56 protein-coding genes (2 of these 56 running past the window's edge) are annotated in these 56310 nt (G+C 61.8%); 35 read left to right on the forward strand and 21 right to left on the reverse strand.

Annotation, left to right across the window (positions count from 1 at the left end; translation table 11 throughout):
• Both CO671_RS02265 and CO671_RS02270 read left to right on the forward strand, forming a co-directional pair.
• Nucleotides 1–500, forward strand: the 3' portion of a protein-coding gene (locus tag CO671_RS02265; RefSeq protein ID WP_097605045.1) for a histidine phosphotransferase family protein. It extends 148 nt beyond the left edge of the window; only the last 500 of its 648 coding nucleotides appear in the window; its start codon lies beyond the left edge, outside the window; the stop codon is at nucleotides 498–500.
• A gap of 120 nt (nucleotides 501–620) precedes the next feature.
• Nucleotides 621–983 (forward strand): response regulator, encoded by a 363-nt coding sequence (locus CO671_RS02270; protein WP_097604167.1) that lies wholly within the window; start codon nucleotides 621–623, stop codon nucleotides 981–983.
• A 228-nt stretch (nucleotides 984–1211) separates the two neighbouring features.
• Here CO671_RS02270 and ctrA read toward each other — a convergent pair whose 3' ends face one another.
• A complete protein-coding gene (ctrA, locus tag CO671_RS02275) occupies nucleotides 1212–1913 on the reverse strand; it encodes a cell cycle two-component system response regulator CtrA (RefSeq protein ID WP_007533606.1) in 702 nt (233 codons plus the stop codon).
• 436 nt (nucleotides 1914–2349) lie between these two features.
• Here ctrA and CO671_RS02280 point away from each other — a divergent pair, with 436 nt between their 5' ends.
• Entirely contained in the window at nucleotides 2350–2700 is a 351-nt protein-coding gene (locus tag CO671_RS02280; protein WP_009991379.1) for a hypothetical protein, read from the forward strand.
• A 259-nt stretch (nucleotides 2701–2959) separates the two neighbouring features.
• On the opposite strand, the gene CO671_RS02290 is transcribed toward CO671_RS02280, so the two are convergent.
• Nucleotides 2960–3238, reverse strand: a complete 279-nt coding sequence (locus tag CO671_RS02290) for a GNAT family N-acetyltransferase (RefSeq protein ID WP_010031140.1) — start codon at nucleotides 3236–3238, stop codon at nucleotides 2960–2962.
• Between the two features lie 138 nt (nucleotides 3239–3376).
• Between CO671_RS02290 and CO671_RS02295 the strand changes: the two genes are divergently transcribed.
• On the forward strand, nucleotides 3377–3844 hold the full coding sequence (locus CO671_RS02295; protein ID WP_038690878.1) for a paraquat-inducible protein A: 468 nt from the start codon (nucleotides 3377–3379) through the stop codon (nucleotides 3842–3844).
• 24 nt (nucleotides 3845–3868) lie between these two features.
• Here CO671_RS02295 and CO671_RS02300 read toward each other — a convergent pair whose 3' ends face one another.
• Nucleotides 3869–4144, reverse strand: a complete 276-nt coding sequence (locus tag CO671_RS02300) for a DUF1153 domain-containing protein (protein WP_007533628.1) — start codon at nucleotides 4142–4144, stop codon at nucleotides 3869–3871.
• Between the two features lie 235 nt (nucleotides 4145–4379).
• Here CO671_RS02300 and CO671_RS33980 point away from each other — a divergent pair, with 235 nt between their 5' ends.
• Nucleotides 4380–4832, forward strand: a complete 453-nt coding sequence (locus CO671_RS33980) for a hypothetical protein (RefSeq protein WP_210201905.1) — start codon at nucleotides 4380–4382, stop codon at nucleotides 4830–4832.
• 102 nt (nucleotides 4833–4934) lie between these two features.
• Here the strand turns inward: CO671_RS33980 and CO671_RS02310 are convergent, their stop codons facing one another.
• A complete protein-coding gene (locus tag CO671_RS02310) occupies nucleotides 4935–5660 on the reverse strand; it encodes a sugar transferase (protein WP_097604169.1) in 726 nt (241 codons plus the stop codon).
• Between the two features lie 583 nt (nucleotides 5661–6243).
• Nucleotides 6244–7041, reverse strand: coding sequence for a 3'(2'),5'-bisphosphate nucleotidase CysQ (gene cysQ, locus CO671_RS02315; RefSeq protein ID WP_097604170.1), 798 nt, complete (start codon nucleotides 7039–7041; stop codon nucleotides 6244–6246).
• A gap of 534 nt (nucleotides 7042–7575) precedes the next feature.
• Here cysQ and CO671_RS02325 point away from each other — a divergent pair.
• The 6 genes from CO671_RS02325 (at nucleotide 7576) to CO671_RS02350 (ending at nucleotide 13106) form a co-directional block, all read left to right on the forward strand.
• Complete coding sequence (locus CO671_RS02325; protein WP_010051810.1) at nucleotides 7576–8478, forward strand: branched-chain amino acid ABC transporter permease; 903 nt, start codon at nucleotides 7576–7578, stop codon at nucleotides 8476–8478.
• A 4-nt stretch (nucleotides 8479–8482) separates the two neighbouring features.
• The gene (gene livM, locus CO671_RS02330) at nucleotides 8483–9874 is read left to right on the forward strand and encodes a high-affinity branched-chain amino acid ABC transporter permease LivM (RefSeq protein ID WP_097581978.1); all 1392 of its coding nucleotides are present in this window, start codon (nucleotides 8483–8485) and stop codon (nucleotides 9872–9874) included.
• On the forward strand, nucleotides 9874–10749 hold the full coding sequence (locus CO671_RS02335) for an ABC transporter ATP-binding protein (protein ID WP_010031239.1): 876 nt from the start codon (nucleotides 9874–9876) through the stop codon (nucleotides 10747–10749). The genes livM and CO671_RS02335 overlap by 1 nt, the downstream gene beginning before the upstream one ends.
• Nucleotides 10749–11492: an ABC transporter ATP-binding protein gene (locus tag CO671_RS02340; RefSeq protein ID WP_010031240.1), complete on the forward strand. Its 744-nt coding sequence runs from the start codon at nucleotides 10749–10751 to the stop codon at nucleotides 11490–11492. Before CO671_RS02335 ends, CO671_RS02340 begins: the two co-directional genes overlap by 1 nt.
• An 18-nt stretch (nucleotides 11493–11510) precedes the next feature.
• A complete protein-coding gene (locus CO671_RS02345) occupies nucleotides 11511–11864 on the forward strand; it encodes a DUF6867 family protein (RefSeq protein ID WP_010031241.1) in 354 nt (117 codons plus the stop codon).
• Between the two features lie 120 nt (nucleotides 11865–11984).
• Nucleotides 11985–13106: a branched-chain amino acid ABC transporter substrate-binding protein gene (locus CO671_RS02350; RefSeq protein ID WP_097581972.1), complete on the forward strand. Its 1122-nt coding sequence runs from the start codon at nucleotides 11985–11987 to the stop codon at nucleotides 13104–13106.
• 174 nt (nucleotides 13107–13280) lie between these two features.
• Here CO671_RS02350 and CO671_RS02355 read toward each other — a convergent pair whose 3' ends face one another.
• Nucleotides 13281–14198: a response regulator transcription factor gene (locus tag CO671_RS02355; RefSeq protein WP_010031318.1), complete on the reverse strand. Its 918-nt coding sequence runs from the start codon at nucleotides 14196–14198 to the stop codon at nucleotides 13281–13283.
• Nucleotides 14191–17574, reverse strand: a complete 3384-nt coding sequence (locus tag CO671_RS02360; protein WP_097604171.1) for an ATP-binding protein — start codon at nucleotides 17572–17574, stop codon at nucleotides 14191–14193. Before CO671_RS02360 ends, CO671_RS02355 begins: the two co-directional genes overlap by 8 nt.
• Nucleotides 17575–17751: 177 nt before the next feature.
• On the opposite strand from CO671_RS02360, the gene CO671_RS02365 reads away from it, so the two are divergent.
• From CO671_RS02365 to ureG, 19 genes are all read left to right on the forward strand, one after another.
• Entirely contained in the window at nucleotides 17752–19656 is a 1905-nt protein-coding gene (locus CO671_RS02365) for a phosphatase PAP2 family protein (RefSeq protein ID WP_097604172.1), read from the forward strand.
• A 189-nt stretch (nucleotides 19657–19845) separates the two neighbouring features.
• Nucleotides 19846–21138 (forward strand): urea ABC transporter substrate-binding protein, encoded by a 1293-nt coding sequence (gene urtA, locus CO671_RS02370; protein ID WP_097604173.1) that lies wholly within the window; start codon nucleotides 19846–19848, stop codon nucleotides 21136–21138.
• A 113-nt stretch (nucleotides 21139–21251) separates the two neighbouring features.
• The gene (urtB, locus tag CO671_RS02375; protein ID WP_097604174.1) at nucleotides 21252–22874 is read left to right on the forward strand and encodes an urea ABC transporter permease subunit UrtB; all 1623 of its coding nucleotides are present in this window, start codon (nucleotides 21252–21254) and stop codon (nucleotides 22872–22874) included.
• Nucleotides 22871–24034: an urea ABC transporter permease subunit UrtC gene (gene urtC / locus CO671_RS02380; protein ID WP_097604175.1), complete on the forward strand. Its 1164-nt coding sequence runs from the start codon at nucleotides 22871–22873 to the stop codon at nucleotides 24032–24034. Before urtB ends, urtC begins: the two co-directional genes overlap by 4 nt.
• A gap of 5 nt (nucleotides 24035–24039) precedes the next feature.
• Entirely contained in the window at nucleotides 24040–24795 is a 756-nt protein-coding gene (gene urtD / locus CO671_RS02385; RefSeq protein WP_097605046.1) for an urea ABC transporter ATP-binding protein UrtD, read from the forward strand.
• Between the two features lie 76 nt (nucleotides 24796–24871).
• Nucleotides 24872–25390: a hypothetical protein gene (locus CO671_RS02390; RefSeq protein WP_097604176.1), complete on the forward strand. Its 519-nt coding sequence runs from the start codon at nucleotides 24872–24874 to the stop codon at nucleotides 25388–25390.
• Nucleotides 25391–25408: 18 nt separating this feature from the next.
• A complete protein-coding gene (gene urtE, locus CO671_RS02395; protein WP_064841423.1) occupies nucleotides 25409–26104 on the forward strand; it encodes an urea ABC transporter ATP-binding subunit UrtE in 696 nt (231 codons plus the stop codon).
• A gap of 149 nt (nucleotides 26105–26253) precedes the next feature.
• Nucleotides 26254–27075: an urease accessory protein UreD gene (locus tag CO671_RS02400; protein WP_097604177.1), complete on the forward strand. Its 822-nt coding sequence runs from the start codon at nucleotides 26254–26256 to the stop codon at nucleotides 27073–27075.
• 28 nt (nucleotides 27076–27103) lie between these two features.
• Nucleotides 27104–27406 carry an urease subunit gamma gene (locus CO671_RS02405; protein WP_003561955.1) on the forward strand — a complete coding sequence of 101 codons (303 nt, stop codon included), beginning with the start codon at nucleotides 27104–27106 and terminating at the stop codon, nucleotides 27404–27406.
• Between the two features lie 9 nt (nucleotides 27407–27415).
• Nucleotides 27416–27667 carry a DUF1272 domain-containing protein gene (locus tag CO671_RS02410; RefSeq protein WP_010027472.1) on the forward strand — a complete coding sequence of 84 codons (252 nt, stop codon included), beginning with the start codon at nucleotides 27416–27418 and terminating at the stop codon, nucleotides 27665–27667.
• A 10-nt stretch (nucleotides 27668–27677) separates the two neighbouring features.
• Nucleotides 27678–27983 carry an urease subunit beta gene (locus CO671_RS02415; protein ID WP_004675639.1) on the forward strand — a complete coding sequence of 102 codons (306 nt, stop codon included), beginning with the start codon at nucleotides 27678–27680 and terminating at the stop codon, nucleotides 27981–27983.
• A gap of 12 nt (nucleotides 27984–27995) precedes the next feature.
• The gene (locus tag CO671_RS02420; RefSeq protein WP_097604178.1) at nucleotides 27996–28403 is read left to right on the forward strand and encodes a lysozyme inhibitor LprI family protein; all 408 of its coding nucleotides are present in this window, start codon (nucleotides 27996–27998) and stop codon (nucleotides 28401–28403) included.
• Nucleotides 28404–28419: 16 nt separating this feature from the next.
• Nucleotides 28420–29043, forward strand: a complete 624-nt coding sequence (locus tag CO671_RS02425; protein WP_170964927.1) for a Urease operon accessory protein — start codon at nucleotides 28420–28422, stop codon at nucleotides 29041–29043.
• A gap of 3 nt (nucleotides 29044–29046) precedes the next feature.
• Nucleotides 29047–30759 carry an urease subunit alpha gene (gene ureC, locus CO671_RS02430; RefSeq protein WP_097604180.1) on the forward strand — a complete coding sequence of 571 codons (1713 nt, stop codon included), beginning with the start codon at nucleotides 29047–29049 and terminating at the stop codon, nucleotides 30757–30759.
• Between the two features lie 33 nt (nucleotides 30760–30792).
• Entirely contained in the window at nucleotides 30793–31464 is a 672-nt protein-coding gene (locus CO671_RS02435) for a TIGR02117 family protein (RefSeq protein WP_097604181.1), read from the forward strand.
• Nucleotides 31465–31795: 331 nt separating this feature from the next.
• Nucleotides 31796–32659 (forward strand): GGDEF domain-containing protein, encoded by an 864-nt coding sequence (locus CO671_RS02440; protein WP_097604182.1) that lies wholly within the window; start codon nucleotides 31796–31798, stop codon nucleotides 32657–32659.
• Nucleotides 32660–32743: 84 nt separating this feature from the next.
• Complete coding sequence (gene ureE / locus CO671_RS02445; protein ID WP_010031000.1) at nucleotides 32744–33325, forward strand: urease accessory protein UreE; 582 nt, start codon at nucleotides 32744–32746, stop codon at nucleotides 33323–33325.
• 6 nt (nucleotides 33326–33331) lie between these two features.
• A complete protein-coding gene (locus tag CO671_RS02450) occupies nucleotides 33332–34003 on the forward strand; it encodes an urease accessory protein UreF (RefSeq protein WP_010030998.1) in 672 nt (223 codons plus the stop codon).
• A gap of 90 nt (nucleotides 34004–34093) precedes the next feature.
• Nucleotides 34094–34705, forward strand: coding sequence for an urease accessory protein UreG (ureG, locus tag CO671_RS02455; protein WP_038690830.1), 612 nt, complete (start codon nucleotides 34094–34096; stop codon nucleotides 34703–34705).
• 86 nt (nucleotides 34706–34791) lie between these two features.
• Here ureG and CO671_RS02460 read toward each other — a convergent pair whose 3' ends face one another.
• The 7 genes from CO671_RS02460 to CO671_RS02490 all read right to left on the reverse strand — a co-directional run bounded on the left by CO671_RS02460 (nucleotide 34792) and on the right by CO671_RS02490 (nucleotide 44143).
• Nucleotides 34792–38121, reverse strand: a complete 3330-nt coding sequence (locus CO671_RS02460) for an efflux RND transporter permease subunit (protein WP_097604183.1) — start codon at nucleotides 38119–38121, stop codon at nucleotides 34792–34794.
• Between the two features lie 12 nt (nucleotides 38122–38133).
• Nucleotides 38134–39324: an efflux RND transporter periplasmic adaptor subunit gene (locus tag CO671_RS02465; RefSeq protein WP_010032551.1), complete on the reverse strand. Its 1191-nt coding sequence runs from the start codon at nucleotides 39322–39324 to the stop codon at nucleotides 38134–38136.
• A gap of 399 nt (nucleotides 39325–39723) precedes the next feature.
• Nucleotides 39724–40695 (reverse strand): ABC transporter substrate-binding protein, encoded by a 972-nt coding sequence (locus CO671_RS02470; protein ID WP_097604184.1) that lies wholly within the window; start codon nucleotides 40693–40695, stop codon nucleotides 39724–39726.
• A gap of 59 nt (nucleotides 40696–40754) precedes the next feature.
• A complete protein-coding gene (locus CO671_RS02475; protein WP_097604185.1) occupies nucleotides 40755–41882 on the reverse strand; it encodes an ABC transporter permease in 1128 nt (375 codons plus the stop codon).
• Nucleotides 41879–42808: an ABC transporter permease gene (locus CO671_RS02480; protein WP_010029812.1), complete on the reverse strand. Its 930-nt coding sequence runs from the start codon at nucleotides 42806–42808 to the stop codon at nucleotides 41879–41881. Before CO671_RS02480 ends, CO671_RS02475 begins: the two co-directional genes overlap by 4 nt.
• On the reverse strand, nucleotides 42805–43185 hold the full coding sequence (locus CO671_RS02485; RefSeq protein ID WP_097604186.1) for a DUF559 domain-containing protein: 381 nt from the start codon (nucleotides 43183–43185) through the stop codon (nucleotides 42805–42807). Before CO671_RS02485 ends, CO671_RS02480 begins: the two co-directional genes overlap by 4 nt.
• Before the next feature lie 172 nt (nucleotides 43186–43357).
• Nucleotides 43358–44143: an ABC transporter ATP-binding protein gene (locus CO671_RS02490; RefSeq protein ID WP_097581928.1), complete on the reverse strand. Its 786-nt coding sequence runs from the start codon at nucleotides 44141–44143 to the stop codon at nucleotides 43358–43360.
• Nucleotides 44144–44237: 94 nt separating this feature from the next.
• On the opposite strand from CO671_RS02490, the gene CO671_RS02495 reads away from it, so the two are divergent.
• Nucleotides 44238–44651: a cupin domain-containing protein gene (locus CO671_RS02495; RefSeq protein ID WP_097604187.1), complete on the forward strand. Its 414-nt coding sequence runs from the start codon at nucleotides 44238–44240 to the stop codon at nucleotides 44649–44651.
• A 57-nt stretch (nucleotides 44652–44708) separates the two neighbouring features.
• Here CO671_RS02495 and hydA read toward each other — a convergent pair whose 3' ends face one another.
• The 3 genes from hydA to CO671_RS02510 are packed head-to-tail and all read right to left on the reverse strand — an operon-like array spanning nucleotide 44709 to nucleotide 48003.
• Nucleotides 44709–46163: a dihydropyrimidinase gene (gene hydA / locus CO671_RS02500; RefSeq protein WP_097604188.1), complete on the reverse strand. Its 1455-nt coding sequence runs from the start codon at nucleotides 46161–46163 to the stop codon at nucleotides 44709–44711.
• Nucleotides 46160–46750 (reverse strand): DUF559 domain-containing protein, encoded by a 591-nt coding sequence (locus CO671_RS02505; protein WP_097604189.1) that lies wholly within the window; start codon nucleotides 46748–46750, stop codon nucleotides 46160–46162. Before CO671_RS02505 ends, hydA begins: the two co-directional genes overlap by 4 nt.
• Nucleotides 46750–48003 (reverse strand): Zn-dependent hydrolase, encoded by a 1254-nt coding sequence (locus CO671_RS02510; protein WP_097604190.1) that lies wholly within the window; start codon nucleotides 48001–48003, stop codon nucleotides 46750–46752. The genes CO671_RS02505 and CO671_RS02510 overlap by 1 nt, the downstream gene beginning before the upstream one ends.
• Before the next feature lie 273 nt (nucleotides 48004–48276).
• On the opposite strand from CO671_RS02510, the gene CO671_RS02515 reads away from it, so the two are divergent.
• Nucleotides 48277–48954 (forward strand): TetR family transcriptional regulator C-terminal domain-containing protein, encoded by a 678-nt coding sequence (locus CO671_RS02515; protein ID WP_010028901.1) that lies wholly within the window; start codon nucleotides 48277–48279, stop codon nucleotides 48952–48954.
• Between the two features lie 3 nt (nucleotides 48955–48957).
• On the opposite strand, the gene CO671_RS02520 is transcribed toward CO671_RS02515, so the two are convergent.
• From CO671_RS02520 to CO671_RS02530, 3 genes are all read right to left on the reverse strand, one after another.
• Nucleotides 48958–51522: an HWE histidine kinase domain-containing protein gene (locus CO671_RS02520; protein ID WP_097604191.1), complete on the reverse strand. Its 2565-nt coding sequence runs from the start codon at nucleotides 51520–51522 to the stop codon at nucleotides 48958–48960.
• Nucleotides 51519–52055, reverse strand: coding sequence for a biliverdin-producing heme oxygenase (locus CO671_RS02525; protein ID WP_097604192.1), 537 nt, complete (start codon nucleotides 52053–52055; stop codon nucleotides 51519–51521). Before CO671_RS02525 ends, CO671_RS02520 begins: the two co-directional genes overlap by 4 nt.
• Nucleotides 52056–52233: 178 nt before the next feature.
• Nucleotides 52234–53133, reverse strand: a complete 900-nt coding sequence (locus CO671_RS02530) for a LysR family transcriptional regulator (RefSeq protein ID WP_097604193.1) — start codon at nucleotides 53131–53133, stop codon at nucleotides 52234–52236.
• Nucleotides 53134–53235: 102 nt separating this feature from the next.
• Between CO671_RS02530 and CO671_RS02535 the strand changes: the two genes are divergently transcribed.
• Entirely contained in the window at nucleotides 53236–54258 is a 1023-nt protein-coding gene (locus CO671_RS02535; RefSeq protein WP_097604194.1) for an NAD(P)-dependent alcohol dehydrogenase, read from the forward strand.
• A 39-nt stretch (nucleotides 54259–54297) separates the two neighbouring features.
• Here the strand turns inward: CO671_RS02535 and CO671_RS02540 are convergent, their stop codons facing one another.
• Nucleotides 54298–54708 (reverse strand): rhodanese-like domain-containing protein, encoded by a 411-nt coding sequence (locus CO671_RS02540; protein ID WP_097604195.1) that lies wholly within the window; start codon nucleotides 54706–54708, stop codon nucleotides 54298–54300.
• A gap of 71 nt (nucleotides 54709–54779) precedes the next feature.
• Between CO671_RS02540 and ftrA the strand changes: the two genes are divergently transcribed.
• Nucleotides 54780–55781 carry a transcriptional regulator FtrA gene (gene ftrA, locus CO671_RS02545; protein WP_097604196.1) on the forward strand — a complete coding sequence of 334 codons (1002 nt, stop codon included), beginning with the start codon at nucleotides 54780–54782 and terminating at the stop codon, nucleotides 55779–55781.
• 231 nt (nucleotides 55782–56012) lie between these two features.
• Nucleotides 56013–56310: the beginning of an RNA ligase RtcB family protein gene (locus CO671_RS02550; protein WP_245424939.1), read on the forward strand. It continues 893 nt past the right edge of the window; only the first 298 of its 1191 coding nucleotides appear in the window; the start codon lies at nucleotides 56013–56015; its stop codon lies off the right edge, out of view.

The raw sequence follows: 56310 nt of genomic DNA on the forward strand, positions 1-56310 counted from the left end.
TGGACCTGATCCGCACCAGTGCGCTCAATGCTTCCGTCCGACTGAAATTCGCGCGTCTCGCCTTCGGCGCGTCCGGTTCCGTTGGCGCCTCGATCGACACCGGTGAGGCCGAGCGGGCCGCCAAGGATTTTGCGCTGGCGGAGAAGAAAACCGAGGTGATCTGGAACGGGCCGCGCGCCATCGTTGCCAAGAACCGGGTCAAGCTGCTGCTTAATCTCTTCCTCGTCGCCTATTCCTCCATTCCGCGCGGCGGCGTGCTCGAGGTGACGCTCGAAAATCCCGAATTCGACGCCAAGTTCACGCTCACGGCCAAGGGCAAGATGATGCGCTTGCCGCCGAAATTCGTTGAAATATCGACCGGCGCGATCGAGGAGGCAATCGATGCCCATTCGATACAGCCCTATTACGCCGTGCTATTGGCTGAAGAGTGCGGAATGACGCTCGATCACAGCGCCAGCGCCGATGAATTGGTGTTCACGGCGGTGGTCGCTGCTGCTTGATTTCGGAGCCCGGACGGGTGTCGGCGCCCGTCCGGTAACGATTCCTTAGCCTGATGGACCTATCCTCCAGGGTTGTAAGAGGCCTCTTGTTGCGACGAATGCGGGGGCAAAGGAGCAGTCATGCAAAGGTTCATGATCACCGATAATTCGGACATCGTCCGCAAGGTCGGCAAGCGCATTCTCTCCGAACTCGACTTTCTCGTCAGCGAGGCTTCCAATGCCAGCGAGGCGCTGCAGCGCTGCCAGGCGGAACTGCCGGAATATCTGATCGTCGATTCCGGCATGGAAGGCGCCCTCGACCTCATTGTCGCCATCCGCGCCATGGACGGGGGCAAGGACGTCAAAATCTATTATTGCGTCATCGAAGCGGATCTGAAGAAACTGATGGCGGGCAAACGGGCCGGTGCCACGGATTTCCTGCTGAAACCCTTCGATCGCAAGATCCTGACCGCCGTTTTCGGAAACCGCGCCATCGCTGCCTGACGGCAGACGCATTCCGCCGACATCATCCATTCCCGGAGCGTTCCGCCAAAAAAGTGCGGACGCCGCTGATGCTGCGGCTCTCCTTCTGCTTCCCTTACCGAGATGAAGGACTTCAGGTCCGATCAGGGCCTCAGGCCATCTCACTCTCATTGCCAGCCAAAAACGAAAAATCCCGCCGGAAGGGCGGGATTTCGTCATCCGATAAGGGGGATCGGAAGCTTCGGAAGCTCAGGCGGTTTCCGCATATTCGGTGCCATCCGGCTCGCGAAGAACGTAACCACGGCCCCAGACGGTCTCGATATAGTTGGCGCCGCCGGCGGCGTTGGCGAGTTTCTTACGCAACTTGCAGATGAAGACGTCGATGATCTTCAGTTCCGGTTCGTCCATGCCGCCGTACAGGTGGTTGAGGAACATTTCCTTGGTGAGCGTGGTGCCCTTGCGGAGCGAAAGCAGCTCCAGCATCTGGTATTCCTTGCCCGTCAGATGGACGCGCTGGCCGCCGACTTCAACGGTCTTGGCATCGAGATTGACGATCAGTTCGCCGGTCATGATCACCGACTGGGCGTGGCCCTTGGAGCGGCGGACGATGGCGTGGATGCGGGCGACGAGCTCGTCCTTGTGGAACGGCTTGGTCATGTAGTCGTCGGCGCCGAAGCCGAGGCCGCGAACCTTGTCTTCGATGCCGGCCATGCCCGACAGAATGAGGATCGGTGTCTTGACCTTCGACAGCCGGAGAGTGCGGAGCACTTCATATCCGGACATGTCGGGCAGGTTCAGATCGAGAAGGATGATATCGTAATCATACAGCTTGCCCAGATCGACGCCTTCTTCACCGAGATCGGTGGTGTAAACATTAAAACTTTCTGATTTCAGCATCAACTCGATGCTCTGCGCCGTAGCGCTGTCGTCCTCGATGAGAAGTACCCGCATAATTATCCCCTTTACCGCCGCCGAAAGGTGGTCTGGCCCCCTACACGCTACCGAACAAGCTACGTGATTTGGAAGCTGCCACGAAATGGTTAACAAATTCTGATTCACTCTGGCAAGGAGTATCGAATTTATTAAATAATTTTTCCATTTCTCTGTTTTCCAATAGGAATCTCAAAAAGGCTTTCCTCAATTTTAACATTAGGAAACAGCGCTAAGTGATTCATCCGACTCGCCAATGAAAAGGTTCGAATTTCATGCCGCGGCATTTACCGACCCTTAAATCATCGGGCCTATCATTAACGATGCCCGTAAACGAAAGGTTACCAGCGGTAGGTTTTTGTTAATATCGCAGGAAATTTTTTAGCAAACCGTGTCAAAGCGGCGCGCAGGGCGGTTTCAAGTTGAGCCGGGGTCTCGCATCACGGGAGTAATGCGTATGAAGTCGCGAGAAAGTCTCGTTCGCCTGAAAGAGTTTCAGGTGAACGAAAAACGACGTCAATTGCAGCAATTGCAGATGATGATGTCCGAATTCGAACGGATGACGAAGGATCTGGAGAGCCAGATCGTCGTCGAGGAAAAGAAGTCCGGTATATCAGACCCGAATCACTTTGCTTATCCGACCTTCGCCAAGGCCGCGCGTCAGCGTGCGGACAACCTGCAGGTTTCAATCAAGGAACTGAAGATGCAGGAAGAGGCGCTGGAATTGGCGCTTGAGGAGATGCAGGCGGAATATGCAAGGGCGTCGGCGCTGGAAGAACGTGACAGCGGCGCCCGAGCACGGGCGTAAGTGAAAACGACGGGCGCCGGCTTCGGCGCCCCGGGGATCGCCACAGAGAAGCCATGTATGACGGGCGCGCTGGTCCGTCATACATGGCTTTTGGTGTTTGCCGTTTTCCATCTCCATGTCGCCCGCTTGGCGCATCGGCCCGAAAAATCGGAATCGCTTTTCGGAAGCGCGATGCACGGAAGTGTTGCGGCATCCTCCGCGCGTCTGAAAAGACGCGCGGAACTTTAGAAATCGCAGCCGGGCGGCCAAGCCACGGGAATCAGTCCACGACGTCGTGCCATTCCGGGTGGCGCTGCGCCTGCGCCTTGAAAAAAGGGCAGAGCGGAATGATCTTCCAGCCGCCGGCGCGAGCGGCCTCCACCGCATGCAGCGCCAGTGCCTGGCCAACGCCCTTGCCGCGCAGGGCATCGGGAACGGCGGTGTGATCGATGATGACGAGTTTCGGTGAGGTGCGCGAATAGGTCATCTCCGCCTCGTGCCCTTCGACCGCGGCCGCATAACGGCCGCCGGAGGCGCCTTCCTCGTTTCGAATGTCCATGGTCTTTCCTCGCAGAGGGATGGGGATATTGTCGCCGGCGACGGTGACACGGCGCCGCGATCATGCCAAGCCGGCGAGGCAATTCCTCGAGGAGACGGAGTGTTCATGAAAAAGATCGGATCGGTGCAAGGTTCGCGAATGAGGGCGCTTTCGATGATCCGCCCGGTACTGCTCGTGGCGGCGCCGTTCCTTCTGGCGCTCGGCCTCATCTTGCCGCTGGTCCGTTTCGAGACTTTGTATTTCTTCGATCAGACCCCGTCGCTTGTCGAAATCGTCGCCTCGCTCTGGCAGGGTGGGGATGGGCTGCTGGCGGCGATCGTCGCGCTGGTGTCGATCGTGCTTCCGATTCTGAAGATGGTTGGGATCGCAGCGGAAGCGACAGGTGCCGGCGGCGGGGCCGGCAGTCTATTTTATCGTCGCGTCGTGCCGCATCTGTCCAAGTGGTCAATGATGGACGTGCTGCTGGTCGCGATCGTCATTGCGGCGGCGAAGACGACGGGGTTGGCGGATGCATTCACTCAGCCTGGCCTGTGGTGCTATGCGGCCTCGTCAATGATTTCGGGCCTTCTGCACTCCCTGACGGGAGATGCGTCCGGCCCGAAATAAATCGTCGTCGATGCTGGCGTGCGATCAGTGGCGATACTGCTGAATGCGCGTGGTGCGCAGGCCGGCGAGGCCATGGCTATTGATCGACGACTGCCAGGACAGGAACTCTTCGACCGTGAGCGTGTAACGCTCGCAGGCCTCTTCCAAGCTCAACAGGCCACCGCGAACAGCCGCGACAACCTCTGCCTTCCGGCGGATCACCCAGCGCCGCGTATTGGGCGGCGGAAGGTCCGCGATGGTCAGGGGGCTGCCATCGGGGCCGATGACATATTTTACTCGGGGACGTATCATTTCGGTCATTGGACTCTCTACACAACGCAAGACCACGAGCGCCACTCTAGCCTGCCACATTTAAAAATTGCCTAAGCCCAACGTAAGACTTTGATAACAAATTTAGACGCCCCGGAGTGACCGATGAATGGGCGTCTGCTCGCAAGACTTGGTCGCCGATCTCCCCCGTATCGGCCCAATTCGTATGATTTGATGCCTCCTGTCCTTGCTTGCGCAGCCAAACGGTCTTCGTCGACACTCCGGTGTGAGCGTCTCGTCGCCGGTATCGAAAACCGTTGATCAGCAATCGGCAGCAAAGCCTCGTCAGCTTTTACCAGGCCGCCGACCTCTTTTATTGCTGCAGACCGGTGACGGCGATGGCGCGGACGATCCTGACGATCTTCTGCGCGGAAGGGGCGTTTGCGAGGAGGGCGGCCAATCAGGAAATCGTCATCTGGACACGCTCTTCCAGAATGTGGCGAGAAATACCGTCGCCTTCGCATTGCATGGCGCTGACCTGAAACAATACATTTTCGCGATTGTTAGGCAGTGGCCCATGCCGGCAAGGAAGCAGGCAATGGGATGCCTGAACTTATCCAAAGTGCTGCAGCGTCCTTTGCGCCTCAGAGAAGCGGCGCTGGGTCGGCTGATGGCAGGAGCAGGGACGAGACGCGAATCTTCTCGATCTCTCGTCGCATATGATCGTGGGGGTATCTGAGGAGTGCGATAGCAAGCGCGATTCGCTCAACCGCATGCGGGCAGTTGCCCGAGCATTCCGGTACCGGCTGCTCCGAGCAGCCGGCCCGTTCTCACAAAAAGCTTAGAAGCCTTTTCCGCCGGCCAGTTCCGATGCGACGGTTCCGACGATGATGCGCATATCCATCCAGATCGAGAAATTCCCGACGTAATAGAGATCGCTGGCGATGCGGGCGCGCGCCTTGGCCGGACGATCGGTCGGGCCGCGCAGGCCGCGCATCTGGGCGAGACCGGTCATGCCCGGACGCATTGCGTGGCGCTGGTGGTATTCCGGCACAAGCTCTTCGTAGAGCATGCCGCCGGCGCGCATGCCGATCGCGTGGCAGCGCGGACCGACAACCGACATGTCGCCCAACAGCACGTTCAACAGCTGCGGCAACTCGTCGATGTTCGTGCGGCGCAGGATGGCGCCGATGCGGGTGACGCGCGGGTCGTTCTTCACCGTCTGAGCAACGCCCGAGACATCGCAGAGATCGGTGCGCATGGAGCGGAACTTGTAGACTTTGATGGCCTTGCAGTTCCTACCCCAGCGGGTCTGCTTGAACAGCACCGGTCCGGGGCTGTCCAGCTTGATCAAAAGGGCGACGAGGAGAAGTAAGGGCGCGAGGACGAGGAGGGCGCTCAACGACGAAACAATGTCGAACGCCCGCTTCAGGACGAGATCCACCCACGGCGCCTGCGGCGCATCGCTGTGGATTACAGGGGTCTGGATCTTCAGGCTCGGCTGCTGGTGGCGGCTCGGCCGGAAGGACTCTGTCGAAATGGTGTTGTTTAGTTCCGTGATGCTCAAGGATCGTACTCTGTTGTCTTCGAGGGGCGCGGCGGCAATAGGCGATCAATGGTTTACCCTGTCACCAGGGCTGCACTCAGGTGTTGGTAACCCTACTAAAACGGAAAAATGCGACAATTGTGTAATGGTGTCCAGAGAAATATCGCATCGCAATAAATCTTTCGCACTTGCGTTAAGTTGAGGCAAACTCATGATATTTCGTTAAGAATTGGAATTTCGTCAAGGTTTTTAGTCCCTTGGCAGGGGCTTCCGGGGTGCCTCGGACGTGCCTTTTCGGCACGTACCGCATTGCCCACAAGCGCCATTTCTTAACAGAAACCGGGGCGAAATTTTTTCGCGAGAACGGTCGGCTTGTTATCTAACAGTGCCAAAATGTGACAAAACCAAGGCGGGATCGACGCGCTTTTGCAGGCAGAAGGTGTGGAGACACGGGGCTATCCCGCAGAATCACGTCTCTCGCCCGGCCATGCGAATCAGTCCATGGCCGGCGGAGTTGAGATAATCGGCACGGGGGAGGGGCCGCACGAAAGGCGCGGAGCGGCGAAGAAGCACGTCCGCGGCCTTCAGCGATCCTTGCGAGCGGTCAGGCGGGTTCGAGAACGCGTTTCCTGCCGCCCCAGGAAATGAAGTTCGGGTTGGCGAAATCGAAATCGGCCGCCGTTCCGGTCTTGCCGTAGGTCAGCGGCGCTCCGTCGAGCGTCACGGTCGAACCGCCGGCGGCGCGAAGCACTGCGTCGCCGGCCGCCGTGTCCCATTCCATCGTGCGGGTGAAACGGGGATAGACGTCGGCCTTGCCTTCGGCCAGCAGGCAGAATTTCAGCGACGAGCCGATGTTGGTGCACTTGGAAATCGCATGGTCGGCGAGGAAGGTTCCGGTCTCCGGGCTGTTGTGGCGAAGGCTCGCGAGCGCCAGCCTGTCGGCCGGCTGTTCGCGCACGGTGATTGCACTGCGTGCGCCGACAGTGAAATCCTCCGTAACCACCAGCCTTTCGGCGTGGCCGCGTTCTCCCGAGAAGGCAAGCCCGAGCGCCGGCGCGTAGACGATCCCGGCCACCGGAGCGCCGTTCTCGATATAAGCGATGTTGACGGTAAATTCCTGCCGCCCGTCGACGAATTCACGCGTGCCGTCGAGAGGGTCGACCAGGAAGAAGCCTCGACCGCTGATGTCGGGCACCCTGCCGGCCGCGACCGACTCTTCCGCCACGACCGGTATTTCGGGATAGTCTCGGGCAAGATGCGCGAGGATGATCCGTTCGGCCTCCTCGTCGGCGACCGTGACCGGACTTGCGTCCGCCTTCATGGCGACGGGAAAGCCTTCGCGCAGGACCGTTATGATGGCCCTGCCGGCTTCGAGCGCCGCCTTTTCGAATGTCCTCAGCATTGTCCTTTGCCGTTCGCCGCGCGGCGAGCACCCCGTTGTCGCTCGTCCGCAAACCATCCCTGCCACCATAGTCAATCTTATATGGTGTTTCGCCCCGCGCTCCGCACCCCGATAACGCAGTCTGCGATGCTACCATAAGCTTTCGGTCTTGTCAGACGAAGATGGCAGTCATTCGCTGGAATGGGATTCGCCAAAGTGCTGCGCTGCGGGTCTGAATTTGCTCCATCTTCCAATTCTGTGGAATAGGTTACGCCGCAAGAGGTTCATGAAATTGAAGGCGAAATCGCCGGATGGTTAATTCGACGCCAGTTTTTGGCTAAAAACAGGACGTGCTTCGCTGATTTTCTGTGGATTTTGGTGCAAAATGCGCCATTTAGCCCTGTTCGAACAAGAATCTGCCGGAGTAAATCCTTTTTGTCTTCACATTTGCAACGAAACCGCTATGCATGCGGTCATGAGGTTGCCTGAAACGGGTGACCGAAGAACCAAAAAGAGATGCAGCATATTCGGCTCGCATCCAGGGGAAAACGACATATGGAGTATTTCGTCCAGCAGCTCTTCAACGGGCTGACGCTCGGATCCATCTATGGCCTTGTGGCTATCGGCTATACGATGGTTTATGGCATTATCGGCATGATCAACTTCGCCCATGGCGACATTTTCATGCTCGGTGGTTTCGCCGCTCTTATCGTCTTCCTCGTCCTCACATCCATCTTCGCAGGTCTCCCCGTGGCAATTCTGCTGCTGGCGATGCTTGTCGTCGCGATGCTGATGACGAGTTTGTGGAATTGGACGATCGAGCGCGTCGCATACCGTCCTTTGCGCGGTTCATTCCGCCTGGCGCCGTTGATCACCGCGATCGGCATGTCGATCGTGCTGTCCAACTTCATTCAGGTGACGCAGGGTCCGCGCAACAAGCCGATCCCGCCGATGGTGAGCTCGGTCTATCAGTTCGGCAATATCTCGGTGTCGCTGAAGCAGATCATCATCATCGTGATCACGGCGGTGCTGCTTGCGGCCTTCTGGTATATCGTCAATCGTACGGCGCTTGGCCGCGCCCAGCGCGCCACCGAGCAGGACCGCAAGATGGCGGCGCTGCTCGGCGTCAATGTCGACCAGACGATCTCGATCACCTTCGTCATGGGTGCGGCACTGGCTGCCGTCGCCGGCACGATGTATCTGATGTATTATGGCGTTGCCTCGTTCGCCGACGGCTTTACGCCGGGTGTGAAGGCATTCACCGCAGCCGTTCTCGGCGGCATCGGCTCATTGCCGGGCGCCGTTCTCGGCGGGCTGATGATCGGTCTGATCGAATCGCTGTGGTCGGCCTATTTCACCATCGCGTACAAGGATGTGGCGACCTTCGCCATCCTCGCTTTCGTGCTGATCTTCAAGCCGACGGGTATCCTCGGGCGGCCGGAAGTCGAGAAGGTATAACGTCATGGCAAACATCGAGAATTCTGCAGGCAAGCCCGATGCCGGACTTGTCCGCAAAGGCCTTACCGAAGCCCTTTTCGCCGCCGTCCTGTCACTCGGCATGTTCGTTCTCTATGTTGGTCTGAAGACCGACCAGAACATCAACAACGAGCTGATCATCGTCCAGCGCTGGGGATTGCTTGCGATCTTCGTCGCTGTCGCCGCGATCGGCCGTTTCCTCATGGTCGTTTTCATCAAGCCGAACATCGACCGCCGCAAGCTCAGAAAGGCACGGCAAGGCGATCTCGACATTTCGACCGAGAAGAACTTCTTCCATCGGCATTTCCTGAAGATCGCGCTGCTCGCGCTCGTGCTCTATCCTGTCGTGATCGTGGCGCTCGTCGGTGCCCAGGGTTCGCTGAAATGGGTCGACAATTTCGGCATCCAGATCCTGATCTACGTGATGCTCGCCTGGGGACTGAACATCGTCGTCGGACTCGCCGGCCTGCTCGATCTCGGCTACGTCGCCTTCTACGCGGTCGGCGCCTATTCCTACGCGCTGCTGTCGAGCTATTTCGGCCTGTCCTTCTGGGTGCTGCTGCCGCTTTCCGGCATCCTGGCCGCACTCTGGGGCGTTATCCTCGGCTTCCCGGTGCTGCGCCTGCGCGGTGACTATCTTGCCATCGTCACGCTTGCCTTCGGGGAAATCATCCGTCTTGTCCTCATCAACTGGACCGAGGTGACCAAGGGGACGTTCGGTATCTCGAGCATTCCGAAGGCGACGCTGTTCGGCATCCCCTTCGATGCGACGGCCGGCGGCTTTGCCAAGCTCTTCCAGCTGCCGATGTCTTCCGCCTACTACAAGATCTTCCTCTTCTATCTCATCCTGATGCTCTGCATGCTGACGGCCTACGTCACCATCCGGCTGCGCCGCATGCCGATCGGGCGTGCCTGGGAAGCGCTGCGCGAAGACGAGATCGCCTGCCGTTCGCTCGGTATCAACACGGTGACGACCAAGCTCACGGCCTTCGCGACGGGTGCAATGTTCGGCGGCTTCGCCGGTTCGTTCTTCGCAGCGCGGCAGGGCTTCGTCTCGCCGGAATCCTTCATCTTCCTGGAATCGGCGGTCGTTCTTGCCATCGTCGTTCTCGGTGGCATGGGCTCGCTGACCGGCATCGCGATCGCTGCGATCGTCATGGTCGGCGGCACCGAGGCGCTGCGCGAAATGGACTTCCTGAAAGCGGTCTTCGGGCCGGACTTCACGCCGGAACTCTACCGCATGCTGCTCTTCGGCCTTGCCATGGTCGTCGTCATGCTGTTCAAGCCGCGCGGTTTCGTCGGCTCACGTGAACCGACCGCCTTCCTCAAGGAGCGCAAGGCAATATCCGGAAGCTTTACCAAGGAGGGCCATGGTTGATGAGCCCCGTGACCAACACGATGTCGAGCGATACGCTGCTCAAGGTCGAGCACCTGTCGATGAAGTTCGGCGGCCTGATGGCCATCAACGACTTCTCCTTCGAAGCCAAGCGCGGTGACATTACCGCGCTGATCGGCCCGAACGGCGCCGGCAAGACCACTGTCTTCAACTGCATCACCGGCTTCTATAAGCCGACGATGGGGATGATCACGCTTAACCAGAGGAACGGCAAACAGTACCTGCTGGAGCGTCTGCCGGACTTTCGCATCACCAAAGAAGCGAAGGTGGCGCGCACCTTCCAGAACATCCGGCTGTTCTCCGGCCTGACCGTTCTCGAAAATCTGCTGGTTGCCCAGCACAACAAGCTGATGCAGGCATCAGGTTATACGATCCTCGGCCTCATCGGCATCGGTCCCTATCGGCGGGAGGCGACGGCTGCGGTCGAGCTTGCACGGCACTGGCTTGAGAAGGCCGATCTGATCGACCGCGCCGACGATCCTGCCGGCGATCTGCCCTATGGCGCCCAACGGCGTCTCGAGATTGCGCGCGCTATGTGCACCGGCCCGGAGCTGCTTTGCCTGGACGAGCCGGCGGCCGGTCTCAACCCGCGGGAATCGGCAACGCTGAATGCGCTGTTGCAGAACATCCGCGCCGAAACCGGAACCTCCATTCTGCTCATCGAGCACGACATGTCGGTTGTCATGGAAATCTCCGACCACGTCGTCGTCCTCGAATACGGCCAGAAGATTTCCGATGGCACGCCGGATCACGTGAAGCACGATCCGAAGGTCATCGCGGCCTATCTCGGCGTCGAGGATGAGGAAGTGGAAGAGGTGATCGCAACCGTCGAGCAGCTCGAAGGAGGCGCAAACTGATGGGCGATGAAGTAATGACCGGTCAACCGCTTCTTCAGGTGCATGGCGTCGAAACCTATTACGGCAATATCCGGGCGCTGGCCGGCGTCGATGTTCAGGTCAACAAGGGCGAGATCGTCAGTCTGATCGGCGCCAACGGCGCCGGCAAATCGACGCTAATGATGACGATCTGCGGCAGCCCGCAGGCACGCACCGGCTCGGTCGTCTTCGAGGGGCGCGAGATTACCCGCATGCCGACCCATGAAATCGCCCGGCTGCGGATCGCGCAATCGCCTGAGGGACGCCGCATCTTTCCGCGCATGACGGTTCTGGAAAATCTCCAGATGGGCGCTGGCCTCGACAATCTCAAATACTTCGCCGAAGACGTCGAGAAGATCTTCACGCTCTTCCCGCGTCTCAAGGAACGCCACGCCCAGCGCGGCGGCACGCTTTCGGGCGGCGAGCAGCAGATGCTGTCGATCGGCCGCGCCCTGATGGCGCGTCCGAAGCTGCTGCTGCTCGACGAACCCTCGCTCGGCCTTGCGCCGCTGATCGTCAAGGGCATCTTCGAGGCGATCCGCAAGCTCAACGAACAGGAAGGGCTGACCGTGTTCCTGGTCGAGCAGAACGCATTCGCGGCGCTGAGGCTTTCGCACCGCGCATACGTGATGGTGAACGGCAAGGTGACGATGAGCGGCTCCGGCAAGGAACTGCTCGCCAATCCCGAGGTTCGCGCCGCCTATCTCGAAGGCGGAAGACACTAGTCGAAGGGAGAGTTTGATATGCAGGGTCTTTTCTTCGAAAGCGATATCGGTGTTCGGATTGTCATCCGTACGCTCGTCGTGCTGATCGGCTTCTGGACGGCCTGGCGGGCCGGCAAGGCGGTTGCGGACGGCTGGAACAACTATCCGCTGGCGGTCGTCTATACCTTTCTGCTTGCCTGGGCGATGCAGTTTCTCCACCACGCCCTGTTCAATGGGCCGATGCTCAGCGCCCTCTATTATGGCCTCGACTTCGTGACGTTGCTGGTCTTCTCGACCGCCGGCTTCCGGTTTCGCCGCACCAACCAGATGGTCAACAACTATTACTGGCTGTACGAAAAAACTTCCGCGTTTTCGTGGAAGGACAAACATTGACAGTCCGTTGAAACTAGGCATGAATTGCCTTCAGAGTGGAACAGCTTTCCTGGCGCAGTCAATGGTGGGTAATGCGCCGGGCCTTGGACCGGAACCCGCCCAAAAATTGGGAGTAACAATATGAAGAAGTCTCTTCTGTCGGCAGTGGCTCTGACGGCGATGGTCGCCTTCAGCGGCAACGCCTGGGCCGACGTCCTCATCGCTGTCGCTGGTCCGCTGACCGGCCCGAACGCCGCTTTCGGCGCGCAGCTTCAGAAGGGCGCCGAGCAGGCGGCCGCCGACATCAACGCTGCTGGCGGCATCAACGGCGAGCAGATCAAGATCGAGCTTGGCGACGACGTCTCCGATCCGAAGCAGGGCATTTCGGTCGCCAACAAATTCGTTGCTGACGGCGTCAAGTTCGTCATCGGCCACTTCAACTCGGGCGTTTCGATCCCGGCTTCGGAAGTTTATGCCGAAAACGGCATTCTCGAAATCACCCCGGCCGCTACGAACCCGAAGTTCACCGAGCGCGGTCTCTGGAACACGTTCCGCACCTGCGGCCGTGACGACCAGCAGGGCGCCATCGCCGGCAAGTATCTTGCCGACCACTTCAAGGACGCCAAGATCGCCGTCGTTCACGACAAGACCCCCTACGGTCAGGGCCTTGCAGACGAAACCAAGAAGGCGATGAATGCCGCCGGCGTGACCGAAGCCATGTACGAAGGCATCAACGTCGGCGACAAGGACTTTTCGGCCCTCATCGCCAAGATGAAGGAAGCCGGCGTCTCGATCATCTATTGGGGCGGCCTGCACACCGAAGCCGGTCTGATCATCCGTCAGGCTGCCGACCAGGGCCTGAAGGCAACGCTGGTTTCGGGCGATGGTATCGTTTCGAACGAACTGGCCTCGATCGCCGGTGACGCCGTTGCCGGTACGCTCAACACCTTCGGTCCTGATCCGACGCTGAACCCGGCCAACAAGGAACTCGTCGAAAAGTTCAAGGCTGCCGGTTTCAACCCTGAAGCCTATACGCTCTATTCCTACGCTGCGATGCAGGCGATCGCCGGTGCGGCCAAGGCTGCCGGTTCGGTGGATCCTGAAGCCGTCGCCACGGCCATGAAGGAAAAGGGTCCGTTCCCGACGGTTCTCGGCGACATTTCGTTCGACGAAAAGGGCGACCCGAAGATTCCGGGTTACATCATGTACGAATGGAAGAAGGGCGCGGACGGCAAGTACACCTACGTCCCGCAGGGCATGTAAGCATAACTTCCCTTTTTGGGATGTGAGATTGAAGCCCGGTTCCGACCGGGCTTCTTTGTTTGACGGAGGCTTCAATTTCCGTCCGCTGCAAACGGTCCCGCCGATTCCGGCCGGCGCGAAGATCCTCGGCAGTTTCGGCGGCGGCAGCGGCGATGCCGTGCCGCCCGACATCTCTCACATCTCGTGCAGCACATGGGTCGCCTTCACGGCGGCCGATGCGCGGTTTTCGACGCCGAGCTTCACGTAGATCTGTTCGAGATGCTTGTTCACCGTGCGCGCCGACAATCCCAATATTTCACCGATGTCGCGGTTGGCCTTGCCCTTGGCGATCCAGAGCAGCACTTCGGACTCGCGCTGGGTGAGCGAGAAGCGCTGGCGCAGCGCCTCGTCGTCGCTGCGCCGATTGGCAGCGGTGAGGCGAAAGAGATATTCGTCGGGGCCGATCGCGCCGAGGAAGGCGAGCTGCAGCGCCGCCTGGCCGGCATGGGCGATCGAGATGATGCCGTCGCGCGCAGCACTTGCGCGGTCGCGCATCCAGCCGGCGATATGGCGGACGACGATTTCCATGCCGTTGTCGCTGCCAATGGCGGCATCGACAAGACGCGTTGCCTGCGGCGTCGACCAATGGATCGCGCCGTCGCCTTTGACTGCCAGCAGATGGCGCCCGGCGGCGTCGAGGGCGACGCGGGCGCTCTGGGTCGAGCGGGCATTTCTGAGATGGACGCGAATGCGGGCGCGCAGCTCGTCGATATTGATCGGTTTGCTGAGGTAATCGACACCGCCGGATTCCAGCGCATGCACGACATGTTCGGTCTCGGTCAGACCGGTCATGAAGATAACGGGCACCTGCGCCACAGCTGCATTCGCCTTCAGCCTGCGGCAGGTCTCGAAGCCATCCATGGCGGGCATGACGGCGTCGAGCAGGATGAGATCGGGCGTGATGCGCTCGACGATGCCAAGGGCTGCCGTGCCGGAGGTGGCGATCAGCACGGAGAAGCCGGATTGTTCGAGCGCATCGGTCAGGAAGCCGAGCGCTTCGGGCGAGTCATCGACAAGCAGAACGATGTCGCGGGGGAGGGCCGGCTCAGCCAATGGATTCCACCTTTTCGTCGAAGTCGTGCAGGAAGGTCATGAAGCCGGCCATATCGAAGGCGGCGACATAGGCGCGAAGCTCCTCCGTGAATGGCCGATTTGCCTCCAGCTTGGCAAGGTCCGAAAGCTTGGCTTCGATGCCCCTGATATAGCCGATCTCCCCGAGCCGCAGCAATTCCTGCACATGGGCCGGGCCCGGACTGAGCATCGGCGCTTCGGTCTTTTCCACAATGGCGTGGGCGTCGTCGGCATAGATCCATTTCAGGCCGAGATGCAAAGCGAGTTTGTCGCGCAGCTGGCGGATATCGACCGGCTTGCCGATCGCATCATTGTGGCTGTCGTCGCTGTCGCTCAGAACGGCGGCATCGCCGATATTGGCCGACAGCATTACCATCGGCGCCGTCTGGCCGGCCTCGCGCAGGCGCGAGACGAGCTGCCAGCCGTTCATGCCGGGCATCAGGATATCGACGAGGAAGAGATCCGGCATGATGCCGTCGATCAGCGTCAGGCATTCGGTGCCGCCTGCCGCGGTCAGGACGATGAAATCGAGAGGCGCCAGGATTTCGCGCATCATCTCGCGGTGATCCTCATTGTCGTCGACGACAACCACGGTGCGGCGCGAACCGTCATAACCGATGATGCGCTTTTCCTGCGGTGGGGCGGCCGCGCGCATGACGGCCGACAGCATCAGCCGCACGCGAAAGGTCGAACCCTCGTCCCTCACGCTCGAGACCGAAATCTCGCCGCCGAGCGTGTTGGTCAGAAGCCGGGTGATGGTGAGACCGAGCCCGAGACCCGGCATCGGCCGCACGCTTTCGGCCTCGCCGCGCTGGAAGGGTTCGTAGATGCGAGGCAGGTCTTTCTCGGTGATGCCGCGGCCGGTATCGGCAACGGTGAAGGTCGCCACCTGGCTGCGATAGCCGACATCGAAGGTGACGCTGCCTTCGTCGGTGAACTTGATGGCATTGGAGAGAAGGTTGACGAGGATCTGGCGCAGCCGTTTTTCGTCGGTGCGGACGAATTGCGGCAGGGCCGGCGAGCGATCGTGAGCGAAGGCAAGCCCCTTTGCCTGCGCCTGCGGCCGGAACATCTCGACGATCTGGTCGAGGAAATCCTGGATGTTGATCTCGTTCGAGTAGACCTGCAGGCGGCCGGCCTCGATCTTGGAGATATCGAGCAGGCCGTCGATCAACCCGGAAAGATGTTCGGCGCTGCGACGGATGACCTTGATCGAGGATTGGCGCGGCGCAGGAATGGTTTCGTCGCGCTCGAGGATCTGGGCATAGCCGAGCACGGCATTCAGCGGCGTGCGAAGCTCATGGCTGAGGCCGACGACATAGCGGCTCTTGGCGCGGTTGGCGGCCTCGGCCATCTCCTTGGCGTTCTGCAAGGCGGCGTCGGTTTTCTTGTGGGCGGCGATTTCCTTGAGCAGCAGGGTGTTCTGGCGCGAGGATTCCTCCTCGGCGACGACGCGGCTGTCATGGGCGAGCACGTAGAACCAGCAGACGACGCCCGATATCACCGAAAAGACGAAGAAGACGACCAGGATGGTGCGGTTGACCACCTCGGCCGTCTCGGGGGAGGCGGCGGCGACCTGATGGGCGATCATCGCCAGGATCGCACCGATGGCGGCCAGGGCCAGAACAACGGCGATGCCGTAGCGGCCGAGGCGCGTCGTCAGTTTGCCCAGAACGGTTTCCGGCAGCAGGACCTTGGCGACGGTGCCGACCTGCGCATTGAAACGGGCGGCCGGCTTGCACATGTCGTGACAGCGGCTGTCGAGCGAACAGCAGAGCGAACAGATCGGCGCGGCATAGGCCGGGCACCATGCCATATCCTCCGGCTCGAAAGGGTGCTCGCAGACGGAGCAGGTGATGTTCGTCAGGTTCTTCCAGCTCTGGCGCGGCTTGCGGGCGAGATAGAACTTGCCTTTCGTCAGAAAGGCGAGTGCCGGCGAGGCGATGAGCGCGACAACGAGGCTGATATAGGGAGCAAGCGAGGCGGCGAGCGGGCCGAAGGCGCCGAAATGAGCGATCAGCGACACCGTTGCCGACAGTGCCATGGCGCCGAGGCCGACCGGATTGATGTCGTAGAGGTGAGCACGCTTGAATTCGATACCGGGGGGAGCGAGCCCCAGCGGCTTGTTGACGAAGAGATCGGCGAAGATCGTGCAGAGCCAGGCCATGGCGACGATCGAGAAGATGCCGAGCGTCTCCTCCAGCAGCCGGTAGATGCCGAGTTCCATCAGCAAAAGGGCGATTGCGACGTTGAAGACCAGCCAGATGACGCGGCCGGGATGGCTGTGGGTGAGCCGCGAGAAGAAGTTCGACCAGGCGAGCGAGCCGGCATAGGCGTTCATCACGTTGATCTTCAGCTGCGAGACGACGACGAAGGCCGCCATCAGCAACAGCGCGGCATTATGCCAGGGGATCATATAGCCGAAGGCGGTCAGATACATCTGCGCCGGGTCGGCGGCGCGATCGACCGGCACGCCCGAGGCCAACGTCAGCACGACCAGGAAGGAACCGGCAAGCAGCTTCGGCGCGCCAATGACAACCCAGCCGGGTCCGGCAAGGAAGACGGCGAGGCGATGGCGCCACTTGCGCCGCGGCTCCGGCGGCAGGAAGCGCAGGAAGTCGGCCTGTTCGCCGATCTGCGACATCAGGGCGAGGATGACGGCGGAAGCGGCGCCGAACTCCACCAGATCGAAATCGGCGACGGTGCCGGGCGGGCCTGAGACATGGCGGATGCCGGCAAAGGCGCGCCAGAGATCGAATTTCTCCCAGTCCATGAAGGCGATGAAGAGGAAGGGCAGGATATTCAGCACGATCCAGAAGGGCTGGGTCATCAGCTGGAACTTGCTGATCAGCCGCACGCCGTGCGTCACCAGCGGGATCACCATGACGGCGCTGACGATATAGCCGATCCAGAGGGGAATGCCGAGCGCCAGTTCCAACGCGCCGGACATGATCGAGGCCTCGATCGCAAACAGCATGAAGGTGAAGCTCGCATAGATCAACGAGGTGATGGTCGAGCCGATGTAGCCGAAACCGGCGCCGCGCGTCAGCAGATCGATATCGACGCCGTGGCGGACGGCGTATCGGCTGATCGGCAGACCGATCGCCAGCATGGCGAGCGAGGCGACGATGATGGCGTAGAAGGCGTTGGTGGTGCCATAGGAGAGGGTGATGGCGCCGCCGATCGCCTCGAGCGCCAGGAAGGAGATCGCGCCGATCGCCGTCTGGGCGATGCGCTGGGAGGAGAAATGGCGGGCGCTCTTTGCGGTAAAGCGCAGCGCGTAATCTTCCAGCGTCTGGTTGGCGACCCAGCGATTATACTCGCGTCTTACCGGAATGATGCGTTGGCGCGCTGCCATGTCTTCCTTCCGGCATTCCGGTTGGCCTATCGTCTCGAAACAGTTTTGGCGGGATGGGTGAGAAAGGCAAGGGCGGAGCACTGGCAGATTCACTGAACTGCCATATTTTTGAAGCCGCTCTGTCACACTAGCCCTCTAACTCTCCCGCCGTTCCTTCAACCATTTCAGGTATCACCCATGACTGTTTCAAGCCTTTTCCGCCTGAGCACCGCTCTCGTCTGCCTCGTTTCGATCGTGCCCTCGCTTGCCGGCGCCGAGCAGGCAACGGCGGCGAAATCGCCTTATGTCGAGGCCGGAAACACCAACAAGCGCGGTGATGCCTGCTTCTCGACGGTGGACACCAATGCCGCCGTTCACCTTCTCTCCGGCTTCCTGGAAGTCTGGACCCCGCGCACACCTTTTGTCGACGCGGGCGTCGAAGCGCCGGCCAAGGACAATTGCCCGGCGGTCGCCAAGACGGATTGGGACGGCATTCCCCTCAGCAAAACCGATGGCCAGATCGTCAACAAGCTCGTCCATGACGCCAACATCGCCTATGCCGTCAAGGTGACCAAGGCGCGGACGGCCGAGCAGGCGGTTGCCGCCTATCTCGACGACCGGCGCGGCAAGAATGCCAGCATCGTCGACGGCCTCGGCCCTCTGACGGATGCCTGGAAGGCCGGCTCCAAGCAGACCACCACAATCACCGAGGTGGCGGCCGATGCGACGACGGTCAAATATGACGACAAGGGCAACAACCGCGGCGCCGGCAGCAAGCCGGACACCGAAAACAAGACCGACGCCAACCCGGACATGGGGCTTGCGATCGACTTCATCAACGCCGCAAGCGCTGACGGCTCGACGGAACCCGCCAAGCGCTATTTCAAATATGGCCGCCCCTACCGCTGGAGCCAGGACGTGTCGGTTGTCCCGACCCTGGTGCCCGCCAAGAGCGGCAAGCCGGTCGAGGATGGCGGTTTCCCGAGCGGGCATACGGCGGAAGCCTGGCGCGATGCGCTCGCCATGGCCTATCTCGTACCGCAGCGCTTTCAGGAAATGATCACGCGCGCCAGCGAACTGGGCGAGGATCGCATCCTTTCCGGCATGCATTCTCCGCTCGACGTGATGGGTGGCCGCATGCTCGGCACCGCGACAGTCGTCTACAATCTGAACAAGGCCGACAATGCTGCGCTGAAGAGCGATGCTTACGCCCAGGCGCAGTCCTGGCTCATCGGCAAATCAGGCGTTGCCGATGCGGGTGCGCTCGAAGTCGCTGCCCATGCCGCACCGCTCGCCGCGGACCGTTTCGCCGATCACGACGCCAATCGCGCTTACGTGCTGCAGCGCCTGAGCTACGGCCTGCCGACCATCCATGCGACCGATCAGCCGGCACGCGTGCCGCAGGGCGCCGAAGCGCTGCTCGAAACGCGTCTGCCTTATCTTAACGGCGAACAGCGCCGCGAGGTTCTGAAGACGACGGAAATCGCTTCCGGCTATCCGCTCCTCGACGACGCGGAAGGTTACGGCCGCCTCAACCTGTTTGCTGCCGCCGACGGTTATGGTGCATTCGACCAGGACGTGACCGTGACGATGGATGCGGCCAAGGGCGGCTTCAGTGCAATCGACACCTGGCGCAACGACATCGGCGGCAAGGGCAGGCTGGTGAAGAGCGGCAGCGGCATCCTCGGTCTGTCAGGCGCCAACAGCTATGCGGGCGGCACCGTTCTGGATGAAGGCGTTCTGGTCGCCGGCTCGTCTTCGGCTTTCGGCACCGGCGGGCTGACGGTGAACGGCGGTTCGCTGGTGGTGGCGGCCGACAAGCCGCTGACCGTGGGCGGTGATTATCAGCAGACCTCCAATGCTGTCGCGAAGCTTGCACTCGGCGCGGACGGCGCCGGCACCCTTGTTGTCAACGGCAAGGCACAGCTCGCCGGCAATCTCGACGTGACGCTTGCCGACGGCTTCACCCCGACGCCCGGAACGAAAATCGAGATCCTGAAGGCGGGCAGCGTCACTGGCACCTTCGGCAAGTTCACCATCTCCGGCCATAAGGCGAGCCTCTCCTATGGTCCGACATCAGTCACCCTGACGATCGGCGGCTGATTTCCGTCTTACAGATTGAGAGCATCCCCGGCTGCGGGGATGCCCTTTGCTTCCGACTTGCCCGTTTACCCCCTGCGCCTACGTCATTTTGCGTATGTGTTTTCGCACGGCGGCACCCGATAGTCCCCTCGGCAACAGCTGATTTCCGTTTCCGGCCTGTTGCGGAACAAAAGAGGGGAGTTCAATCAGATGAATCTCAGAACCACTATTACAGGCGCCGCGCTCGGCGCCGTCATGGCGGCCTCGGCCGCCTTCAGCGGCGCGGTTGCCGCCGACGATACGATCAAGGTCGGCGTATTGCATTCGCTCTCCGGCACGATGGCGATTTCCGAAACCACGCTGAAAGACGCCATGCTGATGCTCATCGACGAGCAGAACAAGAAGGGCGGTCTTCTCGGCAAGAAACTCGAGGCCGTCGTCGTCGACCCGGCCTCCGACTGGCCGCTGTTTGCCGAAAAGGCGCGCGAGCTGATCGAAAAGGACAAGGTCGCCGCCGTCTTCGGCTGCTGGACCTCGTCCTCGCGCAAGTCCGTCCTGCCGGTTTTCGAAGAGCTGAACTCGCTGCTCTTCTACCCCGTGCAGTATGAAGGCGAAGAATCCTCGCGCAACATCTTCTACACCGGTGCTGCGCCGAACCAGCAGGCGATCCCGGCCGTCGACTACCTGATGAACACCGAGGGCGTGAAGCGCTTCGTGCTCGAAGGCACCGACTACGTCTATCCCCGCACGACCAACAAGATCCTCGAGGCCTATCTCGAAGCCAAGGGCATTCCGAAGGAAGACATTCTCGTCAACTACACGCCGTTCGGCTTCTCCGACTGGCAGACGGAAGTCGCCAAGATCAAGGAATTCGGCTCGGCCGGCAAGAAGACCGCCGTCGTTTCCACCATCAACGGTGATGCCAACGTGCCGTTCTACAAGGAACTCGGCAACCAGGGCATCAAGGCAACCGATATCCCTGTTGTCGCTTTCTCGGTCGGCGAAGAAGAGCTTGCCGGTCTCGACACCAAGCCGCTCGTCGGCCATCTCGCCGCCTGGAACTACTTCGAGTCGGTCGAAAGCCCGGCCAACAAGAAGTTCATCAAGGAATGGCATGCGTTCACCAAGAACGACAAGCGCGTGACCAACGACCCGATGGAAGCTGCCTATATCGGCTTCAACGCCTGGGTGAAGGCCGTGCAGGCCGCCGGCACCACCAACACCGATGCCGTTCTCGACAACATCATCGGCGTCACCGTTCCGAACCTCTCCGGCGGTTATGCCACCGTCATGCCGAACCACCACATCACCAAGCCGGTGCTGATCGGTGAAATCCAGGCCGACGGCCAGTTCGAAATCGTCCAGCAGACGCCTGCCGTCGTCGGCGACGAATGGTCGGATTACCTGCCCGACTCCAAGGACCTGATCTCCGATTGGCGCAAGCCCCTCAACTGCGGCAACTTCAACGTCGCGACCGGCAAGTGCGGCGGCAAGGGCTCCTGAGGAAGACCCGATCCGTTGACAGCCTGAAGACTTCCGTCCGGAGCTGATCCGGGCGGAAGCTCCGTCCTTACCGCTGCGCCTCCAGGTCAGCGACAATCGAGGCGAGAGAGAAGATGTTTCGCGCCATCAAGATTTTTCTTCTGACATTGTGCCTGCTTTCGGGGCTGACGCTTCCGGTGACCGGCCTTCGCGCCCAGGACGATGTGCATGCGCTTGTCGATGCACTCGGCGTCGGCGGCTTTCCCGAGCGCGATGCGGCGATCCGGGCGCTCGTCGCTTCCGGGGATTCGCATGTCAGTCAGATCCTGCAGCGCTTGAGCGACGGCCAGCTCTACGTCAATCCGGAAGGCGGGCCCGTTCTCGTGCAGGGCGGCACGGAGGACGAGCCGACTTATTCCGATCCGATCACAGGCGAGGCGGCGGCGGATGTCGATCCCGACATGATGTCGAAGGTCAAGATCAACAATGCGCTGCGCACCACGATTACGACCATGATGAGCCAGCTGACTCTGCTGAGCCCGGATCGCTCCGCGCGGCTCGCAGCGGCCGAGGGTATGCTCAAGGACGCCGATCCCGCCAATCTCGATCTGCTGAATTCGGCCCTGTCTGCCGAAAAGGACGGTGAGATCAAAAACACGATGGAAGCGGCGCGCGCCGTGATGGTGCTGAAGAGCGACGCCGGCATCGAGCAGAAGAAGGCCGCGATCGATACGATCGCCGCCCGCGGCGGCCGGAATGCGCTGACGATCCTGTCGATGGCGATGGCGACCGCGCCCGACGATCTGAAGCCGGCAATCCAGGCCGAGATCGACTCGATCAAGCGCGATCTGGCGCTTTGGGATGTCGTCCAGAACGTCTGGTACGGCCTGTCGCTCGGCTCGGTGCTGCTGCTTGCTGCGATCGGCCTTGCCATCACCTTCGGCGTCATGGGCGTCATCAACATGGCGCATGGCGAAATGGTGATGATCGGCGCCTATACGACCTATGTCGTGCAGGAAACGATTGCCTCTGCCTTTCCTTCGCTTGCCGATTATTCGCTGGCCTTCGCAGTACCGGCCGCCTTCCTCTTCACCGGCCTCGTCGGCTTGGTGATTGAACGGTCGGTGATCCGCTATCTCTACGGCCGGCCGCTGGAGACGCTGCTTGCCACCTGGGGCGTTTCGCTGATCCTGCAGCAGGCAATCCGCAGCTATTTCGGCCCGACCAACCGCGAGGTTCGCAATCCGAGCTGGATGTCCGGCGCTTTCGACTTCGGCGGGCTCGTCATCACCTGGAACCGGCTCTGGATCATCGTCTTCTCGATGATGGTGTTCCTGACATTGCTGATGCTGCTCAAGCGTTCGGCCTTTGGTCTGCAGATGCGGGCCGTCACGCAGAACCGGCGCATGGCTTCTTCGATGGGAATCCGCACCGGCTGGGTCGACGCCTTCACCTTCGCGCTCGGCTCGGGCATTGCCGGCATGGCGGGCGTGGCGCTCTCGCAGATCGACAACGTCTCGCCGAACCTCGGCCAGAACTACATCATCGACAGCTTCATGGTCGTCGTCTTCGGCGGCGTCGGCAATCTCTGGGGCACCCTGGTCGGCGCCTTGTCGCTCGGCGCCGTCAACAAGTTCCTCGAGCCCTTCGCCGGCGCCGTGCTCGGTAAGATCCTGGTGCTCGTCCTCATTATTCTCTTCATCCAGAAGCGTCCGCGCGGACTCTTCGCACTCAAAGGAAGGGCGGTGGAAGCATGATAACGGCCTTCCTTCTCCGGTCTCTCGATCGCAGGATCTCTGTCGCCGTCGCGCTGTTGCTGGCGGTCGCCATTCTGGTGCCGGTCTTGAACCTTGCGACCGGCCCGACCCATCCGCTGCACATTCCGACCTATATCATGGCGCTGTTCGGCAAATATCTGACCTATGCGCTGCTGGCGCTGGCGCTTGATCTCGTCTGGGGTTTCTGCGGCATCCTCTCGCTCGGCCACGGCGCTTTCTTCGCGCTTGGCGGTTACGCGATGGGCATGTACCTGATGCGCCAGATCGGCTCGCGCGGCGTCTATGGCGATCCTGTTCTGCCCGACTTCATGGTGTTCCTCAACTGGAAGGAGCTGCCCTGGTTCTGGTACGGTTTCGACCAGTTCTGGTTCGCGGCGCTGATGGTGCTCGCCGTGCCGGGACTGCTCGCCTTCGTCTTCGGCTGGTTCGCCTTCCGCTCGCGCGTCAACGGCGTTTACCTCTCGATCATCACCCAGGCGATGACCTATGCGCTGCTGCTTGCCTTCTTCCGCAACGACATGGGGTTCGGCGGCAATAACGGCATGACCGACTTCAAGGATATCCTCGGCTTCAACATCCAGGCGGACGGGACGCGCGCCAGCCTCTTTGCCGCGACCGCGATTTTCCTGGCGCTGTCGCTGACGATCGCCTCGGCAATCGTGCGCTCGAAGTTCGGCAAGGTGCTGGTCGGCGTGCGCGATGCGGAAAGCCGCACGCGCTTCCTCGGCTACAGGGTCGAGCATTTCAAGCTCTTCACCTTCGTCGTCTCGGCGATGATGGCGGGCATAGCCGGCGCGCTCTACGTGCCGCAGGTCGGCATCATCAATCCCGGCGAATTCGCGCCGGCCAATTCCATCGAAGTCGTCATCTGGACGGCTGTCGGCGGGCGGGGGACGCTGATCGGGCCGATCATCGGCGCGATCCTGGTCAATGGCGGCAAGACGATCTTCACCGGCCTCTTTCCGGAGTTCTGGCTGTTTGCGCTCGGCGGTCTTTTCGTCGCCGTCACGCTGTTCCTGCCAAGGGGCGTCGTCGGCACGGTCTCGCATTATTTCGCCAAGCGGAAAGTCGTCAACAAGCCTGCGCCGCCTGCGGCGCGGGAAGACGGCATCGAGCCGAAAATCCAGGCAGCGGAGTGAAGGTCATGATCCCCGACGTCAAACCCACCAGCGTGCTTTATCTCAGCGGCGTCTCCGTTTCCTTCGACGGCTTCAAGGCGCTGAATTCGCTGTCGATCGTCATCGAACCGGGCGAACTCCGCGCCATCATCGGCCCGAACGGCGCCGGCAAGACGACGATGATGGACATCATCACCGGCAAGACCCGGCCCGACGAGGGTGAGGTTTTCTTCAACGGCACCATCGACCTCACCAAGAAGGACGAAGCCGATATCGCCCAGCTTGGCATCGGCCGCAAATTCCAGAAGCCGACGGTCTTCGAAAGCCATACGGTCTGGGACAATCTCGAACTGGCGCTGAACCGCCGCCGCTCGGTGTTCTCGACGCTGTTCTATCGGCTTTCGGGGGAGGATAAGGCACGCATCGAGGAGATCCTCGAAACGGTGCGGCTGGCGCACCGGCGCGACGAACTGGCCGCCAACCTCTCGCACGGGCAGAAGCAGTGGCTGGAGATCGGCATGCTGCTTGCGCAGGAGCCGAAGCTGCTGCTCGTCGACGAGCCGGTGGCCGGCATGACCGATGCGGAGACGGCGGAGACGGCGATCCTGCTCAAGGATATTGCCAGGACCCGCTCGGTCGTCGTCGTCGAACACGATATGGGCTTCATCCGCGACCTCGGCGTCAAGGTGACCTGCCTTGCAGAAGGCTCGGTGTTGGCGGAAGGCTCGATCGACTTCGTCAGCGCCGATCCGAAGGTGATCGAGAACTATCTGGGGCGGTGATGAATGCAACTTAAAGGCTTGAACCCGACAAAAGAAAACGCTCTAAAACGGGCGGGTTTTATCGTGGGGTTTCATCATGGCTTTTCTCGGTATTCTGGTCGCGGCGATCAGCGGCGCGGTCATCTGGTATTGGCGTTTTAAAATGGTGCGTGAGGCAGGAAACGAGATCATCGATTCCGTCGAGCGCATGCGGGGTGCCTATAAGCGCGGAAAGCTTCGCAAGCAGGCGGAGGCAGCGCCGCTGGCCTCGATCGCCGATCCGGCGATTGCGGCAGTGGCCTTCTTCTTCTGCCTTGGCAACGAGAAGCCGATGTATCTCGACGCGGCGAAGGATGTCGTCCGCAACCGCATGAAGGGCATCATCCGGCCGGGCGATATGGAAGAGGTGCTGGTTTTCGGCGAGTGGGCGTCCAAGAACGTGACCAGCCCCGAAGATCCGATTCGCCGCTTCCGGGATCTCTGGCTAAAGGCGCTCGACATGCAGGAGCGTCAGCAGCTGATCGGCATTGCCGAGGACGTGGCCGCAGTTGGTGGCGAGAGAACGAAAGAACAGGAGTACGCTTTGCAGATGCTGAGGCGTACGCTGATGAACTGATGGGGAACGGGTGAACGGATGCTGACAGTCGAAAACGCAAATCTGCATTATGGCGCGGCGCAGGCGCTGCGCGGCATCTCCATCAGAGCGGAGATGGGCAAGATTACCTGCGTGCTGGGACGCAACGGCGTCGGCAAGAGTTCGCTCCTGCGCGCGGTGACCGGCCAGCATCCGCTGTCGGCCGGCACCGTTACCTTCAACGATACCAGGCTGAACGGCCTGCCGCCCTTTGCCCGCGCCAAGCAGGGCATCGGCTATGTGCCGCAGGGGCGGGAGATTTTCCCGCTGCTGACGGTCAAGGAAAATCTCGAAACCGGCTTTGCTCCGCTCGGCCGCCGCGACCGCAACATCCCCGACGATATCTTCAGCCTCTTCCCGGTGCTGAAGTCGATGCTGTCGCGTCGCGGCGGCGATCTTTCCGGAGGGCAGCAGCAGCAGCTGGCGATCGGCCGCGCCATGGTGACGCGGCCGAGGATCCTCGTGCTCGACGAGCCGACCGAGGGCATTCAGCCGTCGATCATCAAGGATATCGGCCGGGCGATCCGTTACCTGCGCGATTCCACCGGCATGGCGATCCTGCTCGTCGAACAATATCTCGATTTCTGCCGGGAGCTTGCCGACTACGTCTACATCATGGATCGCGGCGAGATCGTGCATGAAGGACTTGCCGAGACGCTGGATACGCCGGAGGCTCGCCGTCATCTGACCGTTTGACCGGCAGATGCCGTATTTTGCAGCAGCGGGCACGACGCTTCGAGACCTTCGCCCGCCGCCAAAAGGTCTGTTCGGGACGGCATGGGAATTGCTTTGCATCCGCCACCCGCGCGATCGAATGAACCGGTAGCGCGACCGAAAGGGACGTTATGATGATTGCGGCGGCAGGCACGAGACCGCAAAGAGCGGAGGGGCGCGGACATCTGGCGGCAAAGCTGCTCGGCGACCGCACGCGTCTCCGCGAACTCTATCAGGAGGGCGCGGCGAAAATCCGCCTGCCGGATACGTTCGATGCCTCGATGGAAGCCGTCATCATCAACACCGCCGGCGGGCTGACCGGCGGCGACCGGATGGACTGGAGCGTCGTTGCCGGCGCCGGCACGAAGATCGACGTCACCACCCAGGCCTGCGAAAAGATCTACAAGGCATCGGCCGGCGTCGCAGAGGTGGTGACCCGTATCGAGGTGGGGGCGGGGGCGCGCGTCGACTGGCTGCCGCAGGAAACGATCCTTTTCGACCGGGCAGCACTCTTCCGCCGGCTCGATGTGAATCTCGACGAGAGCGCCGAATTCCTGGCCGTCGAAGCGGTGCTGCTCGGCCGCAAGGCGATGGGCGAGACGGTGGACACGGGTCTCTTTCGCGACCGCTGGCGCATCCGCCGCGCGGGCCGGCTGATCCATGCCGAGGAGCTCAGGCTTTCCGAAGGTGTTGCGGCGCTGGCGGCGCGCCAGGCGGTGCTCGGCGGGCAGGTTGCCTTTGCGACGCTGCTTTATGCCGGGCCGCTGGCCGAGGCCTATCTCGGCAGGGTCCGTCCGCTCGTCGAGGGAATGATGGGCGGTGCAAGCGCCTGGAGCGACAAGCTGGTCGTTCGCCTTGCGGCGGCCGACGGCTTCACGCTGAGAAAAATCCTGATCCCTGTCATTTCCGTCTTGCGCAACGGTGCGCCTGTGCCGAAAGTCTGGAATCTCTAAAGCTAAGCATCAAGCAGATGGGCAAGCAATGAACCTCACTCCGAGAGAAAAAGACAAGCTGCTGATTTCAATGGCGGCGATGGTGGCGCGGCGGCGGCTCGAGCGCGGCGTCAAGCTGAACTATCCCGAGGCAATCGCGCTGATCAGCGACTTCGTCGTCGAGGGCGCCCGCGATGGCCGTCCGGTCGCCGAGCTGATGGAAGCCGGCGCCCATGTGATCGGCCGCGACCAGGTGATGGAGGGCATTGCCGAGATGATCCATGACGTGCAGGTGGAGGCGACGTTCCCCGATGGCACCAAGCTCGTCACCGTCCACGAACCGATCCGGTGAGGAAGTAGAATGCTGGAGCTCAGACCCAATTGCGAGTGCTGCGACAAGGATTTGCCGCCGGAGAGCGCCGAGGCGCGGATCTGCACCTATGAATGCACCTTCTGCGCCGATTGCGCAGACGATGTGCTGAAGGGTGCCTGCCCGAATTGCGGCGGCAATCTCGTTGCGAGGCCCATCCGGCCGGCGGCCATGCTCGCCAAACATCCGGCATCGACGAAACGCGTGCTGAAGGCCGAGGGCTGCGCGCCCAGGGCAGCTTGAGGGGAGCAAGATGATTCCAGGCGAGATCATTGCCGCAAGCGGCGACATCGAACTCAACGCCGGCGCACCGACGGTGACGCTGGAAGTTTCCAATACGGGCGATCGGCCGGTGCAGGTCGGCAGCCACTATCATTTCGCCGAGACCAATGCCGGCCTTTCTTTCGACCGGGCGGCGGCGCATGGCAAGCGGCTGGATATTCCAGCCGGAACGGCCGTGCGCTTCGAGCCGGGACAGACGCGATCCGTGACGCTGATCCCGCTTGCCGGCAAGCGCGAGGTCTATGGTTTCCGTCAGCTGGTGATGGGCAAGCTTTAACGGGAGGGATGCATGCGTTTGAACATCTGCCTCATCGGGGCGGCGATGCTGCTGGCCGCGGGTGGTGCCTCTGCTCAGGACATCGATTGCCAGAATCCCAAGACGCAATCGGACATGACCTCCTGCGAGGCGGCGCGCCACGAGACCGCGGACAAAGCTTTGAATGCGCAATATAAGAAGACCCGGGCGGCTCTTGCGGCGATCGACAAGGATCTCGATGGCGACATGAAGGGCGCCGAGCAGGCGCTGGTCAAGGCACAACGCGCCTGGATCGATTATCGCGACGCCGAGTGCGACGCCTTCGGTTTCCAGGCCCGTGGCGGCACGATGGAGCCGATGCTGGTCGCCGGATGTCTCGCCAACATCACTGACAAACGCACGCAAGAGCTGAAAGAGCTCGAAGACACGATGAGCAACTAAGGTGATCAGGAAGATCGTGATCGTCGGCAATGGCGAGGTTGGTGAGGGAGAGGCGGGCATCATCGATGCCGCCGATTTCGTCATCCGCTTCAACGATTGTCGTTCCTATGGCGCCGGCGGCAGCCGGACGGATGCCGTCGCGGTCTGCAATACCGGCCGGCCGGCCAAGGCGATGCTCGGTTCGCGTGAGTGGCGGACCCATCCTGGCGTCGTTTCGGCGCGGGAAATCTGGAGCGTGCGCGACCCGAAGAAATTCGCCGCCATGCGGGCGCCGCTTGCGGTCTCGCATCCCGATCTCGACGATTTCTGCGACGACTATACCGACGCGTTCAGCGTCTTCTGCGCGGAGACCGGCAAGACACATGTCGTCATCGACACGTCGATCCACGAGGCCGTCGATGCCTCGCTCTCGGTCTTTGCGCCCGCGCCCTATGTCGTGCCGAGCAGCGGCATGATCGTCATTGCCGAGGTGCTGAACACATACGCCGATGCCGAGGTGATGCTCGCCGGCTTCGGCCACGTCGGCTGGGAATGGCACCCGTTTGCGGCCGAACGGCAGCTTGTCGATAGTTATATTGCCGCGGGCCGCCTCAGGCGGCTCGGCGGAAAAATGCTTATCTCTTCCTCCCACGGAGCTTGATGAATGCCCTATAAGATCTCGCGCGCCGCCTATGCCGGCATGTTCGGACCGACGACCGGCGACAAGGTGCGCCTTGCCGATACGGAGCTCTTCATCGAGATCGAGAAGGATTTCACCACCTATGGCGAGGAGGTGAAATTCGGTGGCGGCAAGGTGATCCGTGACGGCATGGGCCAGAGCCAGGTGACGCGGGCGGACGGCGCGGTCGATACCGTCATCACCAATGCGGTGATTGTCGATCACACGGGCATCTACAAGGCCGATATCGGCCTCAAGAACGGGCGCATCGCTGCGATCGGCAAGGCCGGCAATCCGGATATGCAGCCCGGCGTCAATATCATCGTCGGCCCGGGCACGGAGGCGATCGCCGGCGAAGGCAAGATCGTCACGGCTGGCGGCATGGACAGCCACATCCACTTCATCGCGCCGCAGCAGATCGAGGAAGCGCTGATGTCGGGCATGACCTGCATGCTCGGCGGCGGCACGGGACCGGCGCACGGCACGCTCGCCACCACCTGCACGCCCGGCCCATGGCATATCGCGCGGATGATCGAAGCGGCCGACGCCTTCCCGATGAACCTCGCCTTTGCCGGCAAAGGCAATGCCTCGCTGCCCGGCGCGCTGACCGAGATGGTGCTGGCCGGCGCCACTTCGCTGAAGCTGCACGAGGACTGGGGGACGACGCCGGGCGCGATCGACTGCTGCCTGTCGGTCGCCGACGACTATGACGTGCAGGTGATGATCCACACCGATACGCTGAACGAAAGCGGCTTCGTCGAGGATACGATCGGCGCCATCAAGGGCCGCACCATCCACGCCTTCCACACGGAAGGGGCAGGCGGAGGGCACGCACCCGACATCATCAAGATCTGCGGTCAGCCGAACGTCATCCCGTCGTCCACTAATCCGACGCGACCCTATACAGTCAATACGATTGCGGAGCATCTCGACATGCTGATGGTCTGCCATCACCTGTCGCCGTCGATCCCCGAGGATATCGCCTTTGCCGAAAGCCGCATCCGCAAGGAGACGATCGCGGCCGAAGACATATTGCACGATATCGGTGCCTTCTCGATCATCTCGTCCGACAGCCAGGCCATGGGCCGCGTCGGCGAAGTGGCGATCCGCACCTGGCAGACGGCCGACAAGATGAAGCGTCAGCGCGGCCGGCTGAAGGAAGAAAAAGGCGACAACGACAATTTCCGCGTTCGCCGCTATATCGCCAAATACACGATCAATCCGGCGATCGCCCATGGCCTCAGTCATGAGATCGGCTCGGTCGAGGTCGGCAAGCGCGCCGATCTGGTGCTATGGAACCCCGCCTTTTTCGGCGTGAAACCCGATATGGTGCTGCTCGGCGGCTCGATCGCGGCAGCACCGATGGGCGATCCGAACGCTTCGATCCCGACGCCGCAGCCGGTGCATTACCGTCCGATGTTTGCCTCTTACGGCAAGAGCCTCACGAATTCCTCCGTCACCTTCGTCAGCCAGGCTTCGCTCGATGCCGGCCTGAAGGGCAGGCTTGGCGTTGCGAAGGAGCTGGTGGCGGTGAAGAATACCCGCGGCGGCATCTCCAAGGCATCGATGATCCACAATGACCTGACGCCGGAGATCGAGGTCGATCCGGAGACCTATGAAGTCAGGGCGAACGGCGAATTGCTGACATGCGAGCCGGCGACGGTGCTGCCGATGGCGCAGCGCTATTTCCTGTTCTAGGCCCGCTCGTTCCGTGCGCGCCGGACGGTTCCGATGAAAACAGGCATCCGCTGGCTGTTGCGGATCGTATTGCTGGTCGTTGCTCTGGCGACGGCCGGAACCTTCATTCCCCGGCCGCTGATTGCGCCGGTCGAAGCATCGTCCGCGCCGGCGGCCCACCGGATCTTGCTTCTGTCGGGACCGATCCATACCGATATTGCCATTCCGCTCGACGAGGAGACGCGGGCCGCCTTTTCCTTCCTCGACGATCCTGGTTTTCCGCTCGGCCATCCGAACGCGGAATGGCTCGTCATCGGCTGGGGCGGCCGCGCCTTCTATCTGGAAACGCCGACCTGGTCGGAGCTGAAGCCGCTGCCGGTGCTGCGGGCTCTGACGATCGACCGTTCGGTGCTGCACGTGGATCTCGCCGGTCATATCACCGAGCCGCAGCCGGCCGTTACGGCCTTCGATATCGGTGACGAACAATTGGCGCGGCTGCGCAGCTTCATCTCCGATAGTTTTGTCCGCGATGCCGGCGAGGTGAAGCTGATCTCAAACGCAGGTTACGGCGAGATCGACAGGTTCTTCGAGGCCAAGGGATATTTCAACGCCCTATTCGGCTGCAACACCTGGACTGCCGCAGCACTCCGTTCGGCCGGGCTTCGAACCGGCTTATGGAATCCGCTTCCGCAATCATTGCGATTATCCGCTGGTGTCTACAATTGACGCAGCTGGGGATCGGTCCCGGTGTAAACGGAATTGTGAACGGGACTCCCCATTTGGTTGTAAAAATCGCTGGGAAGCCGTGCGTTTTCCACAGGTAAACCATTCTGGAACAGGCAGGCTTTCCAACTGGAAAAAAGCGTTTAATATCAATTATCTCGACGTCCTTCCGCCCTGTCCGATTCAGGGATCGGATGTTTGCATCCCCTGCTAGAAAAAATCTGTCCGTCAAATCGTCCAAAACCGTTCGAATTTTAACGAGCCGATTAAGACACCCGCAGCAATTGGGCTCTTATCAATGCCGTGAAACGCCCGGGCAGGAAGGTCGATTCTCATGAGAAGCTGGATGTCGCTGCAGGCCGGTTTCGGCGATTTTCAATATCGCAGGAACGTCTATCTCTTTGCGCTGAGGATGAGCTTTCTTGCCGTCATTCTTTCAGGCGTCATCCTCGCGCTGACGATACCGCCACTCGGTTTTTTCGGACTGCTGCCGGTGAACCTTTCGCATGCGATCGGCTTCGGTGCCGTTTTTTCCTGGCTTGTCGGCGGCACGGTTTGCGGCATGCTGTCGCTGACCGCAGGGTTTACCATGCATGAGTTGACAGTTTCGCGGGCGGAGTTCGAAAAGCTCAGCCGCACGGATACGCTCTCCGGCCTCTTGAACCGCCGCGCCTTCACGGAGGCGCTCGACAAAACCGAGGGCAATGCCTCGCTTGTCATTTTCGACGTCGACCGCTTCAAGGCGATCAACGACCGTTTCGGCCATGCCTGCGGCGATGCCGTCATCACCGCGGTCTCGGCCATGCTCATATCCGCCTTCGACGAAATGTCCGTCATTGCACGGCTGGGTGGGGAGGAGTTTGGCGTCATCGTCTCCGGCGAACCGCTGGAGGCGCGGATGGAACGCATCGAAGAGGTGCGAGCCCGGATCGCAAGCGGCGCCATCGCGGCCGAGGGGCACGATATCCGCATCACCGTTTCCGGCGGCGTTGCCGATCTCGCCGCCGGGCGCAGCAAGCAAGCGGTGTATGCCTCGGCGGACCGGGCGCTCTACCTCGCCAAGGCGCTCGGGCGCAATCGCGTCGTGCACGAACGGGAAGGCCTGCATCATGCCTGGCACGGGCTCGTTGAAAATGGCCTCGATGCCAAGGGCAGGGGAGCTGAGAGCGACAACGTGATGCAGGCCTACGGGATATAAACGCCCCGGTCTGAGCAAAAGGCCATTGGTGATTGCATCAGGAAAGACTATTTTGCATGTTCGTCTCAGCAAAACGGACATATCATGCAGCGCGTCACTTCCTATCTTCCCGCCGGTACCCCGTCCTCCCATCCGACCGCCCAGGTCAAGCTGCCGCACGATCTGCGCCATCTGCGCCGCAAGCTGCTGCATCTGGAAAATGGCGAGATGGTCATGCTCGATCTCAAGGACCCGGTGCTCTTCGCCAATGGCGATCTGCTGGTGCGCGAGGATGGGGAGCTGATCGAGATTCTGGCTGCCGACGAGAAACTCTTCGAAATTCGCGGACGCGACCGCACGCATCTCGTCGAGCTCGCCTGGCATCTCGGCAACCGCCATCTTGCCGCCCAGATCGAGGAAGACCGCATCGTCATCCTGCGCGACCATGTCATCCGCTCGATGCTGCAGGGCCTCGGCGCCACCGTGCTTGAGATCGACGAACCCTTTCAACCCGCGCGCGGAGCCTATCATTCCCATGGCGGCCATGCGCATGATCACGGCCATGCCGCTCACAGCCATGATCATGGACATGAACACGGTCACGCGCATGGCCACGACCATCAGCATGATCACAGCTGCGATCACGACCACGATCACGGGCATCATCACGGCCACAAGCACGATTGAGGCGCGATGACAGGGGACCGCCAACTGCAGGCATTGCTGCGCCTGACGGCGTGGCTCTCGCCGGCCTTTCCCATCGGTAGCTTCGCCTATTCGGGTGGGCTGGAGCGGGCGGTGGCCGATGGGCTCGTCGTCGATGCGGCTTCGCTTGCAAACTGGATCGGCACGCTGATCGGCCATGGTGCCGTCTGGAACGATGCGGTGCTTCTGGCCGAGAGCCACAGGCAACAGGCAGATGCCGCGCGCCTTGCTGAAACCGCCGCCCTCGCCGAGGCTCTTGCCGGATCGCGTGAGCGCCATCAGGAAACCATGCTGCTCGGTGACGCCTTCCTCGCGGCGGCGCGGGCTTGGCCGGACGAAGTGTTCGAGAGGCTGCCCGGCAAGACCGCTTATCCCGTCGCGGTGGGCGCGGTTGCCGGTGCGCATGGCATAAGGTCCGAGCAGGTGCTCGCAGTCTTCCTGCACGCCTATGCCTCGCAAGCGGTTTCGTCCGGTATCCGCCTCGGCGTTGCCGGGCAGAGGGACGGTGTTGCCGTGTTGGCCGGCCTTGAAGAGCCCATTGCGGAGGTTGCCCGACGGGCGGCGGCGTCGTCGCTCGACGATCTCGGGTCGGCGACCGTGCAGGCCGATATCGCCAGCCTGCGCCACGAGACGCAGGCGACGCGGTTGTTCCGCTCGTGAGGATATAAAGTTATCCGCAGAAACTGCGTCATTTGACGGTGGCGCGCGCCGCCGCCGTCGTTATCATCCGGTTCGATTGGAGTGAAACACATGAAATCAAGGAACGGACCTCTGCGCGTCGGCATCGGCGGGCCGGTCGGCTCGGGCAAGACGGCGCTGACGGAAAAGCTCTGCAAAGCGATGCGCGACGACTATTCCGTCGCCGTCGTCACCAACGACATCTATACGACCGAGGATGCCGAGGCGCTTGTGCGCATGCAGGCCTTGCCCTCGGAGCGGATCGTCGGCGTCGAAACCGGCGGCTGCCCGCATACCGCCATCCGCGAGGATGCGACGATCAATCTGCAGGCGATCGCCGGCCTCAACGAGCGCATACCCGATCTCGACGTCGTCTTCATCGAATCCGGCGGAGACAATCTGGCGGCGACCTTTTCGCCGGATCTTGCCGATATTACCATCTACGTGATCTCCGTCTGCCAGGGCGAGGAAATCCCGCGCAAGGGCGGGCCCGGCATCACCCGGTCCGACCTGCTTGTCATCAACAAAAAGGATCTGGCGCCCTATGTCGGCGCCGATCTCGAGGTGATGGACCGGGATGCGACGCGTATGCGCGCGAGCCGCCCGTTCGTCTTCTCGGACATGAAGCGCGGCGACGGCATCAGTTCGATCGTCAATTTCCTCAGGGAGCAGGGCGGGCTCTGAGCGGTCGGACCTGCCGCAGCAGCGAAAACGGCAAAACGAACGGGCCGGGAGTAATCTCCCGGCCCGTTTCATTGTCTGGATCTTGCTTATTCGGCTGCGAAAGGCGGCAGCCGTAGAACGTTGGTGTCGTTGCCTTTGGCACTCTTGCGCTTGCCTTCCGGCTTTTCGATCGCCGTCAGGCGCTCGTCCAGCGCATCGATATCGCTGCGGTTCTCGCGGGTCACGCGGGTGAGATCCTCGGGCGACAGAGGCAGTTCCTCCTCGTCCTTCCTGCCGACCATGCGGCCGAACATCCATCCGAGCAGGCGGGAGAGATCGTCCATGATCAGGAAGAAGGAGGGCACGACGACGAGCGAGAGGACCGTCGAGACGATGATGCCGCCGATCACCGCGATTGCCATCGGCGCGCGGAAGGAGCCGCCTTCGCCGACGCCGAGCGCGGAAGGCAACATGCCTGCCGACATGGCGATCGAGGTCATGATGATCGGCCGGGCGCGCTTGCGGCCGGCTTCGACCATGGCTTCGACACGGGCCATGCCCTGATGGCGCATCTCGATCGCGAAATCGACGAGCAGGATGGCGTTCTTGGTGACGATACCCATCAGCATCAGAATGCCGATCATGACGGGCATGGACAGCGGATTGCTGGTGATGATCAGAGCCGCCGCGACGCCGCCGATGGCCAGCGGCAGCGAGAACAGGATGGTGAAGGGCTGGATCACGTCCTTGAAGAGCAGGATCAGCACCGTCAGCACCAGCAACAGGCCCATCAACATGGCGTTGACGAAGCTCTGCTGCATCTCTGTCTGCACCTTGGTATCGCCGCTTTCGGCAAGGCGTACGGAGGCCGGGATGTTGGCCGCCTCGACGATCTCGCGGAAGCGGGCCGAAGCCGTGTCGAGCGCCACGCCCTGCGGCAGATCGGAGCCGATAGAGACGACACGGTTGCGGTTGTTGCGCTTGATCGAGCTTACGCCTTCCGAATAGTCGATATTGGCGACGCTCGAGAGCGGAACGGTGCCGCCGCTGGCGGTCTGGATCTTCAATGCCCGGAGGGCCGCAAGATCGCGGCGCATGTCGAGTGCCGCCTGCACCCGGATCGGGATCTGGCGATCGTCGAGCGAGATCTTGGCAAGCGCCGCATCGACATCGCCGATAGTGGCGACGCGGATCGTCTCGGAGATCTGCTGCGGCGTGATGCCGAGGCGGGCGGCCTCATCCTTACGCGGGTAGACCTGCAGTTCCGGACGGGGCAGGGCGCCGTCGGCGCTGACATTGGCGAGCAGCGGGTCGGCTCGGAGCTTGGATTCCAGGATGCCGACGGCGTCGTTCAGATCCTTCTCGTTCTTGGAGAGGAAGTTGAAGGAGAGGTCGCGTTCGCCGCGGTCGTTGAGTTTGAGGATATGGACGTCGGGAATGTCGCGCACCTTCGCGAAGACTTCCTTTTCGATATCCCATTGCGGGCGTTCACGGCCATGGACTTCCACCTTCGGCAGCATCGGGCCGATGACCGGGATGTCACCGAGCACATCGTTGACCACCTTCTTGACCAGCGACTGGTCAAGCTTGTCGAGTGCCAGCGTGATGGTCGCACGGCGCAGTTCGAGATCGCCCTTCGGCGATGCGCCGCCGAGGACGAAGACACTTTCGACGCCGTTGATGTCCTTGACCCTGTCATAGATCGCGTCCGTCGTCTTCTCGGTATCGTCAAGCCGCGCATTCGGCGGCAGTTCGACGGAGAGAACGATACGCGAAGCGTCTTCCGGCGGCAGGAAGCTGCCGGGCACGAACATGACCAGCGCGATGACCGAACCAACCGTGAAGAGGAGGGCCACAATCAGCGTCGTATAACGCCAATACCACCTGCGGGTCGTGCCGCTGACAAGGCGCGTATAGCCCTTCATCAGCAGGCTGTCATTGTCGTGATGGTCGTCAACGCCGTCTTCGGCGCGCATGAGATAGGCGGCCATCATCGGCGTGATCAGGCGCGCCACCATTAGCGAGAAGAAGACCGAGAAGGCGACTGTCAGGCCGAACTGGATGAAGTACTGGCCCGGAATGCCCGGCATGAAGGAAACCGGCACGAAGACGGCGATGATGGTGAAGGTGGTGGCGATGACGGCAAGGCCGATTTCATCCGCCGCCTCGATCGCCGCCCGATAGGGCGTCTTGCCCATCTTGATATGGCGGGCGATGTTTTCGATTTCGACGATCGCGTCGTCGACAAGGATACCGGTCGCAAGCGTCAGGGCGAGGAAGCTGACGAGGTTCAGCGAGAAGCCCATCATGTCCATGACCCAGAAGGTCGGGATCGCGGAGAGGGGGAGAGCGATCGCCGAAATCAGGGTCGCGCGCCAGTTCCGGAGAAAGAGCAGGACGACGATGACGGCGAGCAGCGCGCCTTCGAGCAGCGTGTGGATGGCGGCTTCGTAGTTGCCGTAGGTGAAATACACCGAATCGTCGATCATCTCGATCTTCACATTCGGGTTTTCGCTTCTGACCTTCTCGAGGCTCTGCGCTACGGTTTCGGCGACGCTGACCTCGCTGGCGCCCTTCGAACGGAAGACGCCGAAGGTGACAACAGGCGTATCGTTGAAGCGCGAGAAGGATTTCGGCTCTTCATAAGTGTCCTTGATGACGCCGAGGTCGGACAGCTTGACGAAACGGCCGTTCGGCAGCGCGATTGTCGTGTCGGCGAGTTCGGCGACATTGCGAGCATCGCCGAGGACGCGGATCGCCTGTTCGCTACCGGCCACCTGGCCGCGGCCGGAGCCGAGGTCGACGTTGGTGCCGCGCAGCTGCTGGTTGACGCTTGCCGCGGTGATGCCATGGGCATCGAGCTTGGCGGGGGTGAGTTCGATGCGCACTTCGCGCTCCGCGCCGCCGTAACGGTCGACGCGGCCGATACCGGCCTGGCCCTGCAGGGCGCGCTTGACCGTATCGTCGACGAACCAGGAGAGTTCTTCGAGCGACATGTCGGGCGAGGAAACGGCGAAGGTCTGGATCGCCTGGCCCTCGACGTCGACCTTGGTGACGATCGGCGTTTCGGCCGTCGCCGGCAGATCGCTGCGGATGCGATCGATCGCGTCCTTGACGTCCTGCACAGCCTGTTCCGTCGGCACTTCCATGCGGAACATGACATTGGTCTGCGAGCTGCCGTCGGTCACCGTCGACTGGATCTCGTCGATGCCGGTGATCGAGGCGATCGCGTCTTCGATCTCCTTCGTTACCTGCATTTCGAGTTCGGCCGGCGAAGCGCCGCTCTGCGTCACGCTGATCGAAACCAGCGGCACGTCGATGTTCGGGAAGCGCGTGATCGGCAGCGTGTTGAAGGACTGGATGCCGATGAATATCAACAGGCAGAAGGCCAGCAGCGGCGCGATCGGATTTCGAATGGACCAGGCTGAAAAATTCATCGGATGGTCTCTTTAGTTGGAAGCCGAGGGCTGTTCACGCACCGGCGTGATGTGATCGCCGTCGCGGACATAGGCGCCCGCCTTGGCCACGACCTCATCGCCGCTCTTCAATCCATTGACGATCTCGACATAGGCGCCGTCCTGGATGCCGGTCTCGATCTTGGCGAATTTTACCACACCATCCTCGACCTTGCGGGCCGACGAGCCTTCATTGCCCGTCAAGACCGCGGTCAGGGGAAGCGATACGCCTTGGGTCTCGCGCACGATGATCTCGGCACTGCCATACATGCCGGAGCGCGCCTTGCTGTCATCGTCGATGGAGATATGGACGAGGCCGAGGCGGGTGGTCGGATCGACGGTCGGCGACACCAGCCGCACTGCGCCGGAAAGCTTCTCGCGGCTGCCGGAAAGCGAAATCGTCGCCTTCTGGCCGGCCATGATCCTGACGATGTCGCTTTCGGCGACTTCTGCGACGAGCTCGATATCACCGTCGCGGATCAGGGTGAACAGCGGGTCACCGGTGCCGGCGGCAATGGCGCCGACCTTGGCGTTCTTTGCGGCGATCGTGCCGGCGACCGGCGTCTTCACATCGGTGCGGGCGAGCTTCAGATCGGCATCGGCGATCTGGCTGTCGAAGACCTTCAGATCGGCTTCGGCGACCTCGATCGCCTGTTCGGCGGAGACGACGCGGGCATTGGCGGCGGCGGCGGTTGCATCGGCCTGTTCGACCTGGGCAGTGGAAACCGTGCCCTTCTTGCCCATTTCCTGGGAGCGGGCCTGCTGCTGCCTGGCCTGTTCGGCGTTGGCCTGGGCCTCGATGAGCTGCGCGCGCAACTGGGCGAGGCTTGCCTCGCCCTTGGCCTTCGTCGCCATCATCTGGCTCTTCTCCAGCACCAGCGCGTCATCGTTGAGCGTCGCCAATGTGCTGTCGGCCTGAACCTTGTCGCCGACGTCGGCTTTCAGCGTGCGGATCGACAGGCCCTCGACCTGCGGCTGGATATAGACTTCCTCGACGGGTTTGACCGTTCCCGTGCCGATGACTCGGTCGACGAGAGTGCGGTTTGTCGCCGTGGTAACGACGATCGCCGGCAGGTTCTGCTGCGGTTTTGCGACTGGCGCTTCCTGCGAACATGCGGTGGATGCAGCCAGTGCCGCCGCAAAAAGGGTGGATACGCCTAAAATTCCAATCGGCCTGCGTGCCATGCGTCGTCGTCCAATCCTGTAACAAGGTTGGCCGAACTCGCGCGTCTGTCCTTCAGCTCGCGACCAGGCCACTGCCTTTCCTGCATTCTCAAGGGTATCCGCACATCATTTGCCGTCTTCATCCCTCGTCGGCAAATCGGCTTCTAATTGGTATCGATTTGCTCGATATGCAAGCCCGGCAGAAAACAATTCCCCATGAGCCGATAATAATTACCATCAGAACCTGAATCAATCACCGAAGGGTTATGCGAGCATGACGATGATTGATCCCGCCTCTACCGCAATGACGTTTGACGCCGGACAAATGCGACAGTTGCAGGGTGATTTTTCGTGCAAGCAGGAAAAATACGAAACGCGCGGAGATCTTCCCCGCGCGTTTCCCTCGCAATGTTGCCGCGATTACTTGGACGCAGCGTCGGTAATGTCGTGCGTCCAGGCGCCCGAGGGCTCCTTGCTGATGATCTTCTGATCAAGCAGCGCCTTTGCTGTGCGGGCATAGAGCGCCTCGTCCAGCTTGCCGGAGCCGTCACCGACGAGCTTGGCGACTTCGCCCATCATGCGCTTCTGGTGGTTTTCGTCCTGACCGCCATTGTCCATGACGATCTCGGCGGCTTCATCGGGGTTTTCGGTCGCATATTTCCAGCCTTTCATCGAGGCGCGGACGAACTTGACCATCTTCTCCTTGAAGGCCGGATCCTTCAGCTTGTCCTCCATCACGTAGAGGCCGTCTTCCAAGAGGTCGTTGCCCATCTCGGTATAGTTGAAGACCGTCAGTTCCTCCGGCTTGAAGCCGGCATCGATCGCCTGCCAGTATTCATTATAGGTCATGACCGAGATGCAGTCGGCCTGCTTCTGAACAAGCGGCTGCACGTCGAAGCTCTGCTTCAGCACAGTGACACCGTTCGGGCCGCCGTCGGTGGACAGGCCCAGCTTGTTCATCCAGGCGAAGAAAGGATATTCGTTGCCGAAGAACCAGACACCGAGCGTGTGGCCTTTGAAATCGGCCTCGGTCTTAACAGGGCCGTCCTTGCGGCAGATCATTTCCAGGCCTGACTTCTGGTAGGGCTGGGCGATATTGACGAGCGGTACGCCCTTTTCGCGGGCAACGAGAGCGCCGCCCATCCAGTCGACGATGACATCGGCGCCGCCGCCGGCGATCACCTGTTCGGGAGCAATGTCCGGGCCGCCCGGCTTGATGTCGACGTCGAGGCCTTCCTCTTTGTAAAAGCCTTTGTCCTTGGCGACGTAATAGCCGCCGAACTGGCCCTGCGTGACCCATTTCAGCTGCAGCACCACCTTGTCGGCGGCCATCGCGTGTGCGGCGGCCAGCGTCATCGCGCTCGCCATCATTGCAACCATCAACTTTCTCATTTTTTTATCCTTACCCTCTGAAGTTATGCCCGAACCCCGTTTGCGAAGCCCGTGCGCGTCTAGCCACCACGGATAGACGGATGCCAGAATGTCACCGCCCGTTCCGTCAGGGCGATGACGCCATAGAAGATCGAGCCGGCCAGCGCCGCAACGGCGATTTCCGCCCAGACCATATCGACATTCATGCGGCCGATCTCGGTGGAGATGCGGAAGCCCATGCCGACGATCGGCGTCCCGAAGAATTCGGCAACGATGGCACCAATCAGCGCCAGCGTCGAGTTGATCTTCAGTGCGTTAAAAATGAACGGCATGGCTGCCGGAAGCTTGAGCTTGAGCAGCGTCTGCCAATCGCTCGATGCATAGGTGCGCATCAGGTCGCGCTCCATGCTGCCGGAGGCGGCAAGGCCGGCGACGGTGTTCACCAGCATCGGGAAGAAGGTCATGATGATGACGACGGCGGCCTTCGAAGGCCAATCGAAGCCGAACCACATGACCATGACCGGAGCGACGCCGATGATCGGCAGGGCCGACACCATGTTGCCGATCGGCAGAAGGCCGCGGCGCAGGAAGGTGATGCGGTCAGCCAGTACGGCGACGGCGAAACCGCTGAGGCAGCCGACGGCATAACCGATCAGGACAGCCTTGAAGATCGTCTGCCTGACGTCATCGCCGAGGATCGGCAGGGAGGTCATGATGCGGGCGCCGATGGCGCTCGGCGGCGGCAGGATGATGAAAGGAATGCCGGCGCCGCGCGTTGCCGCCTCCCAAAGGATAAGGATCCAGGCACCGAAGATCGCCGGGATCAGCAGCTGGAGTGTCGATTTGCCGAAGGCGGTGACGGGTTGCTGTTTCGACAGCTCGGTGACGCATCGCCAAGCCAGCAGCCAGCAGGAAAAGAGCAGCAGGAAGAATGCCCGCGTCGCCATGCCCTCGTTGCCGGAGAGCGCGGAAAGCAGCATCCAGGCGGCGCCATGGGCGCCGATAAACAGCACGGTGGCGCGGTAGGCCGGCGGTTGCGGCGCGAAGGACAGCAGGGCGGCGGCGATGACGATGGTGAAGACGAGGCTTGCGGTGCCGTCGGTGAAGGGCTGCGCCGCGCCGTCGGCCAGCAGCGGCAGGCTGATCAGCGCTGCAAGGCAGAGGAGGAGGGCGGTCACGCCCTGCCAGGAGAAGGTCAGATGTCTCATGCCGGCCTCCCGCCCATGGCGCGGTCGACGATCTTGGCGGCAAGGCCGACGATCGCAACCAGAATGCCGGCCAGCAGCGATCCGGCGACGAGGGCCGCCCAGATATCGATGGTCTGGCTGTAATAGGAGCCGGCAAGCAGTTTCGAGCCGATGCCGGCGACTGCCCCCGTCGGCAGTTCGCCGACGATGGCGCCGACGAGGCTTGCGGCGATTGCGACCTTCATCGAGGTGAAGAGGAAAGGAATCGAGGCCGGAACGCGCAGCTTCCAGAAGGTCTGCATCGGGCTGGCATAATAGGTGCGCATCAGGTCGAGATGCATAATCTCAGGCGACCGTAATCCCTTCACCATGCCGACGGCGACGGGGAAGAAGGAGAGATAGGTGGAGATCAGCGCCTTGGAGACGAGGCGGGAGGCGTCGGAATCGAGGTTCAGGAGATGGGCGAGCGCATTGTCACCGGTCAGTACATTGTAGGAAATGATAACGATCATCGGTGCGATGGCGAGGATCGGTATGGTCTGGCTCGCCACCAGCCACGGCATCAGCGAGCGGTCCATGGCGCGGTTGTGCACGATCAGCACGGCAAGGAGAATGCCGAGCAGCATGCCGAAACCGAAACCGAGGAGGGTGGAGGAGAGTGTCACCCAGCTGTGATAGACAAGGCTGCGGTTGCTCGAAAGGCTGCGTAGCACGGTGTTCTCGTAGACATTTTGCGCCACCTGATGCGGCGCGGGCAGAATCGGCTTCGGCTGCGCCAGCGTCTTGCCGATGAATTCGAGCGTCGTCGGGGTGGCGCCGGCGCGACCGTCCATGTCGCGTTGGAACGGCGCGTTCATCAGGACCGCGGCGGCATACCAGATGGCGATGAGGACGAGCAGGATGGTGGTGACGGGGACGATCTTGTTTTTGAGGGTGTCGGGTTTCACGCTACGCGCTCCTTCAAAAAGGGAGCGGCGTGTTTTTCGACAGTCAAAAACACGTAGTCGGGGCCGTCCAACACTTGAGCGTTGTCGAAGCGCAGCACGTTGAAACCTTGATTGCGCAGGAACGCGTCCCGGACAAGATCATGTCGGCGGCCAGCAATTGTTTCGTGGCTATCACCGTCGACTTCGACGATTAGTCTTGCTGAAAGCCAGGCGAAATCGGCGATATACGGGCCGATCGGCGTTTCGCGCCTGAACCGGGCGCCATACGGCCTGAGATCTCGAAGCATATCCCACATGGCTGCCTCTGCCTTTGTGAGTTCACGGCGGAGGCGTTTTGCGGTTTCGCGGGTTTTTGGGGTGATGTTCGAATGTGGCATCTAGACCCCTCCCCAACCCCTCCCCACAAGGGGGAGGGGCAAACCTGGGGCGCTCGCCGAGTTCTCCAGCGACCGGCGCGAAAGAGTATCAAGGCCGGCGGCGAGCTCGACGCTAAAGCCCCTCCCCCTTGTGGGGAGGGGTTGGGGAGGGGTCTTTTCCAACGACACGCGGCTACACCTCATGGCTATGCCCCGTCCTCAACCCCTCGCGGACGCGATGGGCGATCTCCAGAAACTCAGGGGTGTCGCGGATGTCGAGCGGGCGTTCGGCCGGCAGCGGCGAGTCGATCACGTCGGTCACACGACCCGGGCGCGGCGACATCACCACGATCTTGGTGGAGAGGTAGACGGCCTCGGGAATGGAATGGGTGACGAAGCAGATCGTCTTGTTGGTGCGGGCCCAGAGTTTCAGCAGTTCTTCGTTCAGATGGTCGCGGACGATCTCGTCGAGCGCGCCGAAGGGCTCGTCCATCAGCAGCAGGTCGGCGTCGAAGGCGAGCGCGCGGGCGATCGAGGCGCGCTGCTGCATGCCGCCGGAAAGCTGCCAGGGGAATTTCTTCTCGAAGCCGGACAGGCTGACGAGGTCGAGCGCTTCGGCGATGCGCCGCGTGCGGTCGGCACCGGAATATCCCATGATCTCCAGCGGCAGGGCGATGTTGTTTTCGATGGTGCGCCAGGGCAGGAGCGCCGGCGCCTGGAAGACATAGCCGTACGCGCGGGCCTTGCGGGCTTCTTCCGGCGTCATGCCGTTGATCGAGATCTCGCCCGACGTGCTCTTTTCGAGATCGGCGATGACGCGCAGGAAGGTCGTCTTGCCGCAGCCCGACGGGCCGATGAAAGAGACGAAGTCGCCCTTGCGGACATCGAGATTGACATCGCTGAGGGCCTGCACCGGGCCGTCATTCGCCTGGTAGGTGAGACAGAGATCCTTGGCGGATACGACGGAGGGTGCTTGCATCAATGCGACCATTCTTGTTTTCGCCGCGGGGAGGCGGTTTGCATGTTACCATCGCCACAGGCCCTGCCGGCGGCACATTTCATGGAGGAAGAGAATGGACGCGACATCACAACCCACCTGCCACATCGTTCGCCCCAAACATGCCTATGACGGCAAGCAGGGGCTGAGCTATTTTGAAGGGATCGCGGCCGAGACGGTCGGCGCCAAAGGGATCTGCATGCATCTGCTGACGATCCCGCCCGGCGTGCGCGCCAAGGCGCATCTGCACGAGGCGCACGAGACGGCGATCTACATGCTCTCCGGCGAGGCCCATACCTGGTACGGCGACCGGCTCGAGCACCACATCGTCGTCCATGCCGGCGACCTTTTCTATATCCCGGCCGGCGTGCCGCACATGCCGGCAAACCTCAGCAGCACGCCATGCACGGCGGTCATCGCCCGCACCGACCCGAACGAGCAGGAAAGCGTCGTGCTTCTGCCGGAACTGGACGCGCTGGTGCCGGCGTGAGGTCATCCGCATGGAGGCGTCGTTCCCCGGTTGATGGCCGTATCGTGGTGCACCATGTCACACGCCCGTTGCCGGAATGCCGCTGCGCTCAACCTTGCGCGGAGAGGTGATCTCCTTCCAGGTGGAGAGTGCCTTGCTGACGGCCGTCACTGGTTCGCGCCGGACGAACTCGCCATGGCCTTCCTGGGTCTTGATGGTGCCTTCCTCGATCGCGACGACGCCGCGCGTCAGCGTGTAGCGCGGCAGGCCGGTCACTTCCTTGCCCTCGAAGACATTGTAGTCGATCGCCGATTGCTGGCTCTTGGACGAGATGACCTTGGACCGCTTCGGATCCCAGACGACGATATCGGCATCGGCGCCGACGAGGATCGCGCCCTTCTTCGGGTAGATGTTGAGGATCTTGGCGATGTTGGTCGAGGTGACGGCGACGAATTCGTTCATCGTCAGCCTGCCGGTGTTGACGCCGTGGGTCCAGAGCATCGGCATGCGGTCTTCCAGGCCGCCGGTGCCGTTTGGGATCTTGGTGAAGTCGCCGACGCCGAAACGCTTCTGCGCGGTGGTGAAGGCGCAATGGTCGGTGGCGACCACCTGCAGCGAGCCGGAGGCAAGGCCCGCCCAGAGACTGTCCTGATGCTGCTTGCTGCGGAACGGCGGCGACATGACGCGGCGGGCGGCGTGATCCCAGTCGGGGTTGGAATATTCGCTCTCGTCGAGCGTCAGATGCTGGATCAGCGGCTCGCCGTAGACGCGCATGCCCTTGGCGCGGGCCCGGCGGATCGCTTCGTGCGCCTGTTCGCAGGAGGTATGGACGATATAAACAGGGCAGCCGGCCATGTCGGCGATCATGATGGCGCGGTTGGTGGCCTCGCCCTCGACTTCGGCGGGGCGGGAATAGGCATGCGCCTCGGGGCCGTTATTGCCTTCGGCGAGCAGCTTGGCCGACATCGAGGCAACGACGTCGCCGTTTTCGGCGTGCACCAGCGGTAGGGCGCCGAGTTCAGCGCAGCGCTGGAAGGAGGCGAACATCTCGTCATCATCTACCATCAGCGCGCCTTTGTAGGCCATGAAATGCTTGAAGGTGTTGATGCCCTTGTCGCGAACGATGGTCTCCATCTCCTTGAAGACCTGCTCGCTCCACCAGGTAACCGCCATGTGGAAGGAATAGTCGCAATTGGCGCGGGTCGATTTGTTGTCCCACATCGTCAGCGCTTCGAGCAGCGACTGGCCGGGGGCGGGAAGAGCGAAATCGACCACCATGGTCGTGCCGCCGGAAAGCGCCGCGCGCGTGCCGCTCTCGAAATCGTCGGAGGAATAGGTGCCCATGAAGGGCATTTCCAGATGGGTGTGCGGGTCGATGCCACCCGGCATGACATAACAGCCGGAGGCGTCGAGCGTCTCGTCGCCCGAGAGGTCCGGGCCGATCTCGACGATCTTGCCGCCGTCGATCTTGACGTCAGCCTTGTAGGTGAGGTCGGCCGTGACGATGGTGCCGTTCTTGATGACTGTGGTCATGATCGTTGCCTATCCTTAGTTGTGAATGCGGCTGGCGAATAGAAGCCGGGCAGTTCGGGACTGAATTCGAGCCGGCCCTGCAAGGCCGCAAGGATCGTTTCGAGTACGGAGCGCCGCTCGCGCGAGATTTCCTGATTCCAGAAGCGCAGGACCGAATAGCCATTGGCATTGAGCCATTCGGTTCGGCGTTGATCGGTCGCGCTCTCGGCATGCTGGAAGCCATCGACTTCTACAATCAGTCGCTCTTCGCGACAGAGGAAATCGACGATGAAGGGGCCGAGCGGAACTTGTCGCGCGAATTTGTAGCCGTTCAGGCGTCGTGCGCGTAAGTCGCTCCAGAGGTGGTATTCCTCTTCGGTTTCGTTGCGGTGAAGCTGGCGGGCTTGCCCGGTTTTTGCGGGACGATGTTTACGGATATCCTGCCTGATAATTTTGGTCCCACCCGAAGCCCCCTCATCCGCCCTTCGGGCACCTTCTCCCCGAGGGGAGAAGGGGGGAGCCGCGGCGCCAGCCGCTCCCTTCTCCCCAGCGGGGAGAAGGTGGCCCGCAGGGTCGGATGAGGGGGCTCCGGGCGCGACATGAGACATCACACCACAATCTCCGCCGTCTCCACCACCGCATGGAACAGCACATCGGCGCCGGCCGTCGCCCATTCCTTGGAAATCTCCTCCGCCTCGTTGTGGCTGAGGCCACCCACACACGGACACATGACCATGGTCGCAGGCGCGACCTTGGCGGCCCAGCAGGCGTCGTGGCCGGCGCCGGAGATGAGGTTCATGTGGGTGTAGCCGAGGCGTTCGGCGGCGGAGCGGACCGAGGCAACAAGCTTTTCGTCGAAGGTAACAGGTGCGAAATGGCCGATCGCCTCGACGGAACAGCCGACACCGAGCGCGTCGCAGATGCCAGGCGCTTCCGCCTCGATCTTTGCCCGCATGCGGTCGAGCTTGGCCTTATCGGGCGAACGGATATCGACGGTGAAGACCACCTTGCCCGGCAGCACGTTGCGGGAGTTCGGCGAGAAGAAGACCTGGCCGACGCCGCCGACGGCGCCCGGTTGTTCACCCATCGCCACACTTTGCACCATTTCCAGGATGCGCGACATGGCAAGGCCGGCGTTGACGCGCATGTTCATCGGCGTCGAGCCGGTATGGGCCTCTTTGCCGGTCAGGGTGAATTCCAGCCACCACAGGCCCTGACAGTGGGTGACGACGCCGATCTGCTTGTCTTCGGCCTCGAGGATCGGGCCCTGTTCGATGTGATATTCGAAATAGGCGTGCATCTTGCGGGCGCCGACTTCTTCGTCGCCGACCCAGCCGATGCGCTTCAGCTCGTCGCCGAACAGATTGCCCTCGGGATCGCGGCGATTATAGGCAAAATCGAGGCTGTGCACGCCGGCGAAGACGCCCGAGGCCAGCATGGCCGGGGCAAAGCGTGCGCCTTCCTCGTTCGTCCAATTGGTCACAACGATCGGATGTTTGGTCTTGATGCCGAGGTCGTTCATGGTGCGCACGACTTCGAGGGCCGCGAGCACCCCGAGCACGCCGTCATATTTGCCGCCGGTCGGCTGGGTGTCGAGATGCGAGCCGACATAGACGGGCAGGGCATCGGGATCGGTGCCGGGGCGCGTGGCGAACATCGTGCCCATCTGGTCGACGCCCATGGTCAGGCCCGCTTCGTCGCACCATGTCTTGAAGAGGCCGCGGCCCTCGGCATCCGAATCCGTCAGGGTCTGGCGATTGTTGCCGCCCGCGATACCGGGGCCGATCTTCGCCATGTCCATGAGGCTGTCCCAGAGACGGTCGCCATTGACGCGCATGTTCTCGCCTGGTGCTGCCACCATTTTTATGCCCTCACCTGTTTGCGGCAGTCATGTGAAGTGACATGCCCGCCTGTTCCCGTGGTCTATTCCTGCGCCTCTTATTGGTTTTGTCGAGCGCCGGAAAATCGCCAGTTGCCTTTGTTTTTCATCTGGCGGATAATTTGACCGATTGGTAAACATTACAACTTCCACCGCCGGGCTCAAGACGAAAATCACGAAAATTGCCGATAAAAATACGGGCAGTTGCTCAAGAAAGAGGCCGGTGTGCTTCCAGCCAAAACTTGAGCGAAGAAGTTGAATTTCAAGGGGAAACGACAGCCTGTGACCATACCGAGAGCAGCGAAAACCCTGAGGCGGACGCGAATCCAGGAGGAGAAGGAAGAGCAGATCCTGGAAGCGGCGCTCGACGTGTTTTCGGCAAGCGGCTTCCGCGGCTCGACCATCGACCAGATCGCCGAAGTGGCCGGCATGTCGAAACCCAACCTGCTCTATTATTTCCGCACGAAGGAAGCCATGCATCGGGCGCTGATCGACCGGGTGCTTTACACCTGGCTGGAGCCGCTGCGCGCCTTCGATGCCGACGGCAATCCGGAAGAGGAAATCCGCAGCTATATCAGACGCAAGCTGGAGATGGCGCGCGACTTTCCGCGTGAAAGCCGGCTCTTTGCCAATGAGGTGCTGCAGGGCGCGCCGCATATCGAGGACGAGCTGAAGGGTCCGCTGAAGGAACTGGTCGACGAGAAGGCGGAGGTCATCCGCGCCTGGACGAAATCGGGCAAGATCGTCAAATGCGACCCCTACCATCTGATCTTCTCCATCTGGTCGACGACCCAGCATTATGCGGATTTCGACGTGCAGGTGCGCGCTGTGCTCGGACAGGAGCATGCCGGCGAAGGCCGCTTCGAGGATGCGGCGCAGTTTCTGGAACAGCTCTTTATTGGCGGGCTGCGGCCGGATCGCTCCGAGAGTTGACGTTTATTGCCTTTTCGGCAGCGGTATGCGGGCGAGAATGTCCGTTACGCCTTCCATCGTATAGGGCTTTTGCAACACGGGCGCGTCCGAATGGCTGTTTGCCTGGGCGATGCCTTCCCCATAACCCGTGGCAAAAACGAAGGGCACGCCGTCAGCTGCCAATCGGTCGGCAATCCCGAAACTGGTCTCATCGCCGAGATTGACATCGAGAAGCGCCAGATCGAAGGACCGGCCGGTCAGGATTTCCATCGCCTCGGCAACGGTCGGTGCGGTTGCTACTTCGGCGCCTAGACGGCGCAGGATATCTTCGCCGTCCATGGCAATAATCAGGTTGTTTTCCACCAGCAGCACGTTCAGGCCGGAAAGCGGCTGTCCTCCTGCAATCACCTCGGGTGCCGCTGCTCCGTTCGGCGCTGAATCTGATCGATCGCTCGTCGGGCCGACGACATATCGCCCGGGAATGAAGAAATCCGCTTCGAGCCCGCCCTTGTTGTAGCGCAACTCGGCCTTGCCGCCGAGGTCATACGGAATCGAGCGCCGAATGATCGTCGAGCCGAAGCCGTGGCGCGTCGGTTCGGTGACGGGCGGACCACCTTTTTCCCGCCAGCCAATGCGCAGATTGCCTTCATCATCGCGGGACCAGCCGAGTTCGACGATGCCGCGGCCGGTGCCGGAAAGGCTGCCATATTTGGCGCTGTTGGTCATCAGCTCGTGGAAAACAAGGGCAGCGGTGGAAAAGGCCTGCGGCTCCAGCAGCACGTCCTCGCCGTGCATCTGAATGCGTTGCGCATTTTTGCCAAGATAGGCGGCGGTCTCGGCCAGCAGCAATTGCCGAAGCGAAGCCGGCGCCCAGTGATCGCGGGTAATCTGGTCATGGGCACGGGCGAGTGACTGGACGCGGCCCTCGATCTGGCGGACGTAGTCACCGAGGCTCACGGAGGTCGCCTGCGACTGGCGGATGATGCCGGTGATGAGGCTCAATATGTTGCGGACGCGGTGGTTGAGCTCGGCGATCAGCAGTTCCTGCCGCTCGTTTGCCGTCTGGCGCGCCATGCTGGCCTCGTCGGTGAGGCGCAGAACCACCTCGATCAGCGTGACCCGGATCGTTTCGGCGACACGACGCTCGGCTTCGCTAAAGGGCAGGGAGCGGCCGCGCACCAGTTCCGACCATGCCTCGAAACTCTTGCGCGGCGTCAACCTCGGGCCGTTGGGTCCGTATTCCACCGGCTTGTGCGGATCGCCGCCCCAACGGACGGTCCGCACCAGCTCCTGGCGGAAGAGCACGACATAATCGCGCGGTGAACGCGAGATCGGGATGGCGAGCATGCCTGCCACTGCACCGTCGACCTCAAGATCCGGGTAGGTGTCCCCCAGCCTGTCGACGGCATAGATGCGGCCGGCAGCAGTGCGGTTGAGGTGGCGGACAAGCGCTGCGAAGCTTTTCTCATCCGGTCCGATGCCGGCCAGCGCCAGCCGGCCGTTGATCCAGACACCGATGCCATCGGCAGGAATGGCTTCGGCCAGCGCTTCGACCAGCCAGGCGGGATCGTCGAGCAGGCTGGCATTGTCTGCCACGGCCGTCAGAAGCCGGTCGGCGATGCGGCGCGCCTTGGTCTCATAGTCCAGCGCCAGCCGGCGTTCACGGCTTTCGAGGCGCGAAGCGAACATCTGACCGAAGAGTTCGGCGGTGGAGCGGCTTTGGGCCGACGGCAGGCGCGGACCGTAGTGATGACAGGCAAACAGGCCCCAGAGCTTGCCATCCACCACGATCGAAATTGAGAGCGACGCCCCGACGCCCATGTTTTTGAGATATTCGATGTGGATCGGCGAGACCGAGCGCAATACCGACATGGAGAGGTCGAGCGGCTGACCGTGCTGGTCGAGGTGCGGCAGTATCGGGACCGGGACGGCGTCGACATCGGCAATGATGCGGAACAGGTTGCGCAGATAGAGCGCGCGGGCCTGTACCGGAATGTCGGAAGCCGGATAGTGCAGCCCCAGGAACGAGCCGATGCCGGCGCGGGCGGCTTCCGCCACCACTTCGCCGGATCCATCTTCGTCGAAACGATAGACCATCACCCGGTCGAAACCGGTCAGGGCGCGCGCCTGCCTTGCACCCTCGCGGAAGAAAGCTTCCATCGTTTCCGTGTGGTCAAGGCGAGACATCATGCTGCGCATGGAGAGAGAAGAGGTGTCGCGTCTGGCGTCCTGGCAGCGCTCGCCTTCGATGATGACCAGGTCCTCGTTCATGTGCACGGCAAGGTCGAACCTGTCTTGGCCGGGTGTCAGGACGACGCCGAAAATCCGCTCGACGTCGGGACCCCGCAGCGTCGTCAGCTTGTTGCGGATTGTGTGGAGCGCTTCGGGCGTGATCAGGGAGGCAACAGGGCGGCCGAGTGCGTCGGCCTGTGCAATGCCGAGGAACTCCACCAGATTTGCCGAGGCGCGGACGGCAATCCAGTCCGACGATACCGCCAGCAGAAAGCCGAAAGGCTGAACTGCGCCAAGTTGGTGGATCGGCTCGCGGTCGCAATTGGTGAGATCGACGGGTTCAAATGTGCCGCTCATGGGACGGCTTCCAGTTCGAGTTGCCCCGCTTGGAGAAAGAGGCCGAAAACATCGCGGGCGGCGACGACGGCAGCGTCGAAGTCGTCCAGATTGCTGGCATCGAGACGGTCCATGAAGATCCTCATGGCGCTCTTTGGACCTTGTGGCGTCAGGTAGGTGCTGGGCAGGTAATCAGGCACGGCTTTGGCAAGCAGGGCGCCCCCGAGCTTGGAGCCCTCGAACACGTAAAGGGCTCCCCAGAGCGCTGCCTCGCCATGCAATGCCGGTGGCGCCAGGGGCGGGGGCAACGGATCGCCGAGCGCGTGGATATCGGCCAACAGCATTCGCGTGCGCCTGCGCTCCGGCCAGTCGGGCAGCAGGCGGTCTATACCGGCTTCCTCGAGCGCATTTTCGGCCGCAGGGACGACCCGGGCATGCGCGCGCAGGAATGTTCCGTACTGCTGTCTATCGGAGAGGTCGAACGTGCCGAAAAGCTTGTCGACCTCGGCGTGGCAATCTGCTGTTTGTGCGCGGAGCACGCTGCGAAGTGACATGCGGACCGTATTCTGGGTGATATGGCAGATGATGCCGTTTATAGGAGAACGACGAACTAGCGATATATTGCAGCATCGCAGTATTTCCAGAGAAACCCATAGAAAAACATGGGCTTCCTTTGCCGCTCGGTCCACTGCTCGGCCTAAGCGCAGGCTCTCCTTGCGGCGCGAGCGCTTTTCAATCCATCAGGCGAGGCAGATTTGCCGCCAGCATATTGATGGCGAGGCGCACCTTCGGCAGCATCACCGGCGATCTCGGCCAGACGGCATAGGCTTCGAAGATGGTGGACGGCATATCGGTCAGAACCCGCACGAGTTCACCTGACAGGACCCTGTCCCGCACCAGCCAGCAGGTCAGCCAGGCAAGCCCCCGGCCTTCGACGGCGGCGTCTGCTATCGAGGCGAGATCGTCGAGCCGTAGCCGCGATTTCGGCAGAACTTCGCGCGGGGGACCGACCGCCGCCGGGAAGATCCAGGCCCTGTCGTTGTCGCCCCTGCGATAGACGATACCCTGATGGTGGGTCAGCTCGTCGAGCGTTTGCGGCACGCCGTATTTTTCCAGATAGGCAGGCGAGGCGCAGACCGTCATGGACTGCCGGGCGATCGCCCGCGCCATCAGGTCGGGATTATCCTTCAGCGGGCCGTTGCGGACGGCAAGATCGAAGCCGCCCTCCAGGAGGTCGACGACGCGATCGCTGAAGGAGAAGTCGAGTTCGAGATCCGGGTGATCGTCGAGCAGGCGGGTCAGGATCGGGGCGGCGCAATGGCGTCCGAACAGCACCGGCATCGATACCCGCAGCCTGCCGCGGACCTCGCGCCTGCCAGATTCGAGCTGGGCCTCACCGATCCGGATTTCCTCGATGGCTCTCAGGCAGCGCTCATAGAAGAACCGGCCTTCGTCAGTCAGGCTTTGGGTCCGGGTCGTGCGGTTGAAGAGCCGGACGCCGAGCCGCTGTTCGAGCCTTGCGATCGTCTTGCTGACTGCCGAACGGGTAAGATGGAGCCGTTCGGCAGCGGCTGAGAAGCCGCCCGCCTCTGCCGTCTGGACGAAAATCGAAATCCCCTTTAGCTGCTCCATATTTGTTTCCATAAGGGCACCATTCTGTCGATTTATTATCACAACAGCGGACGAATTTTCAACGATATACCTGCTGCTCCTCAATGGAGACGGAGCAGAAAGATGCAGACGACAAGGCAGTGGCAGACCGAGGCAATCGGACCGGAAGCCGATCTGAGGATTGGTGAAGCCCGAATCCCCGAGGTGTCAGGCACGATGGTCCGGGTGCGGACGCAGGCGGTTTCTCTCAATTTCCGCGACAGGCTGGTGCTGGAGAGCGGCATGGGGCTGCCGCTACAGTTTCCCTTCGTGCCGGCCTCGGACATGGCGGGTGTGGTCGAGGCCGTCGGGCCGGAGGTCACGCGCTTCAAACCCGGCGACCGGGTGATCTCCACCTTTTCCCCGGACTGGATCGAGGGCCGGGGGCCGGGCACGGCCCGCACTCCGCACTACCGGACACGGGGCGGCTTCTATCCGGGCGTGCTGTCTGAACATACCGTGCTTTCCGAGCAGTGGTTCACGCTTGCGCCTGCAACGCTCGATGCCGCCGAAGCAAGCACGTTGCCCTGCGCCGGCCTGACCGCCTGGTTCGCCCTCATTGAATGCGGCAGGCTCAAGGCCGGCGACAAGGTGTTGGTGCAGGGAACCGGCGGCGTCGCGCTCTTCGGCCTGCAGATTGCCAAGGCGCATGGCGCCGAGGTCTTCATTACGTCAGGCAGCACCGAAAAGCTCGAGCGTGCGTCCGCCCTCGGCGCCGATCATCTGATCAACCGGCACGACGGCGACTGGGTGGAGCAACTCTATCACTTGACCGGTGATTACGGCGCCGATCACGTGTTGGAAATCGTCGGCGGGCCGCATCTCGGCCAGGCGCTGAAGGCCGTGGCGGTCAACGGCCGCATCTCGGTGATCGGCGTGTTCGAGGGGTTCGACGTCTCGGGGGCTGCGGCACCCTTGCTTCTGAAGGCGCCCACCGTACAGGGAATTTCGGTCGGTCACCGCCGGGCGCTGGAAGATCTGGTGTGCGCCGTCGACCGGACCGGGCTGAAGCCTGTTATCGACAAGCGCTATGCCTTCGAGGAACTGCCGCAGGCGTTCGATCACCTCTATCGCGGCCCGTTCGGCAAGGTCGTCATCGAGTTTTGAAACACGCGCTCCCCTCGCGTCGTGGAGGGGAGCTTGCAGCTATTCGGCAGCGACGGCCTCGCTTTCGAAGGCGAAATCTTCATCGGCCCAGCCGGTCATGCCGCCGATCATGAGCTTCGCCCTCAGGCCGAGCTTGGCGAGGCGGAGAGCGGCCTTATCTGCGCCGTTGCAGTGGGGGCCGGCGCAATAGACGACGAACAGCGTGTCCCTTGCCCATTCCGACATGCGGTGCGCGGTCATCTTGCCGTGCGGCAGGTTGATCGCACCCGGCACGTGGGATTGCGCAAACAGGGCCGGCGAGCGCACGTCGAGGAGAACGAAATCGACCTTGGCGCCGGCAAAGGCGGCATGGACATCCGAGCAATCGGTTTCGAAAGCGAGCTTGGCGGCATAGTGGGCGGCGGCGAGATCGGGCTCGGCGGCTGGTATTTCGGCGACGGGGCTTGGCATCTGTCTTTCCTTTCCGTGTTGGAATTGCAGTTTGGTATCGCCGATGGTAGAGCTTTGCGAAATTGGCCATCATGACTGACAGCGTAAAGATCATGCCAAACACGTCGCCGCATCAGACGAAAGGGCCGCTGGTCGCAGCCCTTGCCTATGACGGGCTTTGCACCTTCGAATTCGGCATCGCCTACGAGATCTTCGGCCTGCCGCGTCCGGAGATGGGCGATAGCTGGTATCGCTTCTCCGTCTGCGGCATCGAGCCGGGGCCGCTGCGCGCCGCCGGCGGGTTGACGGTTGCCGTCGACAAGGGACTGGAGGTGCTTGAGGCGGCGGACCTGATCGTCGTGCCGGGCTGGCGGGCGATCGATGCGCCGGTGCCCGCGCCGCTCGCCGCAGCACTTAGAGCAGCCCATCAGCGCGGCGCGCGCATCATGTCGCTGTGCTCCGGCGTTGCGGTTCTGGCCGGATCAGGGCTGCTTGCCAATCGCAGGGCGACCACGCATTGGCGCTACGTCGCCTCGATCGCCGAGCGCTATCCCGACATCACCCTTGACGCCGATGTTCTCTACATGGACGAGGGCAGCCTGCTGACCGCGGCGGGCAGTGCGGCCGGCATCGATCTCTGCCTGCATGTGGTGCGCGGCGATTTCGGCCCGGATGCCGCCAACAGCGTGGCGCGACGGCTCGTCGTTCCACCGCACCGCGAGGGCGGGCAGGCGCAGTTCATCGCGGCTCCCGTGCCGGAAGAGCGCGAGGGCATCCGTCTCGGGCCGCTGATTGAATGGATGCGGGAAAGCCTATCCAAGGAGCAGCCGATCAATCTGCTCGCCAAAAGAGCGGGCATGAGCATGCGCACCTTTCAACGCCGCTTCGAAGCCGCAACGGGTGAGAGTGTCGGCGAGTGGCTGCTGAAGGAGCGGCTGCGCCATGCGCGCGATCTCCTGGAGAAGGAGCTTGCGGTGTCGCTCGACGACATCGCGATATCAAGCGGCTTCGGCACGCTGGCGACCATGCGGCATCATTTTCGTCGGAGGCTGGGAACGAGCCCGAGCGCCTATCGGAAATCATTCTGCGGTTAGCGCGCCTCATGCTTGCAATTACGTCTGACTTCGCCTAAACGGGCGCTCTCTATTGTTCTGGAAAGGGAGCGCCACGATGACGAATATCTCCGCACGCCCCGAGAGGGTTTCGGCTTAAGTCGGCCAAGAGGCTGATGATGCCGGTTGAACATCGCCGTTTCGGGTGATGAAGACCACTCATATCCAGAGTTCATTATCATGGGCAATTCTATCGGGAGCGGAAGCTCCCCGATGACGTCGGCGTCGGATCTGGCGGTCATCAATCGTTTCTTTTCCAGTTCTGCCTGGATCGAAGGCGCCGCCTTGGACCAGCTCGCCGAGATGTCGCGACTGCCGGGTGTTTCGGAAATCGCCGCCTTTCCGGATTTGCATCCCGGCAAATATGGCGCAACCGGCGTGGCCCTGTTGTCGTCCCGGCTGCACCCGCTGCTGATCGGCAACGATATCGGCTGCGGCATGTCGCTCTTCGGCCTCGATCTGCCGCTGCGCAAGCTGAAGATCGACAAGGCGGCGGAGCGGCTTCGCCGGT

The organism is Rhizobium sp. M10, from assembly GCF_002531955.1.
Taxonomy (GTDB): domain Bacteria; phylum Pseudomonadota; class Alphaproteobacteria; order Rhizobiales; family Rhizobiaceae; genus Rhizobium; species Rhizobium etli_C.

Excerpts from the sequence above, each read along its gene's own strand:
- CO671_RS02535 (WP_097604194.1), top strand. The coding sequence starts at position 53,236 with ATGCAGACGACAAGGCAGTGGCAGACCGAGGCAATCGGACCGGAAGCC.
- CO671_RS02440 (WP_097604182.1), top strand. The coding sequence starts at position 31,796 with ATGAGAAGCTGGATGTCGCTGCAGGCCGGTTTCGGCGATTTTCAATAT.
- CO671_RS02290 (WP_010031140.1), bottom strand. The coding sequence starts at position 3,238 with ATGGACATTCGAAACGAGGAAGGCGCCTCCGGCGGCCGTTATGCGGCC.
- CO671_RS02410 (WP_010027472.1), top strand. The coding sequence starts at position 27,416 with ATGCTGGAGCTCAGACCCAATTGCGAGTGCTGCGACAAGGATTTGCCG.
- ureC (WP_097604180.1), top strand. The coding sequence starts at position 29,047 with ATGCCCTATAAGATCTCGCGCGCCGCCTATGCCGGCATGTTCGGACCG.
- ureE (WP_010031000.1), top strand. The coding sequence starts at position 32,744 with ATGCAGCGCGTCACTTCCTATCTTCCCGCCGGTACCCCGTCCTCCCAT.
- CO671_RS02520 (WP_097604191.1), bottom strand. The coding sequence starts at position 51,522 with ATGAGCGGCACATTTGAACCCGTCGATCTCACCAATTGCGACCGCGAG.
- CO671_RS02295 (WP_038690878.1), top strand. The coding sequence starts at position 3,377 with ATGAGGGCGCTTTCGATGATCCGCCCGGTACTGCTCGTGGCGGCGCCG.
- livM (WP_097581978.1), top strand. The coding sequence starts at position 8,483 with ATGGCAAACATCGAGAATTCTGCAGGCAAGCCCGATGCCGGACTTGTC.
- CO671_RS02435 (WP_097604181.1), top strand. The coding sequence starts at position 30,793 with ATGAAAACAGGCATCCGCTGGCTGTTGCGGATCGTATTGCTGGTCGTT.
- CO671_RS02325 (WP_010051810.1), top strand. The coding sequence starts at position 7,576 with ATGGAGTATTTCGTCCAGCAGCTCTTCAACGGGCTGACGCTCGGATCC.
- CO671_RS02460 (WP_097604183.1), bottom strand. The coding sequence starts at position 38,121 with ATGAATTTTTCAGCCTGGTCCATTCGAAATCCGATCGCGCCGCTGCTG.
- CO671_RS02365 (WP_097604172.1), top strand. The coding sequence starts at position 17,752 with ATGACTGTTTCAAGCCTTTTCCGCCTGAGCACCGCTCTCGTCTGCCTC.
- CO671_RS02540 (WP_097604195.1), bottom strand. The coding sequence starts at position 54,708 with ATGCCAAGCCCCGTCGCCGAAATACCAGCCGCCGAGCCCGATCTCGCC.
- CO671_RS02495 (WP_097604187.1), top strand. The coding sequence starts at position 44,238 with ATGGACGCGACATCACAACCCACCTGCCACATCGTTCGCCCCAAACAT.
- CO671_RS02350 (WP_097581972.1), top strand. The coding sequence starts at position 11,985 with ATGAAGAAGTCTCTTCTGTCGGCAGTGGCTCTGACGGCGATGGTCGCC.
- CO671_RS02530 (WP_097604193.1), bottom strand. The coding sequence starts at position 53,133 with ATGGAGCAGCTAAAGGGGATTTCGATTTTCGTCCAGACGGCAGAGGCG.
- urtB (WP_097604174.1), top strand. The coding sequence starts at position 21,252 with ATGTTTCGCGCCATCAAGATTTTTCTTCTGACATTGTGCCTGCTTTCG.
- CO671_RS02335 (WP_010031239.1), top strand. The coding sequence starts at position 9,874 with ATGAGCCCCGTGACCAACACGATGTCGAGCGATACGCTGCTCAAGGTC.
- CO671_RS02470 (WP_097604184.1), bottom strand. The coding sequence starts at position 40,695 with ATGAGAAAGTTGATGGTTGCAATGATGGCGAGCGCGATGACGCTGGCC.
- CO671_RS02270 (WP_097604167.1), top strand. The coding sequence starts at position 621 with ATGCAAAGGTTCATGATCACCGATAATTCGGACATCGTCCGCAAGGTC.
- ctrA (WP_007533606.1), bottom strand. The coding sequence starts at position 1,913 with ATGCGGGTACTTCTCATCGAGGACGACAGCGCTACGGCGCAGAGCATC.
- CO671_RS02345 (WP_010031241.1), top strand. The coding sequence starts at position 11,511 with ATGCAGGGTCTTTTCTTCGAAAGCGATATCGGTGTTCGGATTGTCATC.
- CO671_RS02390 (WP_097604176.1), top strand. The coding sequence starts at position 24,872 with ATGGCTTTTCTCGGTATTCTGGTCGCGGCGATCAGCGGCGCGGTCATC.
- CO671_RS02300 (WP_007533628.1), bottom strand. The coding sequence starts at position 4,144 with ATGACCGAAATGATACGTCCCCGAGTAAAATATGTCATCGGCCCCGAT.
- CO671_RS02510 (WP_097604190.1), bottom strand. The coding sequence starts at position 48,003 with ATGGTGGCAGCACCAGGCGAGAACATGCGCGTCAATGGCGACCGTCTC.
- CO671_RS02485 (WP_097604186.1), bottom strand. The coding sequence starts at position 43,185 with ATGCCACATTCGAACATCACCCCAAAAACCCGCGAAACCGCAAAACGC.
- CO671_RS02420 (WP_097604178.1), top strand. The coding sequence starts at position 27,996 with ATGCGTTTGAACATCTGCCTCATCGGGGCGGCGATGCTGCTGGCCGCG.
- urtE (WP_064841423.1), top strand. The coding sequence starts at position 25,409 with ATGCTGACAGTCGAAAACGCAAATCTGCATTATGGCGCGGCGCAGGCG.
- CO671_RS02450 (WP_010030998.1), top strand. The coding sequence starts at position 33,332 with ATGACAGGGGACCGCCAACTGCAGGCATTGCTGCGCCTGACGGCGTGG.
- CO671_RS02505 (WP_097604189.1), bottom strand. The coding sequence starts at position 46,750 with ATGTCTCATGTCGCGCCCGGAGCCCCCTCATCCGACCCTGCGGGCCAC.
- CO671_RS02405 (WP_003561955.1), top strand. The coding sequence starts at position 27,104 with ATGAACCTCACTCCGAGAGAAAAAGACAAGCTGCTGATTTCAATGGCG.
- CO671_RS02490 (WP_097581928.1), bottom strand. The coding sequence starts at position 44,143 with ATGCAAGCACCCTCCGTCGTATCCGCCAAGGATCTCTGTCTCACCTAC.
- urtD (WP_097605046.1), top strand. The coding sequence starts at position 24,040 with ATGATCCCCGACGTCAAACCCACCAGCGTGCTTTATCTCAGCGGCGTC.
- CO671_RS02415 (WP_004675639.1), top strand. The coding sequence starts at position 27,678 with ATGATTCCAGGCGAGATCATTGCCGCAAGCGGCGACATCGAACTCAAC.
- CO671_RS02400 (WP_097604177.1), top strand. The coding sequence starts at position 26,254 with ATGATGATTGCGGCGGCAGGCACGAGACCGCAAAGAGCGGAGGGGCGC.
- CO671_RS02465 (WP_010032551.1), bottom strand. The coding sequence starts at position 39,324 with ATGGCACGCAGGCCGATTGGAATTTTAGGCGTATCCACCCTTTTTGCG.
- urtC (WP_097604175.1), top strand. The coding sequence starts at position 22,871 with ATGATAACGGCCTTCCTTCTCCGGTCTCTCGATCGCAGGATCTCTGTC.
- CO671_RS02475 (WP_097604185.1), bottom strand. The coding sequence starts at position 41,882 with ATGAGACATCTGACCTTCTCCTGGCAGGGCGTGACCGCCCTCCTCCTC.
- ftrA (WP_097604196.1), top strand. The coding sequence starts at position 54,780 with ATGACTGACAGCGTAAAGATCATGCCAAACACGTCGCCGCATCAGACG.
- ureG (WP_038690830.1), top strand. The coding sequence starts at position 34,094 with ATGAAATCAAGGAACGGACCTCTGCGCGTCGGCATCGGCGGGCCGGTC.
- CO671_RS02340 (WP_010031240.1), top strand. The coding sequence starts at position 10,749 with ATGGGCGATGAAGTAATGACCGGTCAACCGCTTCTTCAGGTGCATGGC.
- CO671_RS02280 (WP_009991379.1), top strand. The coding sequence starts at position 2,350 with ATGAAGTCGCGAGAAAGTCTCGTTCGCCTGAAAGAGTTTCAGGTGAAC.
- CO671_RS02360 (WP_097604171.1), bottom strand. The coding sequence starts at position 17,574 with ATGGCAGCGCGCCAACGCATCATTCCGGTAAGACGCGAGTATAATCGC.
- hydA (WP_097604188.1), bottom strand. The coding sequence starts at position 46,163 with ATGACCACAGTCATCAAGAACGGCACCATCGTCACGGCCGACCTCACC.
- urtA (WP_097604173.1), top strand. The coding sequence starts at position 19,846 with ATGAATCTCAGAACCACTATTACAGGCGCCGCGCTCGGCGCCGTCATG.
- CO671_RS02525 (WP_097604192.1), bottom strand. The coding sequence starts at position 52,055 with ATGTCACTTCGCAGCGTGCTCCGCGCACAAACAGCAGATTGCCACGCC.
- cysQ (WP_097604170.1), bottom strand. The coding sequence starts at position 7,041 with ATGCTGAGGACATTCGAAAAGGCGGCGCTCGAAGCCGGCAGGGCCATC.